This is a genomic window from Phycisphaerales bacterium, from assembly GCA_035627955.1.
Lineage (GTDB): Bacteria > Planctomycetota > Phycisphaerae > Phycisphaerales > UBA1924 > JAEYTB01.
On record DASPKU010000007.1, the window covers coordinates 113,537 to 168,521 of the forward strand.

General features: G+C 68.1%; 56 protein-coding genes and 1 riboswitch (2 of these 57 cut by a window edge). Of the genes, 30 read left to right on the forward strand and 26 right to left on the reverse strand.

What is annotated here, in order from left to right:
* Nucleotides 1–601 carry the 3' portion of a PIG-L family deacetylase gene (locus VD997_06625; GenBank protein HYE61652.1) on the forward strand. It extends 92 nt beyond the left edge of the window, so only the last 601 of its 693 coding nucleotides appear in the window; the start codon falls outside the window, past its left edge; its stop codon occupies nucleotides 599–601.
* Nucleotides 602–829: 228 nt separating this feature from the next.
* Here VD997_06625 and VD997_06630 read toward each other — a convergent pair whose 3' ends face one another.
* From VD997_06630 to VD997_06650, 5 genes are all read right to left on the reverse strand, one after another.
* The gene (locus VD997_06630) at nucleotides 830–1,636 is read right to left on the reverse strand and encodes a uracil-DNA glycosylase (GenBank protein HYE61653.1); all 807 of its coding nucleotides are present in this window, start codon (nucleotides 1,634–1,636) and stop codon (nucleotides 830–832) included.
* A gap of 20 nt (nucleotides 1,637–1,656) precedes the next feature.
* Nucleotides 1,657–1,998 (reverse strand): hypothetical protein, encoded by a 342-nt coding sequence (locus VD997_06635; GenBank protein HYE61654.1) that lies wholly within the window; start codon nucleotides 1,996–1,998, stop codon nucleotides 1,657–1,659.
* A 67-nt stretch (nucleotides 1,999–2,065) separates the two neighbouring features.
* Nucleotides 2,066–2,239 carry a hypothetical protein gene (locus VD997_06640; GenBank protein HYE61655.1) on the reverse strand — a complete coding sequence of 58 codons (174 nt, stop codon included), beginning with the start codon at nucleotides 2,237–2,239 and terminating at the stop codon, nucleotides 2,066–2,068.
* 64 nt (nucleotides 2,240–2,303) lie between these two features.
* Entirely contained in the window at nucleotides 2,304–2,504 is a 201-nt protein-coding gene (locus VD997_06645) for a hypothetical protein (GenBank protein ID HYE61656.1), read from the reverse strand.
* A 318-nt stretch (nucleotides 2,505–2,822) separates the two neighbouring features.
* Nucleotides 2,823–3,836 (reverse strand): NAD-dependent epimerase/dehydratase family protein, encoded by a 1,014-nt coding sequence (locus tag VD997_06650; protein ID HYE61657.1) that lies wholly within the window; start codon nucleotides 3,834–3,836, stop codon nucleotides 2,823–2,825.
* Between the two features lie 248 nt (nucleotides 3,837–4,084).
* Between VD997_06650 and mgtE the strand changes: the two genes are divergently transcribed.
* On the forward strand, nucleotides 4,085–5,515 hold the full coding sequence (mgtE, locus tag VD997_06655) for a magnesium transporter (GenBank protein ID HYE61658.1): 1,431 nt from the start codon (nucleotides 4,085–4,087) through the stop codon (nucleotides 5,513–5,515).
* A 180-nt stretch (nucleotides 5,516–5,695) separates the two neighbouring features.
* On the opposite strand, the gene VD997_06660 is transcribed toward mgtE, so the two are convergent.
* The gene (locus tag VD997_06660) at nucleotides 5,696–6,970 is read right to left on the reverse strand and encodes a hypothetical protein (protein ID HYE61659.1); all 1,275 of its coding nucleotides are present in this window, start codon (nucleotides 6,968–6,970) and stop codon (nucleotides 5,696–5,698) included.
* A gap of 599 nt (nucleotides 6,971–7,569) precedes the next feature.
* Between VD997_06660 and VD997_06665 the strand changes: the two genes are divergently transcribed.
* Nucleotides 7,570–8,292, forward strand: a complete 723-nt coding sequence (locus VD997_06665; protein ID HYE61660.1) for a response regulator — start codon at nucleotides 7,570–7,572, stop codon at nucleotides 8,290–8,292.
* A gap of 268 nt (nucleotides 8,293–8,560) precedes the next feature.
* Entirely contained in the window at nucleotides 8,561–9,619 is a 1,059-nt protein-coding gene (locus tag VD997_06670; protein HYE61661.1) for an ATP-binding protein, read from the forward strand.
* Here VD997_06670 and VD997_06675 read toward each other — a convergent pair.
* Nucleotides 9,543–10,334, reverse strand: coding sequence for a lamin tail domain-containing protein (locus VD997_06675; GenBank protein HYE61662.1), 792 nt, complete (start codon nucleotides 10,332–10,334; stop codon nucleotides 9,543–9,545). The two genes, VD997_06670 and VD997_06675, sit on opposite strands and share 77 nt — an antisense overlap.
* A gap of 97 nt (nucleotides 10,335–10,431) precedes the next feature.
* Between VD997_06675 and VD997_06680 the strand changes: the two genes are divergently transcribed.
* The 5 genes from VD997_06680 (at nucleotide 10,432) to VD997_06700 (ending at nucleotide 16,144) form a co-directional block, all read left to right on the forward strand.
* Nucleotides 10,432–11,556, forward strand: a complete 1,125-nt coding sequence (locus VD997_06680; GenBank protein ID HYE61663.1) for a hypothetical protein — start codon at nucleotides 10,432–10,434, stop codon at nucleotides 11,554–11,556.
* Nucleotides 11,557–11,974: 418 nt separating this feature from the next.
* Nucleotides 11,975–14,584 carry an ATP-dependent Clp protease ATP-binding subunit gene (locus VD997_06685; protein HYE61664.1) on the forward strand — a complete coding sequence of 870 codons (2,610 nt, stop codon included), beginning with the start codon at nucleotides 11,975–11,977 and terminating at the stop codon, nucleotides 14,582–14,584.
* A gap of 85 nt (nucleotides 14,585–14,669) precedes the next feature.
* Complete coding sequence (locus VD997_06690; protein ID HYE61665.1) at nucleotides 14,670–15,299, forward strand: CPBP family glutamic-type intramembrane protease; 630 nt, start codon at nucleotides 14,670–14,672, stop codon at nucleotides 15,297–15,299.
* A gap of 61 nt (nucleotides 15,300–15,360) precedes the next feature.
* A complete protein-coding gene (locus VD997_06695; GenBank protein ID HYE61666.1) occupies nucleotides 15,361–15,636 on the forward strand; it encodes a DUF1778 domain-containing protein in 276 nt (91 codons plus the stop codon).
* Nucleotides 15,629–16,144 (forward strand): GNAT family N-acetyltransferase, encoded by a 516-nt coding sequence (locus VD997_06700; protein ID HYE61667.1) that lies wholly within the window; start codon nucleotides 15,629–15,631, stop codon nucleotides 16,142–16,144. Before VD997_06695 ends, VD997_06700 begins: the two co-directional genes overlap by 8 nt.
* On the opposite strand, the gene VD997_06705 is transcribed toward VD997_06700, so the two are convergent.
* Both VD997_06705 and VD997_06710 read right to left on the reverse strand, forming a co-directional pair.
* The gene (locus VD997_06705) at nucleotides 16,141–16,956 is read right to left on the reverse strand and encodes a GNAT family N-acetyltransferase (protein HYE61668.1); all 816 of its coding nucleotides are present in this window, start codon (nucleotides 16,954–16,956) and stop codon (nucleotides 16,141–16,143) included. The genes VD997_06700 and VD997_06705 overlap by 4 nt on opposite strands.
* 25 nt (nucleotides 16,957–16,981) lie before the next feature.
* A complete protein-coding gene (locus VD997_06710; protein HYE61669.1) occupies nucleotides 16,982–18,004 on the reverse strand; it encodes a methyltransferase domain-containing protein in 1,023 nt (340 codons plus the stop codon).
* A gap of 22 nt (nucleotides 18,005–18,026) precedes the next feature.
* Between VD997_06710 and VD997_06715 the strand changes: the two genes are divergently transcribed.
* The 5 genes from VD997_06715 (at nucleotide 18,027) to VD997_06735 (ending at nucleotide 22,787) form a co-directional block, all read left to right on the forward strand.
* On the forward strand, nucleotides 18,027–18,560 hold the full coding sequence (locus VD997_06715) for a hypothetical protein (GenBank protein HYE61670.1): 534 nt from the start codon (nucleotides 18,027–18,029) through the stop codon (nucleotides 18,558–18,560).
* 348 nt (nucleotides 18,561–18,908) lie between these two features.
* On the forward strand, nucleotides 18,909–19,799 hold the full coding sequence (locus VD997_06720) for a glycosyltransferase family 2 protein (protein ID HYE61671.1): 891 nt from the start codon (nucleotides 18,909–18,911) through the stop codon (nucleotides 19,797–19,799).
* 158 nt (nucleotides 19,800–19,957) lie between these two features.
* Nucleotides 19,958–21,175 (forward strand): hypothetical protein, encoded by a 1,218-nt coding sequence (locus tag VD997_06725; protein ID HYE61672.1) that lies wholly within the window; start codon nucleotides 19,958–19,960, stop codon nucleotides 21,173–21,175.
* A gap of 54 nt (nucleotides 21,176–21,229) precedes the next feature.
* A complete protein-coding gene (locus tag VD997_06730) occupies nucleotides 21,230–22,153 on the forward strand; it encodes an ABC transporter substrate-binding protein (GenBank protein ID HYE61673.1) in 924 nt (307 codons plus the stop codon).
* Between the two features lie 172 nt (nucleotides 22,154–22,325).
* Complete coding sequence (locus tag VD997_06735) at nucleotides 22,326–22,787, forward strand: DUF6036 family nucleotidyltransferase (protein HYE61674.1); 462 nt, start codon at nucleotides 22,326–22,328, stop codon at nucleotides 22,785–22,787.
* Here the strand turns inward: VD997_06735 and fusA are convergent, their stop codons facing one another.
* A complete protein-coding gene (gene fusA, locus VD997_06740; GenBank protein ID HYE61675.1) occupies nucleotides 22,788–24,866 on the reverse strand; it encodes an elongation factor G in 2,079 nt (692 codons plus the stop codon).
* A gap of 195 nt (nucleotides 24,867–25,061) precedes the next feature.
* On the opposite strand from fusA, the gene gltX reads away from it, so the two are divergent.
* The 3 genes from gltX to serA all read left to right on the forward strand — a co-directional run bounded on the left by gltX (nucleotide 25,062) and on the right by serA (nucleotide 29,151).
* Nucleotides 25,062–26,819: a glutamate--tRNA ligase gene (gene gltX, locus VD997_06745; protein HYE61676.1), complete on the forward strand. Its 1,758-nt coding sequence runs from the start codon at nucleotides 25,062–25,064 to the stop codon at nucleotides 26,817–26,819.
* Between the two features lie 64 nt (nucleotides 26,820–26,883).
* Nucleotides 26,884–27,846, forward strand: a complete 963-nt coding sequence (locus VD997_06750; GenBank protein ID HYE61677.1) for an undecaprenyl-diphosphate phosphatase — start codon at nucleotides 26,884–26,886, stop codon at nucleotides 27,844–27,846.
* A gap of 33 nt (nucleotides 27,847–27,879) precedes the next feature.
* Complete coding sequence (serA, locus tag VD997_06755; GenBank protein ID HYE61678.1) at nucleotides 27,880–29,151, forward strand: phosphoglycerate dehydrogenase; 1,272 nt, start codon at nucleotides 27,880–27,882, stop codon at nucleotides 29,149–29,151.
* A gap of 82 nt (nucleotides 29,152–29,233) precedes the next feature.
* Here serA and VD997_06760 read toward each other — a convergent pair whose 3' ends face one another.
* The 7 genes from VD997_06760 to VD997_06790 all read right to left on the reverse strand — a co-directional run bounded on the left by VD997_06760 (nucleotide 29,234) and on the right by VD997_06790 (nucleotide 36,113).
* The gene (locus tag VD997_06760) at nucleotides 29,234–29,743 is read right to left on the reverse strand and encodes a GNAT family protein (protein ID HYE61679.1); all 510 of its coding nucleotides are present in this window, start codon (nucleotides 29,741–29,743) and stop codon (nucleotides 29,234–29,236) included.
* Nucleotides 29,744–29,836: 93 nt separating this feature from the next.
* A complete protein-coding gene (locus VD997_06765; GenBank protein HYE61680.1) occupies nucleotides 29,837–30,910 on the reverse strand; it encodes an NAD(P)-dependent alcohol dehydrogenase in 1,074 nt (357 codons plus the stop codon).
* Nucleotides 30,911–31,003: 93 nt separating this feature from the next.
* Nucleotides 31,004–31,633, reverse strand: coding sequence for a hypothetical protein (locus VD997_06770; protein ID HYE61681.1), 630 nt, complete (start codon nucleotides 31,631–31,633; stop codon nucleotides 31,004–31,006).
* 80 nt (nucleotides 31,634–31,713) lie between these two features.
* The gene (locus VD997_06775; protein ID HYE61682.1) at nucleotides 31,714–32,589 is read right to left on the reverse strand and encodes an N-acetyltransferase; all 876 of its coding nucleotides are present in this window, start codon (nucleotides 32,587–32,589) and stop codon (nucleotides 31,714–31,716) included.
* Nucleotides 32,590–32,593: 4 nt separating this feature from the next.
* The gene (locus tag VD997_06780) at nucleotides 32,594–33,163 is read right to left on the reverse strand and encodes a nucleotidyltransferase family protein (GenBank protein ID HYE61683.1); all 570 of its coding nucleotides are present in this window, start codon (nucleotides 33,161–33,163) and stop codon (nucleotides 32,594–32,596) included.
* A 308-nt stretch (nucleotides 33,164–33,471) separates the two neighbouring features.
* The gene (thiC, locus tag VD997_06785) at nucleotides 33,472–35,553 is read right to left on the reverse strand and encodes a phosphomethylpyrimidine synthase (protein HYE61684.1); all 2,082 of its coding nucleotides are present in this window, start codon (nucleotides 35,551–35,553) and stop codon (nucleotides 33,472–33,474) included.
* Between the two features lie 44 nt (nucleotides 35,554–35,597).
* The gene (locus VD997_06790; protein ID HYE61685.1) at nucleotides 35,598–36,113 is read right to left on the reverse strand and encodes a hypothetical protein; all 516 of its coding nucleotides are present in this window, start codon (nucleotides 36,111–36,113) and stop codon (nucleotides 35,598–35,600) included.
* A riboswitch (TPP riboswitch) is annotated at nucleotides 36,105–36,206 on the reverse strand. Its footprint overlaps the gene before it by 9 nt.
* A gap of 21 nt (nucleotides 36,207–36,227) precedes the next feature.
* Here VD997_06790 and VD997_06795 point away from each other — a divergent pair.
* Complete coding sequence (locus tag VD997_06795) at nucleotides 36,228–36,779, forward strand: DUF1697 domain-containing protein (GenBank protein HYE61686.1); 552 nt, start codon at nucleotides 36,228–36,230, stop codon at nucleotides 36,777–36,779.
* A gap of 84 nt (nucleotides 36,780–36,863) precedes the next feature.
* Complete coding sequence (locus tag VD997_06800; protein ID HYE61687.1) at nucleotides 36,864–37,748, forward strand: alpha/beta hydrolase; 885 nt, start codon at nucleotides 36,864–36,866, stop codon at nucleotides 37,746–37,748.
* Between the two features lie 42 nt (nucleotides 37,749–37,790).
* On the opposite strand, the gene VD997_06805 is transcribed toward VD997_06800, so the two are convergent.
* From VD997_06805 to VD997_06815, 3 genes are read right to left on the reverse strand one after another with little or no spacing between them, the layout of a single operon-like run.
* Nucleotides 37,791–38,606, reverse strand: coding sequence for a HEAT repeat domain-containing protein (locus VD997_06805; GenBank protein HYE61688.1), 816 nt, complete (start codon nucleotides 38,604–38,606; stop codon nucleotides 37,791–37,793).
* A gap of 54 nt (nucleotides 38,607–38,660) precedes the next feature.
* On the reverse strand, nucleotides 38,661–39,464 hold the full coding sequence (locus tag VD997_06810) for a hypothetical protein (protein ID HYE61689.1): 804 nt from the start codon (nucleotides 39,462–39,464) through the stop codon (nucleotides 38,661–38,663).
* Nucleotides 39,465–39,473: 9 nt separating this feature from the next.
* Entirely contained in the window at nucleotides 39,474–40,253 is a 780-nt protein-coding gene (locus tag VD997_06815; GenBank protein ID HYE61690.1) for an ABC transporter ATP-binding protein, read from the reverse strand.
* Nucleotides 40,254–40,316: 63 nt separating this feature from the next.
* Here VD997_06815 and VD997_06820 point away from each other — a divergent pair, with 63 nt between their 5' ends.
* From VD997_06820 to VD997_06845, 6 genes are all read left to right on the forward strand, one after another.
* On the forward strand, nucleotides 40,317–40,463 hold the full coding sequence (locus VD997_06820) for a hypothetical protein (GenBank protein HYE61691.1): 147 nt from the start codon (nucleotides 40,317–40,319) through the stop codon (nucleotides 40,461–40,463).
* Nucleotides 40,460–41,389, forward strand: coding sequence for a TIGR01777 family oxidoreductase (locus tag VD997_06825; protein HYE61692.1), 930 nt, complete (start codon nucleotides 40,460–40,462; stop codon nucleotides 41,387–41,389). Before VD997_06820 ends, VD997_06825 begins: the two co-directional genes overlap by 4 nt.
* A 53-nt stretch (nucleotides 41,390–41,442) precedes the next feature.
* Nucleotides 41,443–41,961: a hypothetical protein gene (locus VD997_06830; GenBank protein HYE61693.1), complete on the forward strand. Its 519-nt coding sequence runs from the start codon at nucleotides 41,443–41,445 to the stop codon at nucleotides 41,959–41,961.
* Nucleotides 41,962–41,986: 25 nt separating this feature from the next.
* Entirely contained in the window at nucleotides 41,987–42,559 is a 573-nt protein-coding gene (locus tag VD997_06835) for a DinB family protein (GenBank protein HYE61694.1), read from the forward strand.
* A gap of 62 nt (nucleotides 42,560–42,621) precedes the next feature.
* Nucleotides 42,622–43,143, forward strand: a complete 522-nt coding sequence (locus tag VD997_06840) for a hypothetical protein (protein HYE61695.1) — start codon at nucleotides 42,622–42,624, stop codon at nucleotides 43,141–43,143.
* Between the two features lie 17 nt (nucleotides 43,144–43,160).
* On the forward strand, nucleotides 43,161–43,367 hold the full coding sequence (locus VD997_06845; GenBank protein HYE61696.1) for a hypothetical protein: 207 nt from the start codon (nucleotides 43,161–43,163) through the stop codon (nucleotides 43,365–43,367).
* 12 nt (nucleotides 43,368–43,379) lie between these two features.
* Here the strand turns inward: VD997_06845 and VD997_06850 are convergent, their stop codons facing one another.
* From VD997_06850 to VD997_06860, 3 genes are all read right to left on the reverse strand, one after another.
* The gene (locus tag VD997_06850; protein HYE61697.1) at nucleotides 43,380–43,823 is read right to left on the reverse strand and encodes a hypothetical protein; all 444 of its coding nucleotides are present in this window, start codon (nucleotides 43,821–43,823) and stop codon (nucleotides 43,380–43,382) included.
* Between the two features lie 178 nt (nucleotides 43,824–44,001).
* Nucleotides 44,002–44,409, reverse strand: coding sequence for a hypothetical protein (locus VD997_06855; protein HYE61698.1), 408 nt, complete (start codon nucleotides 44,407–44,409; stop codon nucleotides 44,002–44,004).
* Nucleotides 44,406–45,530 (reverse strand): NAD(P)H-dependent glycerol-3-phosphate dehydrogenase, encoded by a 1,125-nt coding sequence (locus tag VD997_06860; GenBank protein ID HYE61699.1) that lies wholly within the window; start codon nucleotides 45,528–45,530, stop codon nucleotides 44,406–44,408. Before VD997_06860 ends, VD997_06855 begins: the two co-directional genes overlap by 4 nt.
* Nucleotides 45,531–45,767: 237 nt before the next feature.
* On the opposite strand from VD997_06860, the gene VD997_06865 reads away from it, so the two are divergent.
* Both VD997_06865 and VD997_06870 read left to right on the forward strand, forming a co-directional pair.
* Nucleotides 45,768–47,846 (forward strand): cation-translocating P-type ATPase, encoded by a 2,079-nt coding sequence (locus VD997_06865; GenBank protein HYE61700.1) that lies wholly within the window; start codon nucleotides 45,768–45,770, stop codon nucleotides 47,844–47,846.
* Between the two features lie 102 nt (nucleotides 47,847–47,948).
* On the forward strand, nucleotides 47,949–48,644 hold the full coding sequence (locus VD997_06870) for a DNA alkylation repair protein (protein ID HYE61701.1): 696 nt from the start codon (nucleotides 47,949–47,951) through the stop codon (nucleotides 48,642–48,644).
* Between the two features lie 54 nt (nucleotides 48,645–48,698).
* Here VD997_06870 and argS read toward each other — a convergent pair whose 3' ends face one another.
* A complete protein-coding gene (argS, locus tag VD997_06875; protein HYE61702.1) occupies nucleotides 48,699–50,585 on the reverse strand; it encodes an arginine--tRNA ligase in 1,887 nt (628 codons plus the stop codon).
* A gap of 233 nt (nucleotides 50,586–50,818) precedes the next feature.
* Between argS and VD997_06880 the strand changes: the two genes are divergently transcribed.
* A complete protein-coding gene (locus tag VD997_06880) occupies nucleotides 50,819–51,154 on the forward strand; it encodes a hypothetical protein (protein ID HYE61703.1) in 336 nt (111 codons plus the stop codon).
* 132 nt (nucleotides 51,155–51,286) lie between these two features.
* Here VD997_06880 and VD997_06885 read toward each other — a convergent pair whose 3' ends face one another.
* Nucleotides 51,287–52,267, reverse strand: coding sequence for a hypothetical protein (locus VD997_06885; protein HYE61704.1), 981 nt, complete (start codon nucleotides 52,265–52,267; stop codon nucleotides 51,287–51,289).
* A gap of 86 nt (nucleotides 52,268–52,353) precedes the next feature.
* Between VD997_06885 and VD997_06890 the strand changes: the two genes are divergently transcribed.
* Entirely contained in the window at nucleotides 52,354–53,019 is a 666-nt protein-coding gene (locus VD997_06890) for a DUF2231 domain-containing protein (GenBank protein HYE61705.1), read from the forward strand.
* 359 nt (nucleotides 53,020–53,378) lie between these two features.
* Here VD997_06890 and VD997_06895 read toward each other — a convergent pair whose 3' ends face one another.
* Nucleotides 53,379–54,089: a UdgX family uracil-DNA binding protein gene (locus VD997_06895; protein HYE61706.1), complete on the reverse strand. Its 711-nt coding sequence runs from the start codon at nucleotides 54,087–54,089 to the stop codon at nucleotides 53,379–53,381.
* A gap of 92 nt (nucleotides 54,090–54,181) precedes the next feature.
* On the opposite strand from VD997_06895, the gene VD997_06900 reads away from it, so the two are divergent.
* Nucleotides 54,182–54,985: the 5' portion of an NAD(P)/FAD-dependent oxidoreductase gene (locus tag VD997_06900; GenBank protein ID HYE61707.1), read on the forward strand. Its footprint extends 201 nt past the window's final position; the window shows 804 of its 1,005 coding nt (coding positions 1–804); the start codon lies at nucleotides 54,182–54,184; its stop codon lies beyond the right edge, outside the window.

Below are 54,985 nucleotides of genomic sequence, written 5' to 3' on the forward strand. Positions count from 1 at the left end.
GCTGCTGCTGGACGTCACTGACGGGTGCCCGACGCCCCGGGGAGACCGGCCCACGCGCCTGAAGGAGGCGGCGGAGGCCGCGGCGGTGCTGAGGGTGAGGCGGCAGCTGCTGGACCTTCCGAATCGGCGGGTCGAGCACACGATCGAGAACCGGTACAAGGTGGCGGGTGTGATCCGGGCGCACCAGGCGCAGGTGGTGTTCCTGCCGCACCCGGAGGATGCGCACCCGGATCATCTTGCGGTGACGCGGATCGTGGAGGATGCGCGGTTCGACGCCAAGCTCACGAAGCTCGAGCTGCCCGGGGATCAGGGACGGCCGCCGATCTACCCGAAATGGCTGATCTATTACTACTGCTCGCACCTGCGGCGGGTGCCGGATCCGACGCTGGTGATGGACATCAGCGCGACCGAGGAGCGGAAGATGGCGAGCATCATGGCGTACCGCTCGCAGTTCGCGGATAACCCGCTGAATATGCAGGTGCCGGAGTGGATCGCCGCGGGCAACCGCTACTTCGGCTCGCGGATCGGCACGCGGGCGGGCGAGCCGTTCTACACGAAGGAGCCGCTGGGGCTCGGCAGCCTCGGCGGGCTGGTTTTCTAGGCCAAAAAAGAAAAAACCCGGCATTCAGAAACAGAGCCGAACGCCGGGTCTCGTGGGGGTCTGGGTTGTTCAGGGTCGGGTCGAAGAAGCGGAACGAATCGGACGCAAGAACATTCGGCGCACACGCCGCGGCGGTTGCTGATCAGAAGAAAAAATTTGTGGGTGCCCCGGGGGGTGCACGCCTGTCTGCACGCCCCAACGGGGGGTCTGCGGCGATAACGCGGCTGGTCAGGCCGGTGCGCCGGCTTTGGGCTTGAGGCCCAGGCGCTCCATGACCATCTGGAGGTCCGCCCACACCTTGGCGCGGTTTTCCGGCGTGTAGCTGCGGAGCAGGAACGCGGGGTGGTAGGTGGGCATGACCGGCACTTGCGTGCCGCCCGGCAGGCACATGCTGGCCCACTTGGAGCGGAGCGCGCCCATCGCTGCGGTGGGCGGGCAGCGGAGCACCGCCTTGGCGGCGGGGAGGCCAAGGGTCACGATCGCCTCGGGCCGGATAATCGCGACCTGCTCGTAGAGGTACGGGGCGCAGGCCTCGATCTCTGTGGGCGTGGGCGTGGCGTTGTTGAGCGGGCGCGTCTTGAGCACGTTGCAGATGTAGACGGTCTCGCGCGAGAGGCCCATGGCCTCGATCATCTTGTTGAGGAGCTGGCCGCTGCGGCCGACGAAGGGCTTGCCCTCGCGGTCCTCGTCTTCCCCGGGGGCTTCGCCGATGAACATGAGCCTGGCATCGGGGTCGCCGTCTCCCCAGACGATGTTGGTGAAGGCGGTGACGAAGTTCTTGTGCGGGGCTTCTTTCTCGTAGCGGGCGCGGAGGGCCTCGAGCGCGGCGACCTTGGCCTCGCGCCCGTGGACGGGGGCGATGGGCTTGGCCTCGACGACACTGACTGGGGCGGCCACCGGTTCGGGCGCGGCGGCGGGCGCGGGTTGAATCTCCTCGTCGACGCTGGTGCGGTAGACGGGGACGAAGTCAACGCCGAGCAGGCGCGCCGTTTCGGCGTGCTGGCGAGCGAGCCTGACCAGCCGTTCCTGATCCATGGGCGGAGTGTACGTGGGGATCACTTGGGGGCCGGCGCAGTCGAGGGGGAGGTCGGCGTCTCTGCGGGCGGCGTGGGCTGCTCGCCCTGCGGCTTGGGCTCTTCCTTGACGGGGTCGACCGGCGTCTTCTCGGCCGGGGGCTGAGCGGAGGGCTGAGTCCTCTCACCGGGGACCGTGTCGCGCGGGCCGGCCGGGCGGGCCTGAGCGCCGCCGGTGACGGGAGCGCTTGGGGTGCCCGCGTAGCGCTCGAGGATGGGCGGGAGGATCGCGCCGGCGAGGCCGCCGCAGATGAGGCCGACGACCAGGCCGGGGATGAACATGCGGACGAACGGGCTGGACTGCTTGGGTTGATCGTTGGCCATAGCCCCTCCGTGAGGCGAGTGGGGTCGCTCCGTCGCCGGCGGACTTTGCCGGGCGTGCGTGTACAGGTTACCGATTCGCGAGCCTCACGGAGGTGTGGGTGGGGTCAGGCTGGCGGTTAGCCCAGGACTCGGCGATGGGGGTCATGAAGGCCGCGAGGAGGCCGCCGCAGACGACGCCCAGGATGAGGCCGGGCAGGAAGTTGAGGATGAGGGAGACGATGCCGCTGCTCTTGTTGCTCATGGGACTGACCACCTTCCTTGGTCAGTCGCTATCGGATTTTTCGGGCGCGGGGTTGAGGCGGGGGCTAGAGGCGGCGCATGCGGGCCATCCAGCGGCCGTACTCGAGGACGGAGGCGATGAGCTCGCGTTTGGTGGCGGGCATGCCCCGCCCGAAGGCGGTCTGCATGCGCCAGGTCCAATAAGGACCCTTGAATCGGAATCCGGAGATCCAGCCCAGGCGGAAGAGCTGCCAGAGGCCGGCGAGGTTGTCAAGGAGGCGGCGCACGTCCGCGTGAGTTTATCGCGGTAGTCCTTCAAGTACTCAGCGTCGGTCTTTTACCACGGCTTCTTGGGGCCGGCGGGGGCTAGGCTCTACTTCGCTTTGCTTGCGCTTCGCTGCCGACTCCCGAATCGCCGTCTGCTCCTTCACTGACGTCGGCACCCCCGGCTGCACCCCGTCCTTGCCCGCCTGGCTGAGTGCCCGCAGCCCGGCCTGATCCAGCGCCCGCATCTGAGCTTTCACTGCCGGCGACGGCGGCGATGACTGCCTCCGGGACCCGCTTGAGCTCTCGCTACTTGGTGATTGCGGCATCGGGAATTGGAATCAGCGGGCGCCGGCGAGGGAGCGGCGGTACCACTCGACCGTCTCGGCGAGCCCCTCCTCGAGCGTGGCGACGGGCTCGTAGCCGATGAGCTGGCGGGCGGCGGAGATGTCGGCGAGGGAGTGCTTGACGTCGCCGGCGCGCTCGGGCTTGTGGGCGGGTTGGAGGTGGGGCTGGCCGGTCTGCTGGGCCATGATGGTGGCGAGCTCGGCGATGCTGATGCGGCGGGCGGTGCCGACGTTGAGGACCTGGCCGCTCAGCGGGGCCTGCGAGGCGCCGGCGAGCAGCGTCGCGAGCACGGCGTTGCTGACATAGGTGAAGTCCCGGGTCTGGGCGCCGTCGCCGTAGATAGTGGGCGGCTCGCCGGCGATGAGGGCCTTGGCGAAGGCGGCGACGACCGCGGCGTAGGCCGAGTCGGCGGGCTGGCGGGGGCCGAAGACATTGAAGTAGCGGAGGCTGACGGTGGAGAGGCCGTAGCAGCGGGCCCAGACGGAGAGGAGCTGCTCGCCCGCGATCTTGCTGGCGGCGTAGGGCGAGAGCGGGTTGAGCGGTTGAGTCTCGACCTTTGGGAGCGTGGGCTGGTCGCCGTAGGCCGAGGAGGACGCGGCGAAGACGACGCGCCGAGCGGAGACCTTGCGGGCGGCCTCGAGGACGCGGAGCGTGCCGGTGGCGTTGACGCTCCAGTAGCGCTGGGGCTCGAGCATCGAGCGGGGTACGGAGCCCAGCGCGGCCAGGTGCAGGATGATCTGGGCGCCCTGGGCGGCGTCGGCGAGGGCGTCGTCATCAAGGATCGAGGCATGGGTGAAGCGGACGCGCTCGGGCTCGAGCTCGATGAGGCCGGAGAGGTGCTCGAGGGTCGAGTTGGAGAGGTCGTCGATCACGCTGACGGTGGCGCCGAGGGAGACGAGGGCGTCCACGAGGTGGCCGCCGATGAAGCCGGTGCCGCCGGTGACGCACACCGTTTGCCCCGAGTACACGGAGCGCAGGCGGGCGACCTTGTCGGCGGGGAGCTTCATCAAGCCTTCAATCTTACGGAGAACAGGGAGATAGGACCAGCCACGAATGGGGTGAGGTGGTTTGTGGCTTGGGCTTTGGGTACCCCGCCGCTCCGCGGCGGTGGTTCGGCGCAGGGATGGCGGGTGCGGGCGTGCACCCTGGGGTGTCAGGTAGTCGCGTGTCGCGCGAAGAGCCGCCGCGGAGGGGCGGGGTACCCACTGCCCACTGACACCCACGCCTCGTGGTATATCTTTGATCCACCGTGACGATGAACCCCACCGCACAACTGCTGGAGCCCGAGGTCCGGGAGCTGATCCTGGAGGGGCGGTACAGCGAGCTGCGGGCAATTCTGCACGAACTGCCGCCCGCGGACGTGGCGGACATCCTGTCGGAGCTCACGCCGGAGCAGGCGGCGCTGGGGTTCCGGTTTTTGCCGCGGGACGACGCGGGCCTGGTGTTCAGCTACTTCTCGCCGGAGTTCCAGGAGGAGTTGCTGGCGAAGCTGGGGGCCGAGGCGTCGGTGAAGGTGGTCGAGGCGATGACGCCCGACGACCGCGTGCGGCTGCTGGATGAGCTGCCGCCCGAGGTGGCGCAGCGGCTGATCGCGAGCTTCAGCCCTGAGAACCGGCGGGAGACGCAGGCGATCCTGGGGTACCCCGCGCGGAGCGTGGGGCGCCTGATGACGCCCGACTACATCGCGATCCGCCCGGAGTGGACGGTGGCGCGGTCGCTCGAGCACGTGCGCAAGGTGGGGCGGGACGCCGAGACGATCAACGTTCTTTATGTGGTGGACGACCAGGGCCGGCTGATCGACGACCTGCGGCTGCGGCAGGTGCTGCTCTCCCCGCCTGAGGCGACGATCGACTCGCTGATGAACCAGTCGTTCGTGCACCTCACGGCCGACCAGCCGCAAGAGATCGCAGTGCAGCTCATGAGCCGCTACGACCGGCTGGCGCTGCCGGTGGTGGACTCGCGGGGCGTGCTGGTGGGGATCGTCACGGCGGACGACGTGGCGGACGTTGCCGAGCAGCAGGCCACTGAGCAGATGCAGCGGATGGGCGGCGTGCAGGCCCTGGAAGAGCCGTACATCGACGCGACGATTTTTCAGCTGGCGCGGAAGCGGTTCACGTGGCTGGCGGTGCTGTTCGTGGGCGGCATGGGGACGCAGTTCGCGATGGAGGGGTTCGAGAGCGAGATCGACAAAGCGGCGGTGCTGAGCACGTTCGTGCCCATGATCGTGTCGGCGGGCGGCAACAGCGGGTCGCAGGCGACGGCGCTGGTAATCCGGTCGCTGACGGTGGGCGAGATCGCACTGCGGGACTGGGTGCGGGTGCTCAAGCGCGAGCTTCAGGTGGGCATGCTGCTGGGCGCCGTGCTGGGGGTGCTGGGGCTGCTGCGGGTGGCGGTCTGGGGCTGGATGGGCTGGTTCGCGAAGACGGGGGCGGACGGCAAGATCACTGATGAGAGCGCGCGGGTGCAGGACCACTTCGCGCTGATGGGCATGAGCATCGGGATGGCGGTGGTGGGCGTGGTGCTGTGGGGCACGATCATGGGGGCGATGCTGCCGTTCCTGCTGAAGAAGATCGGGCTGGACCCGGCAACGAGCTCGGCGCCCTTTGTGGCGACGCTGGTGGACGTGGTGGGCGTGGTGATCTACTTCACCGCTTGCGTGATGCTGCTGCGGGGGACGCTGCTGTAGAAGGACGATGCCGGGACTGAGGCCGCACTGGGCCGAAGTCCAGGTTTGCTGCGCGCACGAACCCGGGACTTCGTCGAGGATTCCTCAGTCCCGGCGTCACGATGAACCAAAAACAAAGCCGGGCGCCCTGGAGGGGCGCCCGGCCGAAGGATTCACAGGATCACGCTCAGGTGAACTGGATTAGAACACCAGCTGCATCTGGGCGATGAAGGCGATCTCGCCCTCCTCGGTGTCGCCGAGGAAGCCGTTGCGGGTGTTGCCTTCCACGAAGCCACCGGTGCCGAAGAGGGCGGAGGTGTCCTCGAAGGCGTAGGCGGCCTGGAAGGTGAACTTGGCGGCGTGGCTCTCCTTGGAGATGTAGTAGTTCATGCCGATGGTGGCGAACATGTTGGTGTCCTCGCCGAGGCCACGGTCATCGTCCCAGAAGATGGCGTCCCAGCGGCCGAAGAGCTCGACCTGCTCGGTGACGAAGATGCCGCCCTGGATCATGGCGCCGAAGTCATCGACGTCGGAACCGGCGGGCGGGGAGAAGTGGGCGCCGTAACCGGCGGCCATCACGTTGTAGCCGGGGCCTTCCCAGCTGGCGTCGATGGTGTAGACGAAGGTGTCACCGTTGTCGACGGTGCCGCCGGTCTCGCCGCCGGACTCCCAGTTGACGCCGGCGCCGATGAGCAGGCCGTTGTCGGGAGCGGAGCGCCAGCTGGTGATGTCGTTGAAGCGCTCGAAGGAGCCGCCCATGGCCTTGAAGTCAAAGCGGGCGTTGAGGCCGAAGTCGTTGGACTCGCTGGTGAAGTCGGTGTTGCCCGAGTTCGTGCCGTCGGTGATGCCGCCGACGAAGCGGAAGGCATCAGCCTGGTAGGAGAACTGGAGGCCCTGGGTGTAGCCGGGGGAGAAGACGCGGCTGGTCACCGAGCGCTCGGCGGCGAGCTGGAACTCGTCCTCGACGCTCCACTCGCGGGTCAGGGGCATACGGAACTGGCCCCACTTGAGGCCGAAGCCGTTGTCCCAGGTGTACATGCCGTAGGCGTCCTCGAGGCCGAAGGAGCCGACGTCAGAGAACTCGCCGCCGAAGTTGCCCTGGATCTTGAAGGTGAGGTTCTTGTCCCACACGTTGCCCCAGAAGCGGAGGCGGGTGGTGGGCTGGCTGAAGCCGGTGGTGAGATCGTCGGGCTCGGCAACCGTGGCGTCGTCGCGGAGCGAGACGGTGTAGCGGGTGACCGAGGTGCCGCCGATGTTCAGGCGGTTGTTGCCGGTGCTGTCGCCGATGCCGAAGGTGGCGGCGTACAGCGAGTTACCGGCGGGGCCGCCGGCCAGGAGGCTGGCGCGGGCGCCGGCGTCGGACATGAGCTCGGCGTTGTACGCGCGGCCCTGGTCCAGGTTGGCGTTCTGAGCGAACGCGGAGGCCGTGAGGCCCAGCGCCGCACCGGCGACGATCACAAGCATCTTGGTCTGCATCTATTCGACTCCTTCTTGAAACACTGCTGACACGTGATCCTTCGAATGGCCTTCGGGCGCTCCGTCCCGAGAGACCCACGACTTCCGGCGGCTACAACAGCCGACCGGTGACCTGACCTGTCTGGCACGCGGGACTCCGTCCTGCGGGCCGTTCCTACGCATGAGCCCCGGGGGAACCGTGGCTGTTTGTCTGGCACGAACGAGAGGGGTTCAAACTCGACTTCCGTCACTCGACCTTCGAACCGCCGTGCTGCTGAATCCCCCAGCCGTCGGCGGTGGGGCGTTTGATTCAGCCCCCGTCAGAAACCACAGGCCTATCTCGCGCCTGTCGCGGTCCTTGACGCCCCAATCGGGGTCGGACTATACCCAGCCCGATTAGCGAACGCAAACTCCCGCGGTCAACTTTTTCGGTTGATCCCCGGTGCGTGGACCACACTTTCTCTGGACATTTGCGATTCGACTCTTAACCAAAACCGAACCGAGAGGGTCTGGCCGTTGCCCGGTCCCCCACTTAGTCTTCTGTGCGCATGGCCGACGCGGAGTGGTATAAGCAGTCACTAACTGTTTGTGGTTTGGTTACTTAGACGAGGCGGCACAGCATGGCAGAAACCCGGCACGTGCTCGTCGTGGACGACGAGAAGGACTTATTGGACCTTCTCTCGTACAACCTGCGGAAGGCGGGGTACCAGGTGAGCACGGCCGCGACGGGGCTCAAGGCACTGCAGATGCTGAGTGACCGGCGGCCGGACCTGATGATCCTGGACGTCATGCTGCCGGAGCTGTCGGGCACGGAAGTCGCCTCGCGGGTGCGGTCGAACCCCGAGACCGCGGCGATCCCCATCATCATGCTCACGGCCAAAACAGCGGAGGCTGATCAGCTGGTGGGGCTGACGGCGGGCGCGGATGACTATGTGACCAAGCCGTTCTCGCCACGGGTCCTGCTGGCTCGGGTAGAAGCGGTGCTGCGGCGGGTGGCGAAGCCGAGTGATGATCGAAAGCTGATCGAGCTCGGTCCGATCAGCGTGAACCTCGAGACACACGAGGCGTTTGTCGGGGGCGAGCTGATGAAGCTGACGCTCACGGAGTTCCGGCTGCTGAGCTCGCTGATCGCGGCCGGGGGCAAGGTGCTGTCGCGCCAGCTGCTGATGGAGCGGGCGATGGGACCGGGGGTCATGGTGACCGAGCGGACGATCGATGTGCACATGACGGCGGTGCGCAAGAAGCTCGGGTCGCAGGCCGGGGTGATAAAGACAGTGCGGGGGGTGGGGTACCGGGCGACGCTGGACGAGGGCGGAGACGAGGGCGGGGGCGAGCAGGCCTGATCCTCTTATAGGATGGGCGCTGGTGGAGCCGTCGAGCCCGACAATCACGTTCCAGAGGTGCATGGTGCTGGGTGCGCCGGCGATAGCCGGACTGGCGTGTGCCGCGACGGGGATGCCGCCGGTCGGAGTCGCAATCGTGGCGGGCATCGCAGCAGTGGCGTCCGGGTGGACGCTGGTTCGCGCGGGAGATCGCGCGCTCGGCGGTGTGCGCGAAGAGTTGCGGCGTCACGCCCGCGAGCTGGAGGAGACTCGGGAGTCAGCCCAAGCGGTGGAACAGGAGCTTGGCTCTGTGCGGGCGGTGCTGGAGGCATCGCCCTGGCCGATGTTCGCCACGGGGGCGGCGGGCGAGGTGGTATTGGCGAACCGCGCGGCGGAGGAGTTCTTCCAGCGGGGCCCGCGGGGGCTGATCGGGCGGTCAGTTGAGGACCTGGTGACGCAGGGGGATGTGATCACGCTGCACGCCGCGGCGTTGTCGGGGCGGGAGGCGACAGGCCAGGTGCGGCTGCAGCGGTCGGACGGGACGCGGATTTACCAGGTGAAGGCCGGGCCGGTGCGGCTTGGGGCGGCGCGGTCAGGGGCGGTAGTGTCGCTGCGGGACATCACGGAGCTTGCGACGGCCCTGCAGCTGAAGACGGACTTTGTGGCGAACGCGAGCCACGAGCTGCGGACGCCGGTGGCGAGCATCAAGGCGGCGATCGAGACGCTGGCGGACGGGGCGTGGGAAGACGAGGGGATGCGGTCGCGGTTCACGCAGATGATCGCGAACAACGCCCAGCGGCTGGACGAGATGATCCGCGACCTGATGGAGCTGTCACGTTTGGAGTCGCCGGAGTCGGTCATTCGAGTCGAGGAGGTGGACCTGGGCGCGGTGATCGAGGACGTGTACGAGCAGCTCGGCGCGTTCGCGGCGGAGAAGCAGCTGCGGCTGGAGGTGGACGTCGAGCCTGGGGTGACGCGGCTACGGAGCGACCCGAAGCTGCTGCGGCTGGTGATCAAGAACCTGGTGGACAACGCGATCAAGTTCGCGAACGTTGGGACGCCGGTGCGGGTGGTGGCGCGGCGTGGCGAGGGGAACGGGGGCCTGCGGGTGCAGGTGATCGATCAAGGGGTGGGGATCCCGATCAACCAGCAGCAGCGGGTGTTCGAGCGGTTCTTCCAGGTGGACCCGGCGAGGACGGGGTTTCAGCACCGGCGCGGCACGGGGCTGGGGCTGGCGATCGTGAAGCACGCGGTGAAGGCGCTGGGCGGGGCTATTTCTGTCGAGTCGGTGTGGAAGCAGGGGACGACGATGACGGTGGAGCTGCCGTGGGAGGGGCCTGCTTCGTAGATTCTGTGGAGGCCTTGAGGCTGAACTTGCCGGGGCTGCAGGTGTCGTTGCCGGGCAGTTCGGTGTGGGGGACGAAGTCGCCGGTGGGGCTGGAGCGCTGCACGCTGCTGCGGGCCTCGGGGAGCTTGGACTGCCTTGGGGCGGCTTCGGGCTGCTGCTTCTCGCCCCAATAGAGGCACTCGACGGGCTGGCCGTCGGCGTCGTAGAGGGCGATGCAGTCGGCGCTGTTTGAGAAGGCGACGTACTGGGACCTGGTCTCCGCGGAGAAGACGTAGGCGTCGTGGAACTTGGGGTTCTTCGTCGGGGCTGAGTCCTTGGTGCCGCAGGGCTGGGCGGGGCTCGACTGGTAGCCGTTGAAGAGGACGACGACCTCGCCGGGCTGGAGGGTGAGGTCCGGGAAGGTGAAGGAGAAGCGGTTGTCCTGGTCGCCGGGCTTGTCCTTTGCTTTGTTCTTGTCCTTGGAGTCGGTCGGCGGGGACTTGCGGGCGTCGGCGATGCGGTAGCCCTTGAGGTTGATGGGCTTGGCGTGCGGGTTGACGATCTCGATGAACTCGTCGCCGGTGGCGGAGCGCTTGCCGTCCTGATCAGGGTCGGCATCGCGGGGCACGGCGTAGAAGACCTCGGTGACGAGCGGGTGCAGCGGGGCGTCCTTCGCCTTGTCGGCGGCGGGTTGCGTGGTCGGCTGCATCAACAGAGTGGCGGCGAGCGCGAGCATGGGTTCCTCCCCCATTGGTGGGCGGGGAGATTACCAGATACGGCGCGGGCGGCGATAGCATTTGGGCCTCACGGGAGGCTGTCACAGGAGACTGGCGATGCGGATGTACGGGATTCTCGCGGTGGTGGCGGCGGGCCTGGCTTCGGCGGCGTGGGCTCAGGAGAAGAAGGACGCGGCGCCGGTAAAGACCCAGCCGGCGGGTGACGCGCCCAAGGAGGCGCCGAAGCAGGAGGTGCAGCCGGAGTACCGCCCGGAGGCCGTGGACTGGCTGAGGAAAGAGGCCGGGACGGTGATGCCGCTGATCGCCAATATGGACGTGCGGAAGATCGCGTTCAGCACGACGTGGCTGCCGGTGATCGACGAGCGGGTGATCTACGTCGACAAGCGGTGGACGAAGGCGTTCACGCCCGAGCAGTTCGAGAAGCTGAGCGAGGAGGAGAAGAAGACGCTGCACCCGGAGAAGTTCGACGGGTACCGCTTCTACTTCACGCGCTACGGCTCGCCGCTGGCGTACCTGCGGCCGCTGGACCTGGTGGCGGATGCGATCGGCGGGCCGATGCCGCTGCGGGGCAAGAAGATCCTGGATTACGGGTACGGCACCATCGGGCACCTGCGGCTGATGGCGAGCCAGAACATGGACGTGACGGGCGTGGAGGTCGACCCCTCGCTGAAGGCGCTGTACTCGCGCGAGGAGGACACGGGAAAGGTTCCGGGTGTTGGGATGGACGACATCCCGCCGCCGGGGAGCCTGACGCTGGTGCACGGCAAGTGGCCGGGGGACAAGGACGTCGCGGAAAAGGTGGGCGGCGGGTACGACATCATCACCAGCAAGAACACGCTGAAGAACGGGTACATCAACCCTGAGCAGAAGGTGCCCAAGGAGATGCTGGTCGACTTGAGCGTGCCGCCCGAGGAGTTCGTGGCCAAGGTGCACGCGGCCCTCAAGCCGGGCGGGGTGTTCATGATCTACAACATCAGCCCCAAGCAGACGCCGCCGGGCGAGGGCTATAAGCCGTGGTCGGACGGGCGGTGCCCCTTCCCGCGCGAGATGCTGGAGAAGGCGGGGTTCGAGGTGCTCGAGTACAACAAGGACGACAGCGCGACGATCCGGCGGTTCGGCGCGGCTCTGGAGTGGGACAAGAAGATGGACCTGGAGAATGACTGCTTTGCGGTGTACACGCTGGTGAGGAGGAAGGCGGAGGAGCCCCCCACTCCGAAGTGATTGCACGATCCACAGTTACGGACAGCGCGGCCCGACGGCGGGCCGTGCTGTGTTTTCGGGTGTGCCCGGTCTGCCAAATGGGCAGAGTTGGGAGTGCGTTTCCGGGGAGTGGCTGGTCGGAATCGCCTCTGGGGCAATCTCGCGGGGTTTGGTGGACCGGCACGGGGCTCGCTCCGATAGAACCGAGGACGGCGCGGCTGTGCTGGAGACCTGGTGGTCGTCGGCGCGGGCGCGGCGTTGGCCGGTGCTGGTGCAAGCCCGGTGCTGGGCGTGAGTTGGTGTTGGTGCGAAGCCGGTGATCAGCAGATTCAGGGGAAATCAACAACGCGTGAGCGAACCTGACGCCTGATAATCATCGAACTGTGGTTGGGACCCGCGACGATTCCCCAATCGTTTACGGGCACCCGGGAGCAAGCAGATGTTTGAACGTTTCACCGATCGAGCCCGCAAGGTCATGGCCCTGGCGAACCAGGAGGCCCAGCGGCTGAACCACGAGTACATCGGGACCGAGCACATCCTGCTCGGGCTGGTGAAGGAGGGTTCGGGCGTGGGGGCGAACGTCCTGCGAAACCTGGACGTGGACCTTCGGCGCGTGCGTCTCGAGGTGGAGAAGCTGGTCAAGGCCGGGCCTGAGATGGTGACGATGGGGAAGCTGCCCCAGACGCCGCGGGCCAAGAAGGTGATCGAGTACGCCATCGAAGAGGCGCGGAACCTGAATCACAACTACGTGGGCACCGAGCACCTGCTGCTCGGGCTGCTGCGTGAGCACGACGGCGTCGCGGCCCAGGTGCTGCTGAACCTCGGCCTGCGCCTGGAGGAGGTCCGCGAGGAGGTGCTCAACCTGCTCGGGGCTGGCAACGAGGGCCAGAGCGAGGGCGGCGAGACCGCGGGCGGGGCCGGCGGGCTGGGTTCCAGCTCGTCCAGCTCGGCGGGCGCCAGCGCTTCCAGCGGCGGCGGGGCAACCGCGGCCGCGGCCAAGGGCAAGAGCAAGACCCCGGCGCTGGACAGCTTCGGGCGCGACCTGACCGAGCTGGCGCGCGAGGGCACGCTGGACCCCGTGATCGGGCGCGCGACGGAGATCGAGCGCGTGGTGCAGGTGCTGTGCCGGCGCACGAAGAACAATCCGGTGCTGCTGGGCGAGGCGGGCGTGGGCAAGACCGCGATCGTCGAGGGCCTGGCGCAGCGGATCATCGCGGGCGACGTGCCCGAGATCCTGCACGAGAAGCGCCTGGTCGTGCTCGACCTGGCGATGATGGTCGCGGGCACCAAGTACCGCGGGCAGTTCGAGGAGCGCATCAAGGCGGTGATGAACGAGGTTCGTCGCGCCAAGAACGTGATGCTGTTCATCGACGAACTGCACACGCTGGTGGGCGCGGGCGGCGCCGAGGGCGCGATCGACGCGTCCAACGTGCTCAAGCCGGCACTCGCCCGCGGCGAGATCCAGTGCATCGGCGCCACCACGTTCGACGAGTACCGCAAGTACATCGAGAAGGACGCGGCCCTGGCACGCCGCTTCCAGGCGATCACCGTTGACCCCCCCACCAACGACCAGACGGTGGAGATCATCAAGGGCCTGCGCGACCGCTACGAGACGCACCACCGCGTGCACATCACCGACGCCGCGATCAAGGCGGCGGTGGAGCTGAGCGGCCGTTACATCACCGGTCGCGTGCAGCCCGACAAGTCGATCGACGTGATCGACGAGGCGGGCGCGCGGGTCCGCATCAAGAGCATGACCAAGCCGCCGAACCTGGCGGAGCTCGAGGCGGACATCGAGCGGCTGAGCGTCGAGAAGGACGAGGCCGTGAAGGCTGCCGATTACGAGAAGGCGGCGGAGCTGCGCGACAAGGCGGAGCAGCTGCGTCGCAAGAAGGACGAGATCCAGAAGGAATGGCGCGCCAAGGCCCAGGAGGCCGACGGCGTGGTCGACGAGGAGATCATCGCGGAGGTCGTCTCCAAGATGACCGGCGTGCCGCTCAAGCGGCTCGAGAAGGATGAGGCGCAGCGCCTGCTCCAGCTCGAGAACGAGCTGCACAAGAAGGTCATCAGCCAGGACGACGCCATCAAGGCGATCTCGAAGGCCATCCGGCGGGCCCGTGCGGGCCTGAAGGACCCCAAGCGTCCGATGGGCAGCTTCATCTTCGTCGGGCCGTCGGGCGTGGGTAAGACCCTGCTCAGCAAGGCGCTGGCGGAGTTCATGTTCGGTGACGAGGACGCCCTCATCCACCTGGACATGAGCGAGTACATGGAGAAGCACAACGTGTCGCGCCTGGTCGGCGCTCCTCCCGGCTACGTCGGGTACGAGGAGGGCGGCCAGCTGACCGAGCGGATCCGCCGCCGGCCGTACGCGGTAATCCTGCTGGACGAGGTCGAGAAGGCGCACCCGGACGTGTTCAACATGCTCCTCCAGATCATGGAGGAAGGCCGCCTGACGGACAGCTTCGGCCGCAACGTGGACTTCCGCAACACGGTGCTCATCATGACGAGCAACCTGGGGGCGGACCTCATCAAGGGCGGGGCGGGCTTCGGGTTCACCAAGCGCACGGAGGCGACGGACTACGACAACATCAAGCAGGTGCTGATGAAGGAGATCGAGCGGTTCTTCCGCCCCGAGTTCATCAACCGCCTGGATGACATCGTGGTCTTCCGCCCGCTGACGCGCGACGACCTGACCCGCATCGTGGACTACGAGGTGGGCAAGCTCGCCAAGCGCCTGAAGGCGAACGGGTACACACTCGAGACGGACCAGGCCGCGAAGGACTTCCTGATCGAGCGCGGGTACAACCCCGAGTACGGCGCCCGTCCGCTGCGCCGCAGCATCGGGCAGTACGTCGAGGACCCGCTGTCCGAGATGCTGCTGCAGGGCAGCTTCGAGGCGCCGAGCACGATCACCGTGACGCGCCGCAAGGACGCAGACGGGAAGGACGAGGACCACCTGTTCTTCGACGCCAAGTCGACGCCCGGGGCCGAGCCCGCCGCGCCGGACAAGGGCAAGCCCAGCGAGCCCGCGCAGGCGCAGAGCACGTGAGTGAGTTTCTAGAGTGAGCTCCCGAGGCCCAGGACGCGTGTCCTGGGCCTCTTTTGTTTCCGGTTGCGGCGAGCGGGGTTCGGGGATGTGGAGGCGGTGGGCGGAGTTCGTGGCGGTGTACTTCGGCGGGCCCGCGGCGGCGCTGGTGTGGCTGCCGCGCCCGTGGACTTTCCCGCTGCTGTTCGCGTGGGCAGCGGTGTGCGGGTGGATGCTGCGGCGGGACGCGACGTTCGACCGCGGACAGCTGGTGAACATCGAGGGGTTCCGGCGCGGGCTCCCGCTCGTGCTGGTGCGGTTCATGGTGCTGGGGGTGGCGCTGTGCGGGCTGGTGCTGTGGCTGAGGCCGGACGCGTGGCTGAGCTTCCCGCGCCAGCGGCCGGGGCTGTGGGCGCTGGTGATGGTGCTGTACCCGGTGCTGAGCGTGGTGCCGCAGGAGGTGGTGTGGCGGGCGTTCCTGCACCACCGTTATCGCGGGCTGCTGCCGAGCGCTGTCGCGCGGTGCGCTGCGGGCGCGGTGGCGTTCGGGTTCGCGCACGTGGTGATGGAAAACTGGCTGGCGGTGGCGCTGTCGACCTTCGGCGGCGTGCTGTTCGCGATGACCTACGAGCGGTCGCGGTCGCTGCTGCTGGCGTGCGTGGAGCATGCGCTGTACGGGTGTCTGGTGTTCACCGTCGGGATTGGGAAGTACCTGGTGGTGGGGGCGGCAGGGCCATAACGCCATAGCAGGACGGTGGCATCGTACGGCACAATGCCGTATACTTGTTCAGAGGTGCGCGATGGGCAACGTCCGATACAGCAAGATCACCATCCGGCAGCCGGAGCCGCTCAAGTCGAAAATTGAGCAAGCAGCCGCCTTGCGCGGCATGACCGTTACCAGCTTCATCAATGGGATGCTGGAGCTCGCTGCCGACCACACGCTCCGCCGCATTCGCGCCCGCGAGCTCACTGAAAGGGACAGTGCGGCATTGTTGTCGATGCTCAGCAACCCCGCCCGCCCGAACGCGGCGTTACGAAAGGCGGCGGCTCGGTACCGGGACCGCGGCCGTGCGTGATTCACTCCGATTCGAGAAGTTCGACCGTGGCAAGCATGATCGACAGAGCTTCGACTGCGGCGTTCTGGCGCTGAACGAGTTTCTCAGGACGAGGCTTGGACAACACACGCGTCGATCACTGACGCAGGGGTATGTACTCGCCACACCAGAAGGGCGGATTGCGGGCTACTTCACACTGGCGGCAAGTCGGCTCATGGTGACGGTGATACCTGACGGTCACGGTTATCCAGCGAAGATGCCGCTACCGACGACGCTGCTGGGGCGCCTCGCAGTTGATCGGTCGTTTCAGGGACAAGGGCTCGGCGAACTTCTGCTCGTGCATGCCCTCAGAGTGACGGTCGAGGCGAGCGAGACCGTGGCATCGGCCGCGGTCGAGGTTGATGCGAAAGACAAGCGTTCACGCGACTTCTATGCTCGTTATGGATTCGCCAGCCTGAAGGACGACGCTCTCCACATGTACCTCCCGATGGTGACAGCGAAGACCGTCGTTGCTTCGCTTGGGCACTAGAACCGCGCCGCTTCGAGCCCCTCGCCAGGGCGCGTCAGGAACAAGCGGGTGTAGGCGACGTGGAAGCCGGCGCGGCGGGCGTTGCGTTCGGTCCCGATGCCGGGGGCGGCGCCGATGGTGGCGACCTTGGCGCCGCGGTCGCGGGCGGCGAGCAGGCGGTGGTGGATGAGGGCGGATTGCAGGCCGCGGTTGCGGAACGCAGGGAGGACGCTGAGGCCGAAGAGCGCCGCGATGTCGCCGCTGACCTCGAGGGCGCCGGCGGCCGCGGGCTTGTCTTCGATGAACGCGGTGTAGGCGAGCGTGCGCGGGTGGGCGGCGCACTTGGCGGCGAGGGCGATGGCCTCGGGGCGCGGGTCCTTGCCCTCGGCGAAGCCGATGCAGCCGGTGAGGGCGAACTCATGGACACTGGCTTCGTCGCGCGGGTTGACGGTGCGGATCTCGAGGCCGCGCGGGGCGGGGTGCTCGCTGGGCGGCTCGATGGGCGCCGCGAGGTCGCGGAACAGGACGTTCTCGAAAAACACGACGTTGAAGCCGCGGCCCTTGAGGCACTCGAGCAGCGACTTGTCCGCGAAAGGGCAGACCTCGATGCGCGGCTCGGCCCCCCACTGCTCGTGGAAGGCGATGAGGCGGTCGATGTCGGCGGGGGTGACGGGGCCGGCCATGCCCAGGCCAGTGGCGGAGTTGATCCACGTGCCGCGCTCGCCGCGGGTGGCGACGCCGCCGGCAATGTCGATGTGCTCCTGCGCGACCTCGGCCATGCCGGTGCGGAGGCGGGCTTCTTCGAGCTGTGCGACGCGGCGGAGGTCGATCATGGGTGTGCGCGCTTGCCCCCGCCGGTCACGCGGGCTTGCGGAGGATCATCGTGAGGTCGGCGCGGGTGAAGGCGACGGGGACGTTGATGTTGGCTTCCTTCCAGTAGGCCTGGAGGTGGGACTGGTCGGGGGTGGGCTGGCAGAGGCTGTGGACCTCGGGCTCGTAGCCGTGGGCGACGACGAGGGGGTTGAGGTCGCCCAGGGCGAGCTCGAACTCGTGGTAGCTGACGCCGCGCCCCCAGCGTGCGAGGCGCTCGAGGGCTTCGTCGTGGGACTTGGCCGCGGCCTCGGCAATGGACTGCGGGAAGGCGGCGCGGGGCGAGCGCGGGGCGTACATGATGGCCAGCTCGGCGGGGAGCATGTGGTAGAAGGGGAGCATGGCCGTGTGGCCGTCGAAGTAGGTGAGGCGGTTTGGGGTTTCGACGACGACGAGCAGGCCGCCGGGGCGGAGCAGGTTCCAGCAGGTCTGGAGGGTGTCGATGCGCTCCTGCACGTGCTGGTGCTCGAGCACGGCGTAGAGGAGGGTGACGTCGAGCGAGCCGGCGAGGTGGTTGTTGGTGATGGTGGTCAGCAGGCCGGTGGGCGAGGTGAGGTGGAAGGTGATGTTGGTCTGGTTGAGGGCGCGGGCGCGGGCCTTGGCGCCCTCGAGGCCCTCGGCGTCGATGTCGTAACCGTGCACGTGGGCGGCGGAGTGGGCGATGCCGGAGGTGCTGGAGCCGGTGCCGCAGCCGACCTCGAGGACGTGTTTGCCCTTGAGGGGCATGACGCGCTCGATCCAGGGGACGATGTGGTCGAGGCAGGTGTAGTAGCGGTTCTTGGTGATGGCGGCGATGTCGCGCTGGCCGTCGGGTGAATCGAGGTAGGCGCGGTCCCAGTTGCGGAAGTAGGTCTCGCGGAGGGCCTGCTCGATGGCGCGCTCCTGGGCCTGGGTGAGGCGCGGGGCGAGGGGGCGGGCGGGCTGGGGTTGAGGCTGCGGCTGGGGTTGGGCGGCGGTCGCGGCCGGAACGGCGGGCGCGGGAGCGGGCTTGCGGAGCAGGCGTGAGAGCATGGGGACAGGATAACCTCACCCCATGGTGAAGGATGAGCTAACGAAGCGCGGGCAGGCCTCCCCCAAGGCCCTTGAGGGGGTGACGATCGCGCGCGAGCTGTTCTGGCAGAACGTGATGCGGGAGATCCTGACGAGCCTGTCGGTGATCAGCAGCATGGGCGAGCAGCCGGCGGACCTGTTCGACGGGCGGCTGGCGGTGATCACGCAGCTGGGGCAGCGGGTGCCGATCGCGGGTGTGATGCCGCTGTTCGCGTGCGGGATCGACACGAGCGACACGGAGCGGGAGCTGTCGCTGGCGGTGGAGTGCACGGTGTTCCAGATCAGGACGCCGGGGGGCGAGGTGTTCACACTGCCGCTGCACGAGATGCGGTCGTTCCACTCGCTGAGTGAGGAGCTGATCGAGCGGATCCGCAAGGAGTCGGCGGAGCGGCAGGACGAGAGCGAGGAGCACGAGCCGTTCGGGTTCGCGGCGTACACATCGCTGGCGCGGACGAAGCTGCCGGGGGATGATCCGGGGACGACGCTCTTTGAGGGCCCGGAGGCGAGCCCGGACTGAAGGCGGGTACCAAACACGGAGACCCGGAGAGCACGGAGGGGAATTCGAGACTTGAACGCGGAGTACGGCGGAGGGGAGCGGAGTTTCGCGGAGCGAGGGAACAGGGGCGGCGAAGAAGGGTGCGGAACTGACTTTGTGCCGGTGCCGCTACCTTCTCTCTTCTCTCCCCGTTTTCCTCTTCGCCCTCTTCTCCGTGCTTCTCCGTGACTCCGTGTTTGGTTCCCTCCTGGTGTTCGGTTTCGGTCAGGTTTTTCACGGGGCTTGAAGTCTGGGGGCTATGGTGCAATCCAGTTGGCCAGGGACGGCGAAGCCATTCGTGCTGGCTTGGTGCAAGGCCTGGAGTTCCGCATGCGCACACTCGTCGCGATTCCCGTGTTCAATGAAGAAAAGTACGTGCGGCGGGTGCTGGAGCGGGTGCTCTCGTACAACCCGGATGTGCTGGTGATCGATGACGGCTCGACCGATGCCACGCCGCGTCTGCTTCCGGAGTTCCCTATCGAGATGATCCGGCACGCGAAGAACCGCGGGTATGGGTCGTCGTTGCGGGATGCGTTCCGGTTCGCGGCGTACGAGAAGTACGACTGGCTGATCACGATGGACTGCGACGAGCAGCACGAGCCCGCGGCGATTCCGTCGTTCGTGCAGGCCGCGGCGGAGGATGGGGGCGACATCATCAGCGGGTCGCGGTACCTGGCGAAGGAGGAGGGGCAGGACCGGCCGCCGCCGGAGCGGCGGGCGATCAACGCGACGATTACGGCGGAGCTGAACTGCCGGCTGGGCGGTGCGCTGGGCACGCTGCTGACCGACGCGTTCTGCGGGTTCAAGGCGTACCGGGTTGCGGGGCTGAAGAAGCTGCGGCCGACGGTGAAGGGGTACGCGTTCCCGATGCAGTTTTGGGCGCAGGCGGCGGCGGCGGGGCTGAAGGTGCGGGAGCTGCCGGTGCGGCTGATCTACAACGACCTGAACCGGACGTTCGGGGCGACGCTCGACGACCCGTCGGTGCGGCTGGCGCACTACCGGCGGGTGCTGTACCGGGAAATCGAGAAGCTGGGCGAGCGGCTGCCGCGGGCGGCGCGGATGGGCGTGACGGAGCCCTACTCGAAGGAGTGCTGCGAGAAGGCGAAGGCCGCGGGGGTGGTGCTGCCGGGCGCGAGCACGCGGTATGAGTGCGGGGCGAGCAAGCAGGAATCGGTGCGCGAAGAGGAGAGCACCCGGCGCAACGGGTGCTGCCGGCATTGAGCGGGGGGGCGGGCGAGGAGGGGGTGCGGGTGGAGCAGGGGGGCTCGCTCGCCGGTTTGTTGGCGAAACGCAGCAGGGAGGAAGACCACCGAGATGAGGACATCTCGGTGGCACGGGTGTGGACCGGCCATCAGGCGGAGTTCTGGCATCCGGGGATCATGGCGAAGTACATTGCTGCGGGCGCGGTGGCGGAACGGGTACGGGCGACGGGGGGGCGGGCGGAAGTCACGTGGCTGGTCGTGGACCAGGACGCGAACGAGCCGTGGAAGGTGCCGTACCCGGGGCTGGTCGAGGGGAAGCTGACGCGGGCGGTCTGGAGTGTGCCGTTTGCGGACAAGGGCTCGGCAAGCGCGGGAGCGTTCGCGGCGGAGACGCCGGCGTGCGCCCTGCCGGTGCTGCAGCCAGGGCCAGCGCCGAGGGGGGCGCTTGTGTGTGTGGATGAGGGGCTGGAGGCGGTGCGTGCGGCGCTCGTGCGGCACGCGGGCGAGTCGAACGCGGCGCGGCAGGTGACGATGGCACTCTGCGACCTGCTGGCGGCGTGGTGCCGGCCAGACCGGGTGGTGTACGCGTCGGGGCTAGCGCGGACGCCGGAGTTTGGCGAGTTTGTTGAGCAGTTGGGGCGGGAGCCGGCGGTGTGTGTGCAGGCGTATAACCGCGCGGTGGCGGCGGTGCCGGAGGCGCGGGTGCGGGCGCTGCGGGTCGAGGGTGGGCGGGTTGAGCTGCCCTTATGGCGCATGCCTTCGGCCCCCGGGCGGGCGCGCCGGGCGGTGTGGTCGGATGAGCTTGCGTCGGTGAAGATGGAGGAGCTGTCGCCGCGGGCGCTGGCGATGACGGCGCTGGTGCGGATGGGCCTGTGCGACCTGTTCATCCACGGGACGGGCGGGGGCGTGTACGACCGGATCACGGAGCGGTGGCTGGGCGAGTGGCTGGGCGGAGAGCCGCTGGCCCCCACTGCTGTGGTGACGGCGACGCGGTACCTGCCGTTCGATGTGCGCGTGCGGAGGCCGGAGGAGATCGCGCGGGCGCGGTGGGCGGCGCACGCGGCCCGGCACAGCCCGGCGCTGCTGGGGGATGCTGATGGCGAGCGGCGGCGGCGGGATCTGGTGGCGGCGGTGAAGTCGGCGCGGGCGCGGGGGGAATCGCCACGGGCGGCGTACGAGGCGCTGCACGCATTTCTTGGTCAGGAGCGCGAGGAGCGGGCAGGCAACCTGCAGGAGCTGGAGCGTGGGGCGGTGGAGGCTGCGCGGGATGTAGAGGTGGCGGGGGTGGTGTATGACCGGACGTGGCCGTTCCCGCTGTACCCTCGCGGGGTGCTGGATGGGTTGAAGGTGGAGGTGGAGCGGGCGGTTGAGGGGGCGGATCAGAAGAAGGCATGAGGCATGGGGCATGAGGCATCGAGGCGCCGGACGCGGAGGCACGATCATGAGGACATGATCGTGGCACGGGTGTTCTGCCTCATCGCGTGTGTGGCCTCGATCATGGTTGGGTGTGAGCGGAAACCGGCGGTGGTCGAGCCAAGGCCGAGCGGTCCGCGGGTGGTGGTGCACAGCCCGGCGGTGGGTGTGATTGTGCGGGACCTGGGGCGTGCGGAGATGGTGGTCGGGCGGCACGGGCATGACATCGTGCTGCCCAGGTCGCTGCCGGTGGTGGGGTCACAGGAGGGGTTTGACTACGAGGCCCTGCTGCGGGCGAGGCCGACGCACGTGATTGCGCAGTGGGGCTCGCGCGAGCTGCCGACGCGCCTGGTGGAGATGTCAAAGGCGAACGGGTGGCAGTTGCTGGACACGCGCCTGCTGTCGCTGTCGGATGTGCGGAGCGACACGGTCGCGGTGGATGCGTTCCTGTGCGCGGCGCGGGGGGTGATGCCGCCGAGCGCGGAATGCACGACCCTGGTCGAGCGCATGGACCGGGCATGGACCACGCGCGGGGAGGGGTTCAAGGAGCTGGGGCGGGTGCTGCTGCTGGTATCGGCCTCGCCACCCGCGGCGTTCGGGCCGGGGTCGTGCCACCACGAGGTGCTGGAGCGGATCGGGGGCGTGCCTGCGATCACGGAGGGGAGCGCGTACATCGAGCTGGACACGGAGCGGCTGCTGCGGATCGCGCCGGAGGTGATCGTGCTGGTGTCGCCGCGGGGGTACGGGGTAGAGGCGAGTGAGGAGACGCGGGCGCGGGGGGCAGCGAAGCTGGAGGCGCTGCGGGGGTTGCGGGTGCCGGCAGTGGAGCGGGGGCGGGTCGCGGTGATTGATGACCCGCTGGCGCAGCTGCCCAGCACGAGCATGATTGGGTTCGCGGAGGAGCTGGCGGGGGTGCTGGAGGGGATGCGTGCCCCCTCCCCACGAAGCACCGCGCCGTAGCGGAACCTATAATCAAACATGGCTGATTCGCAGGCCAACCCTCCATTCCGCCTCGATCGAACCGCATTCTCGGTGGTCCCGATCGAGCAGCAGGAGGACGAGGGTGCGTATTGGGCAACAAAGTCATCCGAGGAGCGGATACGAGCGCTCTTGTACCTACGGTGGATCGCCTATGGACCTGCGGCTACCGGAAGACTTCAAAGAGTTCTTGAGGTTGCTGAACTCGGAGCAGGTTGAGTACCTCTTGGTAGGCGGGTTCGCGGTCGGGCATCATGGCTACCCCAGACCAACGGGTGATCTCGACATCTGGATCGCGATCAGTGAACAAAATGCGAATCGGCTTCTGAGCGCACTCACCAAGTTCGGTTTCGGGGGCACGGGTGTAGGTACGGATTTATTCCTCAAGCCTCGGACCGTAGTACGGATGGGACATCCACCGGTCAAGATCGAGATCATCACCTCGGCGGCCGGTGTTGACTTCGCGGACTGCTTCGCGCGTCGACAGATGGCAGTCATCGACGGCGTATCGGCCGCGGTGATTAGCCGCAACGACCTGCTGATCAACAAGCGCGCGGCCGGCCGCCCCAAGGACGTGAATGACGTGCAAGTCCTGGAAGGCAACAACCCTGCCTGATCACTCCGCGTCGGCCTTGGGCTTGTAAGCCGCGACGACCGCGGCCTGGATCTGCGGGGGGGTGCGTTCGCTGTGGCTGTAGTCCATGGTGAAGCTGCCGGCGCCGCCGGTCATGCTCTTGAGCTCGTTGGAGTAGTTCTGGAGCTCGCTGAGTGGGGCTTCGGCGCGGACGACGCAGACGTCGGACGAGAGCATGTCGGTGGACTGCACGCGCCCGCGCTTGGTGGAGATCTGGCCGGCGAGGTCGCCCATGTAGCGGCTGGGGGCGGTGATCTCGAGGGCGACAAAGGGCTCCATGAGCACGGGCTTGGCCTTCTGCACGGCGTCGATGAAGGCCTTGCGGCCCGCGGTGATGAAGGCGATTTCCTTGCTGTCCACGTCGTGGTACTTGCCGTCGTAGACCTCGACGCGCACGCCGGTGAGCGGGTAGCCGGCGACGGCGCCCTCCTGGAGCACCTGCCGCACGCCCTTCTCGATGGCGGGGATGAAGTTGCGGGGGATGCTGCCGCCCACCGTGGCGTTCTCGAACTCGAAGCCCTCGGGGTGGTCGGCGGGGAGGGGCACGACGCGGAGGTAGACCTCGCCGAACTGTCCCGCGCCGCCGGTCTGCTTCTTGTGGCGGTGGTGGCCCTCGGCACGGGCGGTGATGGTCTCCTTGTACGCGACCTTGGGCGTGGTGGTGATCAGCTCGATGCCGTACTGGTGCTTGAAGCGCTCGATGATGATGCGGAGGTGGAGTTCGCCCAGCCCACGCATGATGGTCTGGTTGGTGGCGGCGATGCGCTCGACGATGAAGCAGGGGTCCTCGGCCATGAGCTTGTGGGTGGCGGCGCTGAACTTGGTCTCGTCGGCGTGGTTCTTGAGCTCGATGGCGAGGCCGTACATGGGCTTCGGAAGAGGCAGCGGCAGCAGGTGGACGCTGTCGAGCTCGTGGCTGTCGTGGATGACGCCGTTGAACTTGATCTCGTCGATCTTGGCGATAGCGCCGATGGCGCCGGGTCCGACCTCACTGACCTCGACGTGCTCCTTGCCCTGGAGCAGGAAGAGGTGGCCGAGTTTCACGGGCTTCTTGTGGTCGTCGATGAGCACCTCGGCCTTGGCCTTGACGGTGCCCTGGTGGACGCGGAAGTAGCCGAGCTTGCCCAGGAAGGGGTCGGTGGCGACCTTGAAGATGTGGGCGAGGAGCTTGGCGTTGGCGTCCCCGGGTTTGCTGTGCCACTCCTGCTCGGTGCCGTCCGCTTGACGCATCTGGAACTCGGGCGGGTTCACCTCCAGCGGGCTGGGGCAGAGGCTGGCGAAGATGTGCAGCAGGTCGTCGGCGCCCACGCCGGTCTTGGCGGAGACGAAGCAGATGGGGACGAGGTGGGCGTCCTCGAGGGCCTTCTCGAACGCGGCGTGCAGCTTCTGCGGGTCAAAGCCCTCACCCTTCTCGAGGTACTGCATGGTGAGGTCCTCATCGAGCTCGATGACCTGCTCGACGATGGCCTTGTGGGCCTCCTTGACGGAGGAGAAGTCGGCCTGGTTACCGGCGGAGTCGTTGCCGTCGTGCTCGAAGACGTTGACGACCTTCTTGCCCTTGAGGCTGGGGAGGTTGATGGGCAGGCAGATGGGGCCGAAGGCCTTCTGCAGCTGGCTGACGATGTCCTCGAGCATGCCGTCCTGCACCTCGTCGATCTTGTTGACGATGAGCATGCGGGGGATCTTGCGGTCCTCGGCGACCTTCATCATTCGCCGAGTGATGGAGTCGATGCCCTTGTTGGGGTCGATGACGACGGCGACGGTCTCGGCCGCGGGGAAGCACGCGATGGCGTGCCCGATGAAGTCGGCCAGACCGGGGGTGTCGATGACGTTGACGAGGTGGCCCTCGTAGTCGAAGTGGACGAGGGTGGTGTGGAGGGAGTGCTTGTGGGACTTCTCTTCGTCGGTGTAGTCGGAGACGGTGTTGCCCTCGAGGACCGTTCCGAGGCGCTTGGTGCTGCCGGTAGAGAAGAGGAGCCGCTCAACGAGGGAGGTTTTGCCCGACCCTCCGGGCCCCACCAGGACAATGTTGCGGATGTCGGCGGCGGGGCGGGTGGGCATGGGATGTACCTCCTCAAGTCGGGTTTTTCGGCCAGGGCCCTTCGGGGCCCCTCACGGGTTCAGTGTAAAGCGTGAGTCAAGGGATCGGAAGGGTGGCGTTGGCATTTTGCCGGGCGCAGAATGTGCGGGGGGCGGGCACGGGCGGACCACCGAGAAGAAGACTTCTCGGTGGCACGGTCGGACTAACCTCGGGGTATGCCCGACACGATCACCCGCTTCGCCCCCAGCCCCACCGGGCACCTGCACATCGGCGGGGCCCGCACCGCCCTGTTCTGCTGGGCCTTTTCGCGCAAGCACCACGGGCACTTCATCCTGCGCATCGAGGACACCGACCAGGCCCGCTCCAGCGAGGCGTCGGCCCGCGGCATCATGGAGGACCTGGCGTGGCTGGGGATTCTGTGGGACGAGGGGCCGGAGTTCACGGCGGTGAACAACCACGGGAAGTCGAGCCGCGTGGGGGGCAACCCGCGGAACGTGGAGGGCACGTTCTTCCAGGCGCAGCGGCTGCACATCTACAACCGGTTCATCCTGAAGCTGGTGGGCGAGGGGAAGGCGTACCCGGCGTTCGAGTCGGCGGAGGAGCTGGACGCGAAGCGGAAGGCCGCGCTGGCGAGGAAGGAGACGTACCGGTACGACCGGGCGGCGCTGGCCATTCCTCTGGAGGAGCGGCTGGATCGGATGAAGGAGGCGGATGCGAAGGGCGTGCCGTATGTCATTCGGTTCCGCGCGCCGGACGAGGCGATCCATGTCGATGACGAGGTGCTGGGGGAGGTCAAGTACGCGGCCGGGGAGCTGGAGGACTTCGTCATCCGCAAGGCGGACGGGTTCCCCTTGTACAACTTCGCGGTCGTGATTGATGACTACACGATGGGCGTGACGCACGTGTTGCGGGCGCAGGAGCACCTGAACAACACGCCGCGCCAGGTCGCGCTGCAGAAGGCGCTGGGCTTCCCGCACCCCAAGTACGCCCACATGCCGCTGATCCAGAACATGGATGGCAGCAAGATGAGCAAGCGGGACAAGGCGAAGGCGGCCCGCAAGGCGGTAAAGGATTTTCTGGCGGGGCAGGGGCAGGGGGCGTTCAAGAGTTTGACGCGGAGCGGTAAGAAGGACGCCGATGTTGCTGTTGTGCTCGCGGCGCTTCACGAGGTGGACGAGGGGCTGACCGGGAAGCAGCTGGGCGACTTCATCGAGGGCGAGTCGGACGACATCACGGTGGCGGAGCGGATCGCGCGGCGGTTCGGGCTGGCGCTGCCGGAGATCGAGGTGCACGACTTCCGCAAGGCGGGGTACCTGCCGGAGGTGATCTGCAACTTCGTGGCCCTGCTGGGGTGGAGCCCGGGCGAGAACGTGGAGAAGTTCTCGATGGACTTCCTCGCCAGCCGCTTTGACCTGGAGCGGATCGGCAAGACCAACGCGAAGTTCGACCGCGTGAAGCTGCTGGCGTTCAACGGCGACGCGATGGCGGCGATGTCGGCGGATGTGTTCCAGGAGCGGCTGCGGGTGTGGGCTGCGGAGTTTGAGCCGGCGCTGGTGGAGCGGTTCAGCGGGGAGCGGTGGGCGCTGTTCGCCGAGACCGTGAAGGCGCGGTGCAAGGTCTTCGGGGACGCGGCCAAGCAGGCGGCGTTCGCGCTGGTTGCCGATGACGGGTACACCTTCGATCCCGCGGCGGTGAAGAAGTCGCTCCAGGGCGGCACGCCGACGGGGCTGTCGCTGCTGCAGGGCATCCTGGCGGATGTGCGGGCGGCGCAGCAGTTTGACCCGGTGTCGGTGCAGGCGCTGCTGGACCACTTCGCGGCCATGCAGGGCGTGCAGGTGGGGAGTGTGGCCCAGCCGCTGCGGGTGGCGCTGACGGGCGGGGGGGTGTCGCCGCCGATCAACCTCGTCATGGCGCTGCTGGGGAGGGACGCGGTGGTGCGGCGGATCGAGCGGTGTATCAACAGTTGCAGTTGATCCCCGAGTCTCCATTTTTCCGCTTTCCGCTTTCCGGTTTCCGCTTTTCCTACACTCCGCCCGCATGCGTGAGCTTGAACTGTGGCAGGCGGTGGTGCTCGGTGTCGTCGAGGGTGTCACCGAGTACCTGCCCATCAGCTCGACCGGGCACCTGATCCTCGCCAGCGCGGCGATGGAACTCGACCTCGAGTCGCAGGCGGTCAAGGACTTCGGCATCGTCATCCAGGGCGGGGCGATCCTGGCGGTGCTGGGGCTGTACTGGCCGGCGGTGGTGAAGATGCTCCAGGGGCTGATCGGCAGGGACACGCAGGGGCTGCGGCTGCTGGCGAACCTGGTCATCGCGTTCCTGCCGTCGGCGGTGGTCGGGCTGCTGCTCAACAAGTGGATCGACTCGCACCTCATGGGCGTGCTGCCGGTGATGGCGGCAGTGCTCGTGGGCGGCGTGTACATGATCGGCGTGGACCTGTGGGGGCAGGGGCGGCTGGGACGTGCGGGGGCGATGCGGCCGTGGCGGGCGGAGCCAAAGTCGATCTATGACGTGACGGCGCGTGAGGCGCTCATGATCGGGCTGCTGCAGTGCTTCGCGCTGTGGCCGGGGACGAGCCGGTCGATGATGACTATTTCGGGCGGGCTGTTCGCAGGCCTGCGGGGAAGGGAGGCCGCGCAGTTCAGTTTCCTGCTGGGGCTGCCCACGCTGACGGCGGCCACGCTGTACAAGCTGTACAAGAACCTGAGCCACGCGAAGGAGACGGGGACGCCGAACATGTTCGAGGTGCTGGGCGTGGGCGCGTGCGTGCTGGGGATCGCGGTCGCGGCGGTCTCGGCGGGTGTCGCGGTGAAGTGGCTGGTGGGGTTCCTGACGCGGCACGGCCTAGCGCCCTTCGGGTGGTACCGCATCGGGCTGTTTGTGGTGCTGGTGGTGCTCAGTCTCACGGGGGTTCTGTCGATAGGAGGGGGCGCGGGGCAGGATGACACGAGGCCGCCGCAGACGGTGGCGCCGCTGAGCTGGCCTGAGGAGAAGAGATAGGAGCCGCCGCGGAGCGGCGGGGTACCCAAAGAGATGAAGACGAGCTTCCCCAAGGACAAGATCAGGGTCGTGCTGGTGGAGAACATCCACCCCGAGGGCGCGGCCATGCTCCGCAAGGAGGGGTTCAGCGTCGAAACGCTGAGCGGCGCCCCCGACGAGGCCAAGCTGCTGAAGCTGGTGGTCGATGCGCATGTGCTGGGGATCCGCAGCAAGACGGAGGTGACGCAGCGCGTGCTGGACGCGGCGCCGCGTCTGCTGGCGGTGGGCGCGTTCTGCATCGGGACCAACCAGATCGACCTCGCGGCCGCGCGGAAGCAAGGCGTGCCGGTGTTCAACTCGCCCTTCAGCAACACGCGCTCGGTGGCGGAGCTGACCATCGCGGAGGTGATCGCGCTGTACCGGCGGCTGACGGAGAAGACGGTGCAGATGCACGCGGGGGTGTGGGACAAGTCGGCGAGCGGGGCCCACGAGGTGCGGGGGCGGACGCTGGGGATCGTGGGCTATGGGCATATCGGGTCGCAGGTGTCGGTGCTGGCCGAGGCGCTGGGCATGCGGGTGCTGTTCTACGACATCGTGCCCAAGATGGCGATGGGCAACGCCCGCGCGGTGAAGAGCCTGGGCGAGCTGCTCAAGGAGAGCGACGTCGTTACGCTGCACGTGCCGGCGACGGAGGCGACACGCGGCCTGATCGGGGCGGCGCAGCTGAAGAAGATGCGCGCAGAAAGCTACCTGATCAACAACAGCCGCGGCAGTGTCGTGGATGTGTCGGCTCTCTCGGAGGCGCTGAGGAGCGGGCACCTGGCGGGGGCGGCGCTGGACGTGTTTCCCGACGAGCCGGCGCACAAGGACCAGCCGTTCCACTCGCCGTTGCGGGGGCTCGCGAATGTGATCCTGACGCCGCACGTGGGGGGCTCGACTGAAGAGGCGCAGGCGACGATCGCGGATGACGTGTGCACCAAGCTGCTGAAGTTCGTCAACGTGGGCAGCACCACCGGCGCGGTGAACGTGCCCGAGGTGGAGCTGCCCGAGCAGCCGGGGACGCAGGCGATGGCGGATGAGGAGGTGAAGGCGGTGCCGGTGCAGCGTCCGCACCGCATCCTGCACTTCCACCGCAACGTCCCGGGCGTGCTGAGCAACATGCACCGGGCGATCGCGGAGATCGGGGCGAATATCTCGGCGGAGTACCTGCGGACCAGCGAGGAAGTGGGTTACGTCGTCCTGGACGTGGACCCCACCGACGGTGAGCAGGTGCTGGCGCGGCTGCGGGAAATCCCCGAGACGATCCGCGTGCGGATGCTGTGGTGAGTGGGTGCCAAACACCGAGGCACGGAGAGCACGAAGTTTGAGCTGAGGTTTCGGCGGCTGGTGTCGTCACGTACGCCCGCTGCTAGAGCGCCCGCTCCCAGCGGTCCACGGCCATCCCGTCCTCGGTGGCCTTGCCGATGAGCGTGAACCCGCAGCGGCGGAGCACGCCGCCCGAAGCGGGGTCGCCGCTGAGGGTGTGGGCACGCACGTGGGTGACGCGCCCGAGCGTGCGGAGCCACTCCAGCAGCAGCCCCACCGCCTCGCTGGCGATGCCCTTGCGCTGCTGCGAGGCCACGACGCCGTAGCCGATCTCGAGCACCGCGCGGCCGTCACCCTCATTGGCGGGCGGGCCCTTGCAGCCGAGGGTGCCGATGATGAGCTCGCCGCCGGGTTGCCGCAGGTAGATGAACCACGAGGTCCAAAGCGGCTCATCGGGGTGCGCCTGCGCCTTCTCCAGCAGCCAGCGGATGGGCCCCTCGTCCCAGTGCTCGGGTGGCCAGTCCGCGGGAACGGGGCACCCGACCGCGTCCTCGAAGGCTGCGCGTGACTCGAGCTCAGCAAGCAGCTGCTCAACGGTTGCAGGGCGGACCACCAGACGCGGTGACCTCAACGGACCTGCACCCATCGCCACCCTTCCCTCCACTCTGTCCCCCCTCAGTGCTCTCCGTGTCTCAGTGTTTGGTCCTCACTTCTTCAGCGAAGACATATCAATCACGAAGCGGTACTTCACATCGCTGCGGAGCATCCGCTCGTACGCCTCGTTGATCTTCTGCATTGGGATGATCTCGATGTCGCTGACGATGCCGTGCTTGGCGCAGAAGTCGAGCATCTCCTGTGTCTCCTTGATGCCGCCGATGAGCGAGCCGGCGATGCGGCGGCGGCCCATGATCATCGGGAACATCTGGATGGGCGGGTGCGGGTGCTCGGGGGGCGGGGCGCCCACGCAGCACATGGTGCCGTCGCGCTTCAGCTGGGCGATGAGCGGGTTGAGGTCGTGCGAGGCGGAGACGGTGTTGACGATGAAGTCCAGCGTGCCCGCGTGCCGCTTCATCTGCTCCGCGTCCTTGCTGATCACCACCTCGCTCGCGCCCATGCGGAGGGCGTCCTTGGCCTTGTCGGGGCTGGTGGTGTAGAGGACGACCTCGGCGCCCATCGCGGCCGCGAGCTTCACGGCCATGTGGCCCAGCCCCCCCAGGCCGACGACCCCGACCTTGGACTCATCGTGCACATCCCACTCGCGGAGCGGTGAGTAGGTAGTGATGCCCGCGCACAGGAGCGGGGCCGCGCCGGCGGGGTCGAGCTTGTCGCTCAGCCTGAGGACGAAGTCCTGGTCAACAACCACGGAGGTCGAGTACCCGCCGAAGGTGTGCCCGCCCTCGTGCACGTCTACGCCGTTGTAGGTGAACACCACCGGCTTGCCGCCCGCGCTCTCGCAGTAGTTTTCGAGCCCTTCCTTGCAGCTGCGGCACGTGCGGCAGGAGTCCACCAGACACCCCACCGCGGCCATGTCGCCGACCTTGTGCTTCTTCACCTGAGCGCCCACGCGCGTGATGCGGCCGACGATCTCGTGCCCCGGCACGCAGGGGTACAGCGTGTTGAGCCACTCGTTGCGGGCCTGGTGCAGGTCGCTGTGGCACACGCCGCAGAAGAGAATGTCGATCTCGACGTCGGTTGGCAGCGGGTCGCGACGCTGGATGCTCATGGCGTTCAGCGGGGTCTTGGCGTCAGGGTTGCCGAACGCGGCGACAGTTTTGGGCATGGGGACGGGCTCCTGGTGTGCCGATGCTAGTGCCGGTGGATCGGGCGCGTGTGAAGCGGCGCTTCAGATTCACAGACACTTCGGGGTGGAACCTCAGCGGCCATTTGCACGCCGCTCAGCCTGGCTGATCGCAAAGATCAGTTCCTGAACCCGATTACCGAGCTCCGCGAATGGACCCGTACCGCTGCTCAACTGTGCCACCGAGTCACTTGCGGTGAACAGCCCCTGATCGGTGATCACCGTAAACCGCATCTCCTCTACACCGGGTAACGGAATGAGTGGGGAGGGCGACATGAGTGGCAGCACCTGTGCAGCCTCGTCCAGCACCTTGATTCCCGCGTCGCGCACGCCCGGTTGGTCTCCCGCGCCGATCACCCCACCTCCACCGGAGACGTAAACACTGGCCGATCCGTCGTTCATGAACACGACGGTTGTGGTACCGATGTCCATCCCCCAATCAACGACGATCCCGTGAACCTGATGAGGGGTGACCCGGGGTGTGCCTGCGGGGACCCGGAATGTGAGGGCCCGCTCTCGCAGATCTCGATGGATATCGCGGCGATTCTCGGTGTTGGGCGCCCTCTCTACCTGCACCGGCTGGTTGCCCACCGCGCGGGGGGCGGACGCGGTGTTCTCGGCCTTCTCCTTGCATCCTGCAAAGGCCAGTAGTGCCGGAGCCGAGAGGGCGATCAGACCACGGGTAGTTCTGGCGTATGTGAACATGTGTGACAAGCTAGCACATCAGTGTGGCCGGCTGCGAGGACAGGTGAGCTTGGTTAGGTGGGGTTCACTCCGCAGCCGCTTCAGACGAATGACGCGAAGGCAGGGTGGTACTCGACGAGCCCCGAGCATCCCTTCAGCGCGGCGGGTCGCAGCTCCAGCACGCGGAACGCGCCCGGCGGCGGGTCGTAGATGCAGGTGAGGGCGCGGTGCTCGGCGGGGATGAAGCCGAAGCGGGCGTAGTAGTCGGGGTCGCCGAGGACAACGATGGCGTCGAAGCGGCGGTCGGCCGCGCGGGCAATGAGGGTGCGGATCAGGCCGGAGCCGAGGCCCTGCCGCTGGTGCTCGGGGAGCACGCCGATGGGGCCGAGGCCCAGGATCCGTGGCTCGCCCTTTTGATTCAGCGTGCATGGGCTGGCGGCGACGTGGGCGGCGACGCGGCCGTGAACCTGCGCCACCAGCGAGAAGGTGAGGGCGCGGGCGGAGTGAAGAGCATCGACCAGATTGGCTTCCGCCGGCGTGGGGAAGGCCTGTGAGTGCACCGTGTGGATGTGCTCGCGGTCAGTGGGCACTTCGTCGCGGATGATGACGGCTGGAGGCGGATCGGGCAGCCGCGCCCATACCTGCGTGTGGTTTTCATCGAAGGCGGGGAACGCGACCACGCTCCACCAGTCGGCGCGGTAGTGCTCGCAGCGGCGCTGCATCTCGGTGACGAGGGCGTCGTATCCGGTCATCTCCTCGTGCACGCACACGGGGTCGCTGCTGCCCTCGACATCGAAGCCGAGCCAGATGCGGTCGACGCCCCAGCAGTCCTGCTTCCAGGCCCTCACGGAGACGAGGTCGGGCCAGCGGAAGGACTCGATGAGGGTGTCGCCGGCGAAGACGTGCACGTCGTCGCCCTCGATGGTGACGCGGGTGGGGAGGGGCTTGGGGTCCTTCTGTTTTTTGGTACCGAACATGGCTCTACTGGTCCGCGCTCTGCTCCACCTGGGCCAGCCGCGCGCGGAGATCCGGGGGCAGCGACGCACGCACGGGCTCCGTGACGAGGCCCACTGACAGCATGTCGGCCACGTGCACCTGATCGATGGGGCGGAAGCTCGTGAGCTTCATACGGACGAGCGCGGGCAGGTCCAGCACCCAGAAACCTTCGGGGTCACGTACTGCCTCCTCTACGTCCGGCGAGGGGACTATGTACGATGGCCGGATGCGCTCGCCTGCCCAAACCAGGTGCACACCCGACTTCTTGCTGGGCTCGTCGGGGTCGATGAAGAGCACTAGGTCGCGCAGGTCTTCGCGGGCGTAGCCGAGGGAGGTCAGGGCTGCGGTGATGCGGGGTACATCCGCGCGCCGGACCAGGATGTCCACGTCCTTCGTGGCGCGAGTCGCGCCGGGATCTACGCGCCCCACCCACGCGGCAACAGCGTTACCCCCGACGACGGCGTAGCGGATGCCCGCGGCGTCGAGTGCGGCGGCGGTGCGGCGGAGTCGCTGCTGGATACGTTCGATGGCCATGATGTGGGAGGTGATGCCCACGGAGGATTGTAGCAACGACGGACCTGAAACCGGTCACAGGTGAGTTGATCGATCCAGATGCCATAAACACAACCCGTGGTAGGTGTCTGCGTCCAACACGTACACTGCGCCGGTTGCGAGGTTGCGAATCTTCCAATACAGCATGTCATCTACCCACTTGCCGCCGTGCATGATCCCATCCAAGGGATGTGTTTGCTCGAGGACTTCCGCAGACCCTTCCGCGACGGCACCGGCCAGTTCCGCGCATAGCACTCGGAACTCATCGCAGTTCAGTTCTGCCCACTCAGGCCAGCTTCCAATGTCCATGTTCAGATGACCCGGTCGTCCTTGCGGATCCCCAGCGCCGGCCGCACGTCCACCTGCACGAGCACCTCGCGCTGGACCTGCTTTGCTGTTTCGGGGTCCACGTAGTCGCTGTGGCAAGAGAGCTTGCCGTCCGCATCGGAAGACCCCTCGCTGACGCTCGGGGCTCGCTGGGCCATCGCCTTCTTCGTCTTGCTCGCGAGCTTGTGGATCTCCTCAGGGCTGAGCACGCCGCGCTTCTCGAGGATGGCCTGCTGCTCGGGGGTCAGCGCGGCGGACTTCACCGCGGCGCCCACGCGACCGTTCGCGCCCACGCGTTCGAAGCCCTCGGCCTTGCCGCTGGCGAACTCCTGGATTTCCTTGCTGATGCGGACGCTGCACCAGTCGTGCCCGCACATGGCGCAGAAGTCGGTGTCGACGTCGAGGTCCTCGTCGTGGTAGGCGCGGGCGGTGTCGGGGTCAAAGGAGAGCTCGAAGTGCTTCTCCCAGTTGAGCGCGGCCCGAGCCTTAGTGAGCTCGTCGTCGCGGTCGCGGGTGCCGGGGATGCCGAGCGCGACGTCCGCGGCGTGGGCGGCGATTTTGTAGGCGATGCAGCCCTGCTTCACGTCGTCCTTCTTGGGCAGGCCCAGGTGCTCCTTGGGCGTCACGTAGCAGAGCATGGCCGCGCCGTGGTAGGCCATGCTGGTAGCGCCGATGCAGCTGGTGATGTGGTCGTAGCCGGGAAACATGTCGGTCACGAGCGGGCCGAGCACGTAGAACGGGGCGCCGTGGCAGAGCGTGCGCTGCACCTTGGCGTTGTACTCGATCTGATCGAAGGGCACGTGGCCGGGGCCTTCGATCATCACCTGCACGCCGCGGCGCCAGGCGCGCTCGGTCAGTTCGCCGAGGGTCTCGAGCTCGGCGAGCTGGGCGTCATCGGTGGCGTCGGCGAGGCCGCCGGGGCGGAGGCCGTCGCCGATAGAGAACGTCACGTCGTACTGGCGGAGGATGTCGCAGATCTCCTCCCAGCGCGTGTACATGATGTTCTCCTGGTTGTGGACGAGCATCCACTTAGCCAGAAGCGACCCGCCGCGGCTGACGATGCCGATGAGGCGGTTCTTGACGTACTTGAGGTGGGCGCGGCGGACGCCCGCGTGGATGGTGAAGTAGTCCACACCCTGACGCGCCTGGTGGTGCAGGCTCGCCTCGATGGTCGGCCAGTCGAGGTCTTCGATCTTGCGGCCGATGATCATCGAGTAGATCGGCACGGTACCGATCGGCACGGTGGAGTGCCGGCAGAAAGCCTCGCGGCAGGCGTCGATGTCGCCGCCTGTGGAGAGGTCCATCACCGTGTCGGCCCCCCACTTCACCGCCCAGTCGAGCTTCTCGATTTCCTCGTCGGTGCCGCTGGAGACCGGGCTCGCGCCCATGTTGGCGTTGATCTTGGTGCGGCTGGCCCGCCCGATGCACATGGGGTCCAGGCGATGTCTCAAGTGGTTCACGTTCGCGGGGATCACCATGCGCCCCGCGGCCACCTCGTCGCGCACGGCCTCGGCGGCCCTGCCGGGGAAGAGCGTCTCGAAGTGCGGCTCGCGCTCCGCAACGCGGCGCATCTGCGGTGTGACAACGCCGAGGCGGGCGAACTCGAGCTGGGTAACCGGCGTGAACGCCCGCGGGTAGGTGACGCGGACGTGCTCGCCACGCGCGGTGGTGAACTCGACCTGCTTGGTCGCCTCGTTCTTGCAGCAGGAGCAGGCGGTGGTGCCCCGCGGGCCGTCGTTCTCTGGCGCGGCCTCGGCATCGGGCACATTCGGGTTCGCGCTCGCCACTCGCCCCATCCACGCGAGGCCCGCCTTCGTGCTCTTCCAGTCGGCCGCGCCCGCGGCGTCGGTGCGCTCGACCGACCATCCCTCGGGCAGGAAGTCCCAAGCCGTCTTATCGCTGGCCCGCGGCATGCCGGGGGTATCAGGGCTGGCGAACATCAGCGGACCTCCGACATCGTGCCGGAGCGCGAAGGACCCAGGCGTCGTCACGCCGCCATCATTGCCGGGGTTGCGGGCGCCGTGGAGGGGCAGGCGGAGTCGCGTCGTTGGTGCGGTATTGGTCATTGGTCAAGCCTCGGTCGATGGCCTCGCTGGCCCGGTTCGTTCGTTCAGTCGTTGCTCTCATCGGTTTCGGTCGCGGAACCACCGATGCCGTTGGACAGCCCCGCCCATGCGGCCTGGAACCACACGGCCACGGTCTCCCAGCCCTTGGGGGCCGTGCTCACCCACCGCATGGTGGTGGAATGCTGGCCCCGCTCGCAGTAGATCTCGTAGAGCACGCCGTCGACCGTGAGCCCGCCGGGCGCGGGCAGCACCGGCACGTTGAGCAGCGCGAGCTGGCCGATCAGGCTGCGGCTGTTCTCAGGATTGGCGGTGAACTGCCGCTCGTGGATGGTGGGCTTGAGCTCGCCGGCGTTGCCGGACTGCAGGCGCTGGACGTCGCCGTTGAAGTCCCAGAAGCGGACCACCACGGCCTCGCCCCCGCGGGTAGGCATGATGCCCACCGATCCCAGGCCGCCCAGGGCGACGTGGGTGGTGAGGCGGAGGGTCCAGCGGCCCTCGGTGACGGCGCGCTCGGCGAGGGCGCGCAGCTGGGCGAGGTCGGGATGTTGTTCTTGGTCCACTGATCGCTTCCCTACGCCGGTGCGAACCGGATCAGGTTCCACGGGTGCTTCTCAGCGGCGGCCCCTGTGGACGCCGCGCCCCGAGCGAATGGCCCACTGTATGCTCGCGGCCCTATGGCCATCGGGGTCGCGCTCATCCGCGGCATCAACGTCGGTTCGACCCGCTCGCTGCCCATGCAGGTGCTGCGCGAGTGCTGCGAGCGGGTGGGGATGCTGGATGTGCGGACGTACATCCAGTCGGGGAATGTGGTGTTCCGCTGGGCGGGGCCCGGGCTCGCCAGCGTCGCCGCGAAGCTCGAGGGCGAGATCGAGCAGGCAGGCGGGTTCCGTCCGGCGGTGGTGCTGCGGACCCGTGCCGAGCTGCACATGGCCGTCGCGGCCAACCCGTTCGCGGCGCGAGCGGAGAACGAGCCTGCGAAGCTGCTGGTGGTTTACCTGCAGGGCAAGCCCTCCGCGGGTGCGGGCGCGGCGCTCGATCAGGTGAAGCGGGGCAACGAGCAGCTGCGCCTGGTCGGGCGTGAGGTTTTCATCGACTTCCCCGACGGCGTCGGCAAGTCCAAGCTATCTCTGGCGGGGGTCGAGAAGGCGGTGGGCGTGGGCACGGCCCGCAACTGGAACACAACGCTGAAACTGCTGGCCATGGCCGATGAGCTCGATTGGGCTTGACGGCCGCACTGCTCCGCGAAACCCTACGCTGCTGGCGCGACACCCCGTTCCGGTGTCTACTCGCGAACCCGTGGGAGTACAACCATGACCCGCCTCCTGTCTCTGCTGTCGGTTGTCCTCGTCGTTGTCCTTGCGTTCGGCGCTGGTGGCTGCGCCGGGCGACGCGTGCCCGAGGGCACGCACAGCGCGACCTACGAGGGCTCGAAGGTCGCGTACGAGGTCCGCGGGCGCGGCCAGCCGGCGATCGTGTTCGTGCACGGGTGGGCCAGCCGCGGCTCGTTCTGGGAAGCCCAGATGAACGACCCGGGGCTGCGCGACCGCTTCACGCTGATCGCGGTCGACCTGCCGGGGCACGGCGGCAGCGACAAGCCCGACAGCAGCTACACGATGGACTCGCAGGCCGGCGCCGTGGCGGCGGTGATGCAGGACGGGGGCGTCGCGCAGGCGGTGCTCGTCGGGCACAGCAATGGCACGCCGCTGGTGCGGCAGTTCTACCGCCGTTTCCCGGAGAAGACGCTCGGCCTGGTGGTGGTCGATGGCGCACTGCGGCCGATGCTCGCGCCCGAGATGATGGACCAGTTCCTCCAGCCCTTGCGCGGCCCGGAGTACCGCACGTGGATCGACCAGTTCCTCACGCCGATGCTCGCCCCGATGAAGGACCCCGCCATGCGCGAACGGGTGAAGGCGTCGATGGCGGCGACGCCGCAGAACGTGATGGTCCGCACGATGGAGGCCGCGGCTGACCCGTCGATCTGGACCGAAGACCCGATCAAGGTGCCGGTGCTCGCGGTGATGGCGAAGTCGCCGTTCTGGACCGAGGGGTACCGCACGCACGTGGAGGGGCTGGTTCCCGACCTCGAGTACCACACGTGGGAGGGCGTGTCGCACTTCCTGATGATGGACGAGCCCGCGCGGTTCAACCAGCTGCTGCGGGAGTGGGTCGAGCGCGAGGTCCCGCGGCCGAAGTGATGAGCGAACCCGCGGCGCTCACCGCGGCTTGCAAACCGGCACCTACTTCACCGTCCCGGGAACCATCCCCACCGGCACGCCCGCCTGCTCGTTGGGCGGGCCGGGCATGAACGGGATGTGCTCCCACCACTTCTTGCCGCGGTTGAAGACGGGGTAGACGTACACGCTGCGGGCGGCGAAGAGGTTCTGGTTCGACCCGTACCACGAGAGCCACAGGGCGCGGTCGATGCCGAAGTCCTGGCCGGTGAGCGTGCGGAGCGAGGCCTGGGCGTTGCGGTTGACCGCGAGGTTCTCGTCGGCGAGGGCCTTGATCAGCGCCTCCACCACGCGGTTCTCGGGGTACTGCCCCAGAGCGCTCGCGGCCTCCATGCGCACGCCCGGCTCGGTCTCCTTCTCCACGTCGAGGCGCGCCATCAGGGGCTCGATCGCGGCGGTGCTGTGGATGCGCTGGAGGGCGCGGGTGGCCTCGGTGCGGACCATCGGGTCTTCATCGCTCAGGCGCTCGATGAGCAGCGGCGCGTGCTCGGGAGCGCCGTGAGTGCCCAGCCCGCGGGCCGCGGCGGCGCGGACGCCCGGGTCGGTGTCCTTCACGTTGTCCACAAACAGTTGGATATACACCGGCTCGCCCGCGAAGGGGGCGTTGGCGAGCAGCAGCGTGCCGCGGTAACGCTTATCAGGGTCATAGGGGTCCACGGCCCACTTGGCCGCGTCAGCAGGGCTGGGCGGGGCGAAAGCCTCGAGCACGCTCTTGGCGCCGGGCTTCATCTCGACGCCGATGGCCTCGCAACCGGTGAGTGTCGCGGCGCTGGCGAGCAGCAGAAGGGTGGGCACGAGGAGCAGGAGCCGGCGGTGCTGCATGGGCCGCGAGTATACGGACGGGCGGGTGTGACTGCCGACCCGCCGTCACGCTACTTACTGCCGCAGGGCCATGGGCGGCCCGAGCAACTCCTGGAGCACGATCGCCCGCCGGATTTCCCGGGGGTTGAGCACCAGGTCACGCCGCCCGATCGGGCGGGCGGCCTGCGGCTTGGCAGGCGCGGGCTCAGGCTCGCTCGTGCCGCGCACGGCGGCGGCCCGCTGCTCAATCGCCTCGACGGCGGCGCGGGTCTTGGCCTCGGCCTCGCGGTTGGCGACCTCGCGACGCTCGTTGCGGCGGCGGGAGTCGCGAGCCGTGCGGTCCCGCTCGGCCGATTCACGCTGCTTGTTCGCGGCTTCCACACGGGCCTGGCGCTCGCGGTTCTGCTGCACCCGCTGCTGACGTTCGGACTCGGCCTTAACCCGCCGGGCCGACTCCCCGCCTTCCTTGGAGGGCATGGCCGTGGGCGTCGGACGCGTGGTCCGCTCGGGCATGGGACGCGGTTCAGGCATCCGCTGGGGCGCGGGCTGGGGCGGCGGGGGCACCGTGATTGCCCCACCGGCGGCGGCGCGCCGGCGGCGGAGTTCCTCGATCTGCGCCCGCCGCTTCGCGGCCATCTCCTCCAGCGTGGCCCGGGCCGACTGCTGGGCCTGCACCTGCGGGGGGAGCGTGGGGGTCTCGACAGGGGCGCCCGCCCGCGGGCCGGTGCGGAGGGCGTCGAGCTCGGCCTGCTCCTTGCGGCGCTGGCGCTCGCGCTTCTCGGCCTGTTCGCGCATAGCCGTGACGATCTTCACGATCAGCGAGCTGAGCGCGATTAAGATCACGAGGACCAGATGCCAGTTGATGTTGAGGTTGTTCACGCCGCCCGATTATACGGGACGGGCGGGCACGAGCACCCCGGGGTGGTCGGGGGCGGCGGGGTCGATCAGCCGCTGGAAGGTGACGCCGTAGACCCGCTGGAGCAGCTCGGGGGTGAGCACGTCGCGCGTGGGCCCGCCCGCGGCCACCCTGCCGCTCGAATCGAGCACCACCACTCGGTTGGCATACCGCGTAACAAGGCTCAGATCATGCAGGACGACGACGACGCCGGAGCCCTTGGCCGCGAGGTCGCGGAGCACGTCCATGGTGCGGAGGGCGTGGCTGGGGTCCATGGCCGAGACAGGCTCATCCGCGATGAGGTACTGGGGGCCCGGGTGGCCTTCAAGCTGAGCGAGGGCGCGGGCGACCGTGACGCGCTGCTGCTGGCCGGCGCTCAGCTGCCCGAAGAGATCGCCGGCGCGATCGGCGATGTCGAGCTTCGCGAGAGCCTGGGGCACGAGCGCGTCGGCCCCCCCCTCGCCCGCGCCGTAGCGGCCCAGACGCACGACCTCCGCGGCGGTGAAGGGGAACGCGACCTGACTGTGCTGGGGGACGTAGGCCATCAGCTTCGCGCGCTCGCGGTCAGGGATTGATGCGACGGCACGCTCGCCGAGCGTGACGCGTCCATCGGCGGGCCGCACCAGGCCGAGCAGCAGCCGCAGGAGCGTGCTCTTGCCCGCGCCGTTGGGGCCGATGAGGGCGGTGACCACGCCCGCCGGGAACTCGGCCGTGACGCCCTGGAGCACCGTGCGGCGCGGGTAGCTGAAGTGAACGTCGCTGGCCGCGAGCATGGGCAAGCCTAGGGTGCGGAACCGCCGCTCAACGGACCCGGCGGGCGTCTGTACACTGCGACCATGCTTACAACCACCATGGCGCAAGCCCAGCGGCCCGCGGGGGACTCCGAGTTTGCGGTCTCCCAGCACATGGGCAAGATCGTCGGCGTTCTGCTGATCGTCATCATTGTGCTGTTCGTCGTTCAGAAGGTGAAGGGCAAGAAGTGACGACTGGCCCGCGCGTGGTCATCGCGGGGGGCAGCGGCTTTCTGGGCCTCTCGCTCGCGCGTCACCTCAGCGGCAAGGGCTACGGCGTCACCATCCTCTCGCGGAGCGTGCTGCGCCCCGGCCCGTGGCGGCACGAGGTGTGGGACGCCCGCACGGTCGGAACGTGGGCCGCAGCCCTCGACGGCGCCGACGCCTTGGTCAACCTCGTCGGCCGCACGGTCGACTGCATCAAGACGCCCGACCACTGCGATGAGATCCTCCGCTCGCGCGTGGAGGCGACGCGCGTGCTGGGGCAGGCACTCCGCGAGCGCGGCAAGTTTCCCAGCGTCTGGGTGCAGATGAGCACCGCCCACATCTACGGCGATCCGCCCGAGGCCGTGTGCGACGAGGACAGCGCGTTCGGCTACGGCCTTGCGCCCACGGTCGGGCGCGCGTGGGAAGAGGCGTTCGAGCAGGCCCTGCCGCTGGGCACGCGCGGGGTCGTGTTACGTACCAGCTTCGTGCTCGGGCGCAACGGCGGCGCCCTCACCAAGCTCGCACGCCTGGCGCGCCTGGGCCTGGGCGGCCACACCGGGCACGGCCGCCAAGGCATGAGCTGGATCCACGAGGCGGACATGAACGCGCTGTTTGAGCGGGCGATCGACCGCCCCGCCATGGAGGGCGTGTACATCGCCACCGCCCCGCACCCGGTGAGCAACCGCGAGTTCATGCGCGAGCTGCGCCGGGCCGTGCGGATGCCCATCGGCCTGCCCGCGCCGGCGTTCCTGGTCCGGCTGGGCGCACCGCTGGTGATGCGGACCGACCCCGAGCTGGCCCTCTACGGGCGGTACTGCGTCTCCCGTCGCCTCCGCGAGGAGGGGTTCCAGTTTCTGTTCCCGACACTCCAGTCGGCGCTGGGGGACCTCTTCTCACCCGGGCCGCGGTGAAACGGATGGTGTCCAGCGGCATTGTCGCGGTAGACTGGCGCGCGGAGGCCACCATGAACGAAGGCGACGAGTTCCTCAAGAAGCTGCCCGACTCCCACAAGCGCCGCCTGCTCATCCTGCGGGTGAAGAAGGCGGACGCCGAGCAGGTGAACGAGGTGCTGTCGTGGGGGGCTGACCCCAACTGGTGCACCAAGGGCGGCACGCCCGCGATCATCCGTCTCGTGCGCAACTTCACCGTGATGGCCGACGTGGTCGAGGTGCTGCTGCGGTACGGCGCCGACCCCAACGCCCGCGACCCCATGGGGCTGCGGGCGATCGATTACGCCCGCATGCGGCTGGCGAAGTTCGAGGGCAAGCCGCGGAAGACGCCGCGGCGGAGCCCGTCCCTGACCGCGGGCGGGGAGCTCAAGCTGAGCGAGCGGGAGTGGAAGTTCGTGGACCGGATGGAAGCCACCCACCCGGGCGCGGGCGAGATGTACCTGCACGAGCGGCGCAAGGCGGCGGAGAAGGTGTTCGACAACCGCGGCAACCTCGAGAAGATCGTGGCGATGCTGGAGCCGCTGGCGGACTGACGCTGGGGCGAACGAAGAGGACTCAATGGCAACGACTGACCCCACCGACATCCTGCTTCGGCACGACGCCTGGGCCACCCGCACCGTCCTGCACCTGTGCGAGAAGCTCACCCGCGAGCAGTTCCACCAGAAGTTCCCCATCGGCCTGGGCTCGCTGCACGAGAACCTCACCCACATCATCAGCGCGACCCGCCGCTGGACCGACCGCCTCGCCGGGCGCACGCCCCGCCCCATGCTGCACAGCGTGCCCAAGTACCCGCATATCCCCACCGAAGCCATGGACCGCACGCCCGCGGAGCTGCTGAAGCTGCTCGACGTAGCCGAGCGTGATCTCGCGGCCACCGTGCAGGCCAGCCGCGCCAGCCACTTCGCCGACACCGTCCACCTGGACTGGCCCGGCGAGGACGGCACCAAGAAGCGTTACACCTTCACGCACGGCGCGGTGATCGTGCACATCTGCACGCACGCGATGCACCACCGAGCCCAGTGCCTCAACATGCTCAAGCACCTGAGCGTGCCCGGCGTATCCGACAAGCTGCCCGACCCAAGCGTTACGGACTGGGTGGCGGAGGTGGAGACGCCGGCGGTGGTGGTGTGAGCACTGACCCGTCCGCTTCCGGGCCGACCAACCAAAGAGGTTCCAGCGTGAGGAAGACAGTCATGAAGACGAAGAGCACCAAGGCAGCGGCCACCAATGCAGCCTCCACCAAGGCGAAGATGCCCGCCATCGACCCGGTGTACGACCTTTCGTCGCCGCAGTTCAACATTCGCAAGTACATCAAGGCCGGGCTGGACCCTGACGGGAATGGGACTGGCGGGTGGACGCCCCTGTACTTCGCGCAGATCAGGGGCGACTGGTGGGCGATCGGCGAACTTGTGCGCCGGGGCGCCTCCATCAAACCGCCGGGCGGGTTCGTAACTCCTGTCGCCGTCGAGGTGGGCTCGTGCGGTCCGCAGTGGCTGATGGAGCTCCTGCAAAGCCGCGGCATCGACTGGAACGTGCCGAACTGGGGCAGTTACTCCGCACTCATGCTCGCCGCCATGAATGGACGGTCGCGAACGTCAAGTTCCTGCTCGAGAACGGTGCTGACCCCAATCATCAGGGCCTCGGGAAGAGCACAGCCTTGCACGCCTGCGTCTTCGTGCATCAAACGTACGAGAAGGAAGAGCGGCGCACTGTGAATGCCGTGGCGAAGTGCATGCAACTCATCGTCGACCACGGCGGCCGGGTCGATCTAAAGGACGAGGACGGCCGCACGCCCGTCGACCTCGCGCTCACCATCGCGCGGAAGCGCAAGGGCCTTGGCTGGAGCGATCCACGCCTGAAGCCTCTCGGCATCACGACGCCTAAGCCCGCCGCGTCGTCGGCACGCGCGCGACCCAAAGCCCGCAAGTCATCCCGTTGAGCCGAAGGTGCGTCAGCGCCCGCTTGGAATCGACCGCACCAGCCGCTGGAACTCCGCATTCCCCCGCAGCGAGTCCAGGTCGTGGTCCTGCAGGACCTGCTCCAGGTCCTTGAAGCCCGCGTCGATCGCCTTCGACAGCCACGACAGCGCCTCATCCTTGCGACCCAGCAGCGCACACGCGCACGCCGCGTTGTACATCGCGTCGATCTTCAACGCAGGGTTCGGGATCTCCACCGCCTTGATGTGATGCGGGAGGGCCTGGGCCGGGTGACCGGTGACGTGCATGGAATAGCCGTAGCGGAAGTGCACGATCAGGGCGTCGTAGCCGGCGTCGATGGCCGCGCCGTACTCCGCCGCCGCCCGTTCGAAGTCCTGGGCGGCGAAGGCCTGGTGTCCGGCCACGGCGTGCTCGCGCGCTTTCGCCTCGTCGACCTTCACCGACGTGCGGAGCGGCACGGAAGCACTCGGGTGCTCCGGCGCACGCTCTGCGGGGCGGCCGGCGCACCCAGCCACAAGCCCGAGGCAAACCGCGACCAGCAAACCCGTGAGCAAACGCACACCCGTGTTCATGATCAGCCTCCTAGAACGCTCGACCACATCACCTGGACGCGCCGGCAGACACTTCCCGCCGCGACTACAACCGCGGCAGCCACACGATACCGAAACGCGCCAGCAGCCCGAGCACCACCACGCCCCCAAGCAGCATCCCCACCCGCCGCAGCATCGACGCCGGTATCTCATACGGCACCTGCGCCGCCCGCTCCAGCCCGCACTCCGGGCACGTGCCCTCAAGGTTGTCGCGCATGTCGTACGCGCACCGCACGCACGCCTTACCCACCCGCGACTGGTAGTGAATGCGCTGGATGTTCTCAAGGATGACGAACAGGGCCGCGCCCGCGATCACCGCGACGCCGAGCCCCGGCAGAACGACCACCCACGTCGCCTTTGCCACCACCAGCACCAGCACCGCAAGCGGGATGGTCGCGATGGTGCACCACAGCACCACCCGTATCCAGCCCTCGATCTCCAGCCGGTGCTTCATCCCACCTTCTCGGCCTTCATCTCCCGCGCCATCAGCTGCCCGATGGCCTCAATCGGGTCCATGCCCTCGAACAGCACCGCGTGCACCGCGCTCGTGATCGGCATGTCCACGCGGTACTTCCGCGCCAGCTCCATCACCGACTTCGTCGTCGCCACACCCTCGACGACGTACGGCGAGGTCCGCAGGTAGTCCGCCAGCTTCACGCCCTTCCCCAACGCCTCGCCGCACGAGCGGTTACGGCCCTCGGGCGAGAAGCAGGTGGTCGCCAGGTCACCCACGCCCGCGATGCCGAAGAACGTGTCATGCTGCGCCCCCATCGCCAGCCCCAGCCGCGCGATCTCCGCCAGCCCCCGCGCCAGCAGCGCACTCTTGGCGTTGTTGCCCGCCTGCAGGCCGTCAACGATCCCCGCCGCGATCGCGATCACGTTCTTCACCGCACCTGCGAGCTCCACGCCCAGCATGTCCGGGTTGGTATAGATCCGCATCCACGAGTTGCCGAACAGGCACTGCACCTCGCGCGCAAACGCAAGGTCATCGCTTGCCGCGATCATGGCCGCGGGCAGGCACCGTGACAGCTCCGCCGCGATCGTCGGCCCCGACAGACACGCGTACCGCCGCGGCCTCGCGTCCGGGTTGTCCTTCCCCGTCTGCCGCAGCACATCGGACACCACCTGCGTCGGCCGCAGCAGCGTCATGTTCTCGATGCCCTTCGCGACGCTCAGCACCCCCGCCCCCGCGGGCACGTGCGGCGAGAGGCGCGTCCACACATCGCGGATGTACTGCACGGGGATCGCCGACACGATCAGGGAGGCGTCCGCCACCGCCGCGTCATCCCTGAGCACCACCTCCACCTCATCAGGCAGCCGGAACCCCTCCAGACGGGGGCTCTTGCGCGTCTGGGACAAACGCCCCAGTTCGACATCATCGTGCCCCCACAGCTTCACCCGAACCGGGCGGCACAACGGCCTGCCCCCCGAGGGCTCCACGTCCGTCGGCACCGGCCCCGTCCCCCCCGCCGCCAGCAGCCCCGCGCACACCAGCCCCATCTGCCCCGGGCCCAGCACCGTCACCACCGGACGGTCATCATTCTGCGAACTCGCGCGGCCTTTGCGCTGGGCCATGGTCAGGCTTCCTGTTGAGGGGAGGGCGCGCCCGCCCTTGAAGACACCCCGATCAAAACCCGGCTCGAACCGGCTGATGGGGCAGGGCGTAATGGTACCGGTCGCCCGCCCGCGCCGTCGGTATCCCCATCCACAGGACACCGGCGGCGGAGGTTGCGATACTGTTAGCCCCCCGCGGCCTTCTCGCCGCGGCCTGTAGTTCCTCTGGTTCATGGATCGACTGGAGCAGCCCCGATCATGGCTCACGATCACGCCGCCGCCGCACCTCACGCGCACTCCCACAAGCATGACCACGTGCACGACCCCAGCGACCCCACGTGCTGCTCGCACCACGAGATCTCCATCGAGCGCTGGATCCTCTTCACGCTCGTGGGCGGCATCCTGGTGCTCGCGACCACCATCGCCACCATCTTCGGAACGGGCAGCTCGGAGATCGCCAAGCTGCCGGCGATGATCGGCGCGGTGCTCCTCGCGATCCCCCTTTTCATGGCGGCCGTCACAGAGCTGCGCTCGCTCAAGATCAGCAGTTCCTCCCTCGCCGCCCTGGCGATCGTCGCCGCCCTCGCCATCGGTGAATACACCACGGCCGGCTGGCTCGCCTTCATCCTCGTCGTCTTCGGCCAGCTCGTCCGCCGCAGCGCCAGTGGCGCCCAGCGGGCCATCGAGCAGCTCGTCAAGCTGACCCCCGACGTCGCCCGCGTCGTCCGCAACGGCGCGGAGCTCGAGGGCGTTTCCCTCCGCGAGATCAAGGTCGGCGAGATCGTCCGCGTGCGCTCGGGCGAGAACCTGCCCGTCGACGGGCGCATCATCACCGGCCGCTCCACGCTCAACCAGGCCTCGCTCACCGGTGAATCGGCCCCTGTCGAAGTCACCGTTGGCGACGCCGTGTACGCCGGCACCAGCAACCTCACCGGCAACATCGACATTCAGGTGACGCAGGTGGGCGCCGACACCACGATCGGTCGCGTGACGCAGCTCATCCGCCAGGCCGAGCAGAGCCGCACCCCCCGCCAGATGCTCATCGAGCAGGTGGCCAGCTTCTTCGTGCCCGTCGTCCTCTCCGTCGCGGCCATCGCCTGGTTCGTGATGAGCCAGTCGAATGACCCGGCCGTCAAGCGCGACGCCATGCTCACCGCCGTGACCGTGCTCGTCGTCGCCTGCCCCTCGGCCCTGCTGCTCGCAAGCCCCTCGGCCATGCTCGCGGCCTTCGCCGCGGCGGCCCGCCTGGGCATCCTCATCAAGCAGCCCAACTACCTCGAGGCCGCGGGCAACGTCACCGCCGTCGTCATGGACAAGACCGGCACCATGACCACGGGCAAGTTCCAGGTCACCAAGCTCGCGCCTGCGACGGGCGTCGAGGGCGCCGAGCTCCTCACCGCGGCCGCCAACGGCGAGCAGCACAGCAACCACCCGCTCGCACAGTCCATCCTCACCACCGCCCGCGCCGCCCGCATCGCCGTGGACGGCAGCACCAACACCGAAGAGATCCACGGTCGCGGCGTCCGCGCCCGCACCGGGCTCGGAGAGATCTGCGTCGGGCGCGCCTCCTGGCTCATGGAGCTCAACCCGGGCATCCGCGCCGAGGTCGAGGGCGTTGAGTCCAAGATCGAGGGCATGACCGGCGTGCACGTGATGAAGGACGGTCGCTACCTCGGGGCCGTGGGCCTGGAGGACACCGTCCGCCACAACACCAAGCACGTGGTGCAGCGCCTGCGCGACCTGGGCATCCGCTACATCGCCATCTTCACCGGCGACCGCCTGAGCGTCGCCAAGCGCGTGGGCGCGAACGTGGGCGTTGACGCCATCGAGGCCGAGTGCCTCCCCGAAGAGAAGCACCAGCTCATCAAGGAGATGGTGAAGGGCGGCTTCCGCACCCTGATGGTGGGCGACGGCATCAACGACGGCCCCTCGCTGGCCGAGGCCGACGTCGGCGTCGCCATGGGCCTCGAAGGCTCCGACATCGCGGCCAACTCCGCGGGCGTCGCACTGATGAACGACGACCTGTCGCGCATCCCCTTCCTCATCGAGCTCTCCCGCCGCACGCGGGCGATCACCTCGCAGAACATCGTGATGAGCGTGCTCATTGCGCTGGTGGGCCTGGTGCTGGCCGCGACGGGCAAGTTCACCAGCATCGGCAGCATCGGCCTGCCCCTGGCCGCGTTCTACCACTTCGCGGGCGACGTCTTCGTCATCGGCAACAGCTTCCGCCTGTTCCGCTTCGGCGAGGACCACGCCGCGGCCGAAGCCCCGGCGGAGGCGCCGGTGCTGGGGCGTCGCGCGGGCAGCGCGCGTGGGCTGGCGGCTCAGAGCGCCTGAGCCGTCATGGGTACCCCGTCTCCCGAGACGGGTGTTCGAGGACACTACCAAGGCCGTCCCGCAGCGGGGCGGCCTTTTCCATGTCTGTATCCTCCTCAGTGCATGAACACCCGCGACGCCCTCGCTCTCATCGAGCAGCACGCCGACCCAAAGGTGGCCGCTGGGCTGGACCGCTTCGGCATCACCACCGGCCTCCGCGTGCTGGGCATGTCCATCCCAACGATGCGAAAGCTCGCAAAGCAGATCGGCCAGGACCACGCACTCGCCCAGAAGCTCTGGGACAGCGGCGTCTACGAGGCGCAGTTCATCGCCTGCTTCATCGCCGACCCCGCCGCCCTCACTGTCAAGCAGATGGACGGGTGGACGAAGTCCTTCGACAACTGGGCGACCTGCGACACCGCGTGCTTCTGCCTCTATGACCGCTCGCCCCTCGCATGGGGCCGCATCGAGCCGTGGGCGAAGTCCAGGCACGAGTTCGTCAAGCGCGCCGCCTTCGCCACCCTTGCCGGCCTGGCCGGTCACGACAAGTGGGCGAGCGACGAGCAGTTCCTCGCCTTCCTGCCGCTGATCGAGCGCTGCGCCGATGATGATCGCAACTTCGTCAAGAAGGGTGTCAGCTGGGCGCTGCGGGCGATGGGGGTGCGCCGCCCCTCACTCCGGCCCGCGTGCACCGAGCTCGCCCAGCGCCTCGCCGCCTCCGACAACCCCACCACTCGCTGGATCGGCAAGGACGCGCTGGGGGACTTCGCAAAGGCGAATGCGCGGAAGAGGTCCAAACTGACGCGCACATCTCCGTAGGTCAGATAGGACCTAGAGGACGTAGGGGCCCTATCAGACCTACTTGACCTGCCCCTACATCCGCTCCAGAGTCGGAATCCCCAGCACGTGCAGCCCATCCTCCAGCACGCGCCCCGTCACCGCCGCCAGCTTCAGCCGCCCGCGCCGCTGCTCTTCGGTCTCGGCCGCCAGCACCGGGCAGTTCTCGTAGAAGGCGCTGAACGTCGACGCGAGGTCGTACAGGTACTGGCACATCCGGTGCGGCTCGCACAGGTCCGCCACGCTCCGCACCGTCGCCGGGTACCGCAGCAGCGCCAGGGCGAGTTGCTTCTCCGCCGGTGCGCTCACGCTTGGAGGCGTGCTCTCCCAGCCGCCGGCGACGCCGCGCTCGGCCGCCTTGCGGAAGATGCTCTTGATCCGCACGAGGGCATTGAGCAGGTACGGCCCGGTATTGCCCTCGAACGAGAGCATCCGGTCGAAGCTGAACATGTAGTCCTTCACGCGGTCGGTCGACAGGTCCGCGTACTTGAGCGCGGCGATGCCCACCGCCTCCGCGATCTTCCGCGCCTGCTCGGGCGCCTCCTCCGGGTTGCGCTGCATCACCGCCGCGGTGGCGCGCGTGATCATCTCCTCGATCAGGTCCGACAGCTTCACGCTCTCGCCCGACCGCGTCTTGAACGGCCGCCCGTCCTCCCCCAGCACCGCGCCGAAGCCCGCGTGCTCCATCACGGCGTCCTCGCCGGTGCCCGCGTTCTTTGCGTACCCCGCCCGCTTGCTGGCGAAGAACACCTGCCGCAGGTGCAGGTTCTGCCGCAGATCCACGGCGTACACGATCCGCTCCGCCCCCAGCTTCTGCACGCGCCGCCGCACGGCACAGATATCCGTCGTCGCGTACAGGTACCCGCCGTCGGTCTTGCGGATCAGGCACGGCTCCTTGATCCCGCCCCACTCGGGCTTGTCCAGCCGGATCACCAGCGCCCCCTGGTCCACCTCCGCCACCCCCCGCTGCTCCAGGTCCGCCACCATGGGCGAGAGCTCATCGGCGTAGCTCGACTCGCCCGCGTTGTGCGCCTCCGTCACGGCCACATTGAGCACGCGGCAGACCGAGAGGCACTCGGCCATCGTCACGCTGTAGATCTTCTGCCACACCGCGTACGTCGCGGGCTCCTTCGCCTGCAGCTTCACCAGCGTCTGCCGCGCCTCGATGAAGTTCTCCGTCGCGCCGCCGACCTGCGCCTCCAGCTCCGCCTCCGCCTTGGGGCCCAGGCCGTACTTCTTGACCGCCTCCAGCCCCGCGAGGTCGCGCTGGCACTCCTGCTGCGCGGTCTTGTACGCACTATCGAGCTCATCAAGCGTCAGCGTGTCGATGTTGATCTTGCCCGCCGCGCTCAGCTTCATGAGACGTGCGGTCACCATCGCGATGGGCAGCCCCCAGTCGCCCACGTGGTTCTGCCGAATCACCTTCTCCCCCAGCCGCTCGAACGCCCGCGCGATCGCATCGCCGATCACCGGCGACCGGAGGTGCCCCACGTGCATCTGCTTCGCGAGGTTCACGCCCATCAGGTCCACGACCACCGTCTTCTGACGCGCGGGCTTCTCGATGCCCAGCCACGGCGTGTCCATCTGCTGCACCAGCGCCGCCAGAGCATCGCCCCGCAGCCGGATGTTGATGAACCCCGGCCCCGCGATGGACGCGGGGGTCAGCGCCTCCGCGATATCGCCGATCTGCACCGAGGCAACGATCTTCTCCGCCACCTCCCGCGGCTTCATCCCCAGCTTCTTGGCCAGCCCCATGGCCACGTTGGACTGGTAGTCGCCGAACTCCGGGTTCTTGCTCGCAGAGATCGCCGGGTCGGCATCAGCGGCCTGCGGGAACGCCGCCGCGATCCCCGCGCGGAACCGCTCCCCCAGCAGCTGCACAGGGTCCTTGGACGACGAGTTCGCACCAGTGTTCTCAGCCATAGGGGGCGATGATAGGTGCAGGTTCGGGGGCCGCAGACCCTGCGTGCCATGGCGACGTCTTCGTCACTGTGTCCTCCCGCTCCCTTCACCTTCACATCCCCGACCCGTCAGACCCGCCCCTCGCCTTCCGCTCTCCGCTTTCCGGTTTCCGGTTTCCGGTTTTCCCACACCCCCTCCACCGCAACCCTTGCGCGTTGGCAACCACCAACTCCCCCGCTACCTTGCCTTCACGCATGGACGCGTCACCCACCCCACCATCGCTGCCGTTCCACATCGCTCGGGCCTACGCGCCGTCGACGCCGGTCCGCCCTGCGCCCGCCGCGCCGATCACCACCGCCAGCGGCGTAACCGTCCGCCCCAGCGGCGACTCCGTGCAGCTCTCCGGCCACCGCCCACAGCCGCTCCAGCAGAACGTCGCCCGCCTCGCCGCTGCGAAGGTGCAGCAGACGCCCGACTTCGTTGCCCCCGCGCCCACGCCCGGCACGCTCCCGATGTACCGCCACCCCGCGGACAAGAACGCGGCCGCAACCGGCGTGCAGGTCGGGCGGGTGATCGACTTCAGCGCGTGATTCCTGTCCTGGGTACCCCGCCGCTCCGCGGCGGTCTTCTCGCGACAGACTAACGGGTGCTGAAGTTGTGCGTGCTGCGTCAGACCATGCAACAGCGGAGGCCGCCGCGGAGCGGCTGGCCACCCAAAGCCGTCACTTCTTATTCAACTCCGCCGCCGTGAACATCTTCCCCGTGCTGTCACGTTCCCACGTCCAGCTCGGCCCGTGCTTCTTCTCGTAGAACTCCCACAGCTCGAACCAGTAACTGCGGAACGCGTGCCGCCCCATCGGCGCGAAGTGCTCGTGGATCTTCTTCATGATCTGCGCCGAGCTCCCCGTCATCCCCAGCACCGCCTTCCCGTGCCGCACGCTCTCCGTGTCGCAGGGCAGCCGGTGGTACCGCCCCAGCAGCTGCAGGATGTTCGCGGCCGCGTAAGGCCCGATCCCCGGCAGGTCGATCAGCGCCTCGTACAGCGGCTCATCCGGTGTCGCCGGGTCTTCCATCCACCCGACATCGATCCCCCCGCGCGACTTGGGCAGCGTGAACAGCTTCGCCAGCTCCACGATCCGTGCATCGCGGTAGCCCACGCGGCAGCGGGCCCGCAGCGTCGCCGGCCGCGTCCGCGCCAGCTTGGTCGCGGACGGGAACCCGTGCCGCTTCCCGCCCTTCACCTCGACCGCGTCACCGAGCACCTCGCAGATTCGCCGGTTCATGTTCACCGTGTTCGGCCAGGTGACGTTGCAGCTCGTCACCGTCTTGATCACATCCTCGAAAAGCGTCGGTGACCGGAACAGCCGCCCGCGCCCGATCCCAGCGAAGCGCGGGTCGCTGGCGTGGAACTCGCGCAGCGTCGATGCATCCTCATCCAGCCGCAGCATGCGGGTCAGCTGGACCGTCAGCTCCTTCTTTTCTTCCTTCAGAAGCGCCCGCCCCACCTTCACCGCCAGCTCGCCCCCAGCCTTCTCCTGCGCCACCTCCACCAGCGCCGGCCCATCCCCCAGCGTGCACACCCGGCTGAACACCCCCGACCTGGGGTCCCAGTGGTTGGGTGCCAGCAGGAAGTACCCGTACGAGCACACATCCCGCCGCAGCAGGTAATCACCCGGCGTTTTCAGCTTCATCCGCGTCGCCATGCCGACACGGTAGCCCCCGCCGCAAGGCCAGTTTCACCCCCCGCAAACCTCGCGCCCTTCAACTCTGGTCGCCACGGGAGGTGTCCATGGAAAGCAGAGCCAAGGTCGCGGGACATCCACTCCATCAGATGCTCATCGTGTTCCCGCTGGGCCTGCTGGCCACCTCGCTCATTTTCGACATCATCTACCGCTTCAACGGCAACGGCCGCCTCGCCGATGCCTCGTACTACATGATCATGGCGGGCGTGATCGCCGGGCTGATCGCGGCCGTGCCGGGCGTCATCGACTGGCTCGCCATCCCCGCCAACACGCGGGCAAAGGCCATCGGCCTCTGGCACGCCATCGGCAACGTCATCGTCCTCACCTGCTTCGCGATCAGCTGGGTCATCCGCAACAACAACGACACCACCGCGCCCACCAACGGCGCCCTGACAATGTCGGTGCTCGGCGGCGGCCTGGCCCTGGTCACCGGATGGCTCGGCGGCGAGCTCGTTGATCGCCTGGGCATCGGCGTTGACCCCGGCGCCCACGTCAACTCGCCCAACTCAATGGGCGGACGCCCCGCCTCCGAGATCGACATGAACTACGTCACCGCGGCCGAGAACCGCTCGCCCGCCTCCACCTCCACCACTGCCGTCACGCCGGGCCGCGGGGCCATGGGGCGTGCCACGGAACCAACCGAGCGCCGGACCGACATCGGTGCGGCGCGCCCTACGACCCAGGACACCGACCGCGGCGGGCCGCCGGTGTGATGCCACGACGGCACCCGCGGACGGACGTCCGCCCTCAGCTCCGCGGCCGCACCCGCCGCTGCAATCAGGAAGACACGCCAGGCGAAGACACGTTCGGAACAGGCGAAGGCGGCGAGCAGACGATGAACTGACACGCAGCAGAAAGATCAACCAAGCTCTCTCTCTCCAAGCCCCCCTGGCCCTTGCTGGGGGGCTCTCTTTTTGGACATCAAGTGACGTTCGCAACGAGCCCCGAACGAAGTGAGCGGGCGGTGCTGCCTTTCGCGCGGAAGGCTCCTTACGCCCGTGCGTCGAACACCCGTCACTTCGTTCCGGGCTCGTTACGGACGTCGCTGCCTCAACTCACGTCACCGTTCAGCTCACGCGCTCTTCCGCGCTCTTCCCACCATCACCCCCGCCACCACCCGCAGATCCCGCACCAGGCCCGCGTACGCCTCGCGTCGCTCCTCGCTCGAGGGCTTCCGCAGGATCGCCGACGGATGCCCCGTCGCCAGCACGAACTTCGCCCACTGCGTCCCCTCAATCAGCTTCCCGCCCTCACGAGTCACCCGGAACTTCGCCCCCAGCAGCGACTGCGCGGCCGTGGCCCCAAGGGCCACCACCACCCGCGGCCTCACCATTGCGATCTCGCGCTCCAGCCAAGGCCGGCACGCCTGCGTCTCCCTCGACGTCGGCTTGCTATGGATTCGCCGCTCGCCCTTCGGCTCGAACTTGAAGTGCTTTACCGCGTTGGTTACGTACACCTTGGACCGGTCGATCCCCGCCTCCTGCATCGCCTTGTCCAGCATCCGGCCTGCTGGCCCCACGAACGGCCGTCCCTCCCTCTCCTCGACATCCCCCGGCTGCTCGCCCACGAACATCACCCCGCCGGCCCGCTCGTTCCCCTCGCCGAACACCGCACGCGTCCCGCACTTCCAGATCCCGCACCCGCGGCACACCAGCACCGCCTTCCGCAGCACGTTCAGCGAGACCGCCCGCGCCGGGATGTACGCCTCCGCCGACGGCGCCTCGCCGCCCGACGGGAACTCCGGAACCTCACGCGCTCCACCCGGCTTCCCGCGTCGTTTCATTGCTTCACCATGCCTGTGTGGTACGAAACGGGCATGAGCCAGCGTGTCCTGAACTTGCCTGCCAGCTGGACGTCTGGAGGCCGCGTGCCTTGATGCACTCTTCTCACCCGCCCTCTCCCCCGCGCGACTTCGACGTCCTGATCGTCGGCGGCGGCCCCGCCGGGCTCTCGGCCGCGCTGGTGCTGGGCCGCTGCCGCCGCTCCGTGCTGGTCATCGACGCCGGCCACCCGCGCAACTACGCCTCGCGCTGGGCCCACAACTACCTCACCCGCGACGGCATCCCGCCCATGGAGCTCCTCCGCCTGGGGCGCGAAGAGATCGCTTCCTATGGCGTGCAGTTCAAGCAGGGCGTCGTCGCCAAGGCCGACTGCCTGAACCCCGGCTACAAGGTCGAACTGCTCAGCGGCGAGTCCTTCACCGGCCGCAAGCTGCTCCTGGCCACCGGCGTCACCGACGTCCTCCCCGACATCCCCAACCTCGAGGCCTTCTACGGCCTGGGCGTGCACCACTGCCCCTACTGCGACGGCTACGAGTACGCCGACCAGCCCATCGCAGCGCTCGGCGAGCCCAAGAAGGCCCTCGGCTCCGCCATGAACCTGCGCACCTGGTCGCCCCACATCACCGCCTGTTCCAACGGCCACCGCTTCAACACGCTCCAGCGCCGGCGTGCCGCCGAGCTCGGCATCACCCTCCGCCCCGAGCGCATCGTCAAGCTCGAGACCATCACCGGCGGCACGCCCGACGCCCCCCTCTACGGCGATCCCAAGCAGGACTTCAGCGTCGAGCACCACCACGAGCCCCACCGCCTGGCCCGCATCGTGTTCGAGTCCGGCGACCCGCTGCCCGTGGCCGCGCTGTTCTTCAACACCGACCAGGTGCAACGCAGCGACCTGCCC

Excerpts from the sequence above, each read along its gene's own strand:
- VD997_06630 (HYE61653.1), bottom strand. The coding sequence starts at position 1,636 with ATGGATCAGGAACGGCTGGTCAGGCTCGCTCGCCAGCACGCCGAAACG.
- VD997_06635 (HYE61654.1), bottom strand. The coding sequence starts at position 1,998 with ATGGCCAACGATCAACCCAAGCAGTCCAGCCCGTTCGTCCGCATGTTC.
- VD997_06640 (HYE61655.1), bottom strand. The coding sequence starts at position 2,239 with ATGAGCAACAAGAGCAGCGGCATCGTCTCCCTCATCCTCAACTTCCTG.
- VD997_06650 (HYE61657.1), bottom strand. The coding sequence starts at position 3,836 with ATGAAGCTCCCCGCCGACAAGGTCGCCCGCCTGCGCTCCGTGTACTCG.
- mgtE (HYE61658.1), top strand. The coding sequence starts at position 4,085 with ATGAACCCCACCGCACAACTGCTGGAGCCCGAGGTCCGGGAGCTGATC.
- VD997_06660 (HYE61659.1), bottom strand. The coding sequence starts at position 6,970 with ATGCAGACCAAGATGCTTGTGATCGTCGCCGGTGCGGCGCTGGGCCTC.
- VD997_06665 (HYE61660.1), top strand. The coding sequence starts at position 7,570 with ATGGCAGAAACCCGGCACGTGCTCGTCGTGGACGACGAGAAGGACTTA.
- VD997_06675 (HYE61662.1), bottom strand. The coding sequence starts at position 10,334 with ATGCTCGCGCTCGCCGCCACTCTGTTGATGCAGCCGACCACGCAACCC.
- VD997_06680 (HYE61663.1), top strand. The coding sequence starts at position 10,432 with ATGCGGATGTACGGGATTCTCGCGGTGGTGGCGGCGGGCCTGGCTTCG.
- VD997_06685 (HYE61664.1), top strand. The coding sequence starts at position 11,975 with ATGTTTGAACGTTTCACCGATCGAGCCCGCAAGGTCATGGCCCTGGCG.
- VD997_06690 (HYE61665.1), top strand. The coding sequence starts at position 14,670 with ATGTGGAGGCGGTGGGCGGAGTTCGTGGCGGTGTACTTCGGCGGGCCC.
- VD997_06695 (HYE61666.1), top strand. The coding sequence starts at position 15,361 with ATGGGCAACGTCCGATACAGCAAGATCACCATCCGGCAGCCGGAGCCG.
- VD997_06705 (HYE61668.1), bottom strand. The coding sequence starts at position 16,956 with ATGATCGACCTCCGCCGCGTCGCACAGCTCGAAGAAGCCCGCCTCCGC.
- VD997_06710 (HYE61669.1), bottom strand. The coding sequence starts at position 18,004 with ATGCTCTCACGCCTGCTCCGCAAGCCCGCTCCCGCGCCCGCCGTTCCG.
- VD997_06715 (HYE61670.1), top strand. The coding sequence starts at position 18,027 with ATGGTGAAGGATGAGCTAACGAAGCGCGGGCAGGCCTCCCCCAAGGCC.
- VD997_06720 (HYE61671.1), top strand. The coding sequence starts at position 18,909 with ATGCGCACACTCGTCGCGATTCCCGTGTTCAATGAAGAAAAGTACGTG.
- VD997_06725 (HYE61672.1), top strand. The coding sequence starts at position 19,958 with ATGGCGAAGTACATTGCTGCGGGCGCGGTGGCGGAACGGGTACGGGCG.
- VD997_06730 (HYE61673.1), top strand. The coding sequence starts at position 21,230 with ATGATCGTGGCACGGGTGTTCTGCCTCATCGCGTGTGTGGCCTCGATC.
- VD997_06735 (HYE61674.1), top strand. The coding sequence starts at position 22,326 with ATGGACCTGCGGCTACCGGAAGACTTCAAAGAGTTCTTGAGGTTGCTG.
- fusA (HYE61675.1), bottom strand. The coding sequence starts at position 24,866 with ATGCCCACCCGCCCCGCCGCCGACATCCGCAACATTGTCCTGGTGGGG.
- gltX (HYE61676.1), top strand. The coding sequence starts at position 25,062 with ATGCCCGACACGATCACCCGCTTCGCCCCCAGCCCCACCGGGCACCTG.
- VD997_06750 (HYE61677.1), top strand. The coding sequence starts at position 26,884 with ATGCGTGAGCTTGAACTGTGGCAGGCGGTGGTGCTCGGTGTCGTCGAG.
- serA (HYE61678.1), top strand. The coding sequence starts at position 27,880 with ATGAAGACGAGCTTCCCCAAGGACAAGATCAGGGTCGTGCTGGTGGAG.
- VD997_06765 (HYE61680.1), bottom strand. The coding sequence starts at position 30,910 with ATGCCCAAAACTGTCGCCGCGTTCGGCAACCCTGACGCCAAGACCCCG.
- VD997_06770 (HYE61681.1), bottom strand. The coding sequence starts at position 31,633 with ATGTTCACATACGCCAGAACTACCCGTGGTCTGATCGCCCTCTCGGCT.
- VD997_06775 (HYE61682.1), bottom strand. The coding sequence starts at position 32,589 with ATGTTCGGTACCAAAAAACAGAAGGACCCCAAGCCCCTCCCCACCCGC.
- thiC (HYE61684.1), bottom strand. The coding sequence starts at position 35,553 with ATGACCAATACCGCACCAACGACGCGACTCCGCCTGCCCCTCCACGGC.
- VD997_06795 (HYE61686.1), top strand. The coding sequence starts at position 36,228 with ATGGCCATCGGGGTCGCGCTCATCCGCGGCATCAACGTCGGTTCGACC.
- VD997_06800 (HYE61687.1), top strand. The coding sequence starts at position 36,864 with ATGACCCGCCTCCTGTCTCTGCTGTCGGTTGTCCTCGTCGTTGTCCTT.
- VD997_06805 (HYE61688.1), bottom strand. The coding sequence starts at position 38,606 with ATGCAGCACCGCCGGCTCCTGCTCCTCGTGCCCACCCTTCTGCTGCTC.
- VD997_06815 (HYE61690.1), bottom strand. The coding sequence starts at position 40,253 with ATGCTCGCGGCCAGCGACGTTCACTTCAGCTACCCGCGCCGCACGGTG.
- VD997_06820 (HYE61691.1), top strand. The coding sequence starts at position 40,317 with ATGCTTACAACCACCATGGCGCAAGCCCAGCGGCCCGCGGGGGACTCC.
- VD997_06830 (HYE61693.1), top strand. The coding sequence starts at position 41,443 with ATGAACGAAGGCGACGAGTTCCTCAAGAAGCTGCCCGACTCCCACAAG.
- VD997_06835 (HYE61694.1), top strand. The coding sequence starts at position 41,987 with ATGGCAACGACTGACCCCACCGACATCCTGCTTCGGCACGACGCCTGG.
- VD997_06840 (HYE61695.1), top strand. The coding sequence starts at position 42,622 with ATGAAGACGAAGAGCACCAAGGCAGCGGCCACCAATGCAGCCTCCACC.
- VD997_06845 (HYE61696.1), top strand. The coding sequence starts at position 43,161 with ATGCAACTCATCGTCGACCACGGCGGCCGGGTCGATCTAAAGGACGAG.
- VD997_06855 (HYE61698.1), bottom strand. The coding sequence starts at position 44,409 with ATGAAGCACCGGCTGGAGATCGAGGGCTGGATACGGGTGGTGCTGTGG.
- VD997_06860 (HYE61699.1), bottom strand. The coding sequence starts at position 45,530 with ATGGCCCAGCGCAAAGGCCGCGCGAGTTCGCAGAATGATGACCGTCCG.
- VD997_06865 (HYE61700.1), top strand. The coding sequence starts at position 45,768 with ATGGCTCACGATCACGCCGCCGCCGCACCTCACGCGCACTCCCACAAG.
- VD997_06870 (HYE61701.1), top strand. The coding sequence starts at position 47,949 with ATGAACACCCGCGACGCCCTCGCTCTCATCGAGCAGCACGCCGACCCA.
- argS (HYE61702.1), bottom strand. The coding sequence starts at position 50,585 with ATGGCTGAGAACACTGGTGCGAACTCGTCGTCCAAGGACCCTGTGCAG.
- VD997_06880 (HYE61703.1), top strand. The coding sequence starts at position 50,819 with ATGGACGCGTCACCCACCCCACCATCGCTGCCGTTCCACATCGCTCGG.
- VD997_06885 (HYE61704.1), bottom strand. The coding sequence starts at position 52,267 with ATGGCGACGCGGATGAAGCTGAAAACGCCGGGTGATTACCTGCTGCGG.
- VD997_06890 (HYE61705.1), top strand. The coding sequence starts at position 52,354 with ATGGAAAGCAGAGCCAAGGTCGCGGGACATCCACTCCATCAGATGCTC.
- VD997_06895 (HYE61706.1), bottom strand. The coding sequence starts at position 54,089 with ATGAAACGACGCGGGAAGCCGGGTGGAGCGCGTGAGGTTCCGGAGTTC.